We start from the raw sequence: 57,671 nt of genomic DNA on the forward strand, positions 1-57,671 counted from the left end.
TTCCATCAACACATTGACAATGTTCGGCATGGTGCTGGCGATCGGCCTTCTGGTCGACGACGCCATCGTCGTCGTCGAAAACGTCGAGCGCGTGATGGAGGAAGAGGGATTGTCGCCGCGTGAGGCGACGATCAAGTCGATGCAGGAAATCACCGGCGCACTGATCGGCATCGCCACGGTGCTTTCGGCCGTGTTCATCCCGATGGCCTTCTTTTCCGGTTCGGTCGGCGTCATCTACCGGCAGTTTTCGGTGACGATTGTCTCGGCGATGGTACTGTCCGTCGTCGTCGCTCTTATCCTCACGCCAGCCCTGTGCGCCACCATTCTCAAGAAGCCGGCGCATGGGACACGTGAGCGCGGCCTGTTCGGCTGGTTCAATCGCAATTTCGAGCGGGGAACGCGCGGTTATCAGCGCACCATTCATGGCATGATCCGCCGCGGTGCCGTGTTCCTCGTCATCTTCGTCCTGATCGGCGTCGGTGTCGGTTATCTGTTCAATCGTCTCCCGAGCTCCTTCCTTCCGGAAGAGGATCAGGGACGCCTTCTGACCAGCATTCAGCTGCCCCCCGGCGCGACCGCTGAACGCACCCGTAAAGTGCTCGATCAGGTGATGGATTATTATCTAAACAATGAGAAGGACTATGTCGACGGCGTGTTTGGAAGCGTCGGTTTCAATTTCAGCGGTCAGGGCCAGAACGTTGCGGTTGCCTTCGTGGATCTGAAGGACTTCGATCAGCGCAGGACGCCGCAAGCCTCCGCCCAGGCGATCGCCAGACGCGCGATGGTCGCCTTCTCCAAGATCAAGGACGGTAATGTCTTCGCGCTGGCGCCGCCGGCAATCCCCGGCTTCGGCAATAACAGCGGCTTCGATTTCTACATCAAGGATATCAACGGCGCGGGTCATACCGCATTGATCGCCGCCCGCAACCAGTTCTTGGGTGCGGCGTCGGGGAGCACGAAGCTGAGCGGCACGCGCCCGAACGGATTGGACGATACGCCGCAATATTCGATCCATATCGATCAGGAGAAGGCTCGCGCCTTGAATGTCGATCTGGCGGATATCAATGGGACGTTGTCGACCGCCTGGGGCGGCACCTACGTCAACGACTTCATCGACCGCGGCCGCGTCAAGAGAGTCTATGTGCAAGCCGACAGCAAGTTCCGTATGCAGCCGGAGGATTTCAATCGCTGGTATGTGCGCAATTCCAGCGGCGACATGGTGCCATTCTCGGCCTTCGCCTCAGGTATCTGGACCTACGGTTCGCCGCGCCTGGAGCGCTATAATGGTGCTTCTGCCGTCGAAATCCAGGGTGCCGCTGCTCCCGGTGTCTCCTCGGGCGACGCCATGAACGAGATCGATAGGATCATGGCGACCCTGCCGCCCGGCTTCAGCCACGATTGGACCAGCCTGTCCGCTCAGGAAAAACTTTCGGGTAACCAGGCAAGCCAGCTCTACGCGATTTCGATCCTGGTCGTCTTCCTGGCGCTCGCCGCCCTCTACGAGAGCTGGTCGATCCCGTTCGCCGTCATGCTGTCGGTCCCGATCGGCATCTTCGGCGCGCTGCTGGCAGCCACCATCTTCGGCCAGTCGAACGATGTCTACTTCAAGGTCGGCCTGCTGACAACAATCGGTCTGGCGGCAAAGAACGCCATCCTGATCGTTGAATTCGCCATCGAGCAGCAGAACCAGGGCAAGAACCTGATCGATGCGACGCTCGAGGCGGCAAGGCAACGTCTGCGGCCGATCCTGATGACCTCATTCGCGTTCATCCTCGGCGTGCTGCCGCTGGCGATCGCCAACGGGGCCGGTTCCGGCAGCCAGAACTCGATCGGCATCGGCGTCATGGGCGGCATGATCTCGGCAACCGTGCTCGGCATCTTCTTCATCCCGCTGCTCTTCGTCTCCGTCCGCCGTGTCTTCAAGGGCAAGAGATCGACCGATGCAACGGGGCAAGAACCGGACGTTGCCACGGCAACGCCGGATACGCCGTAGTCAGCATGCATAAAGGCCCGGCGTCAAAGCTGGGCCTGCCGCAGCATGGGGAATGCCCTAGGAACGAGCTTACGTCGAGAGCATCGGGGGTCGCAATTGCCTTCAGCTCATTCAGTTTTGATGGCTACTTTGTTTCGAGAGTGCAAAGCACCCCACACTCGCCATTTTCGAAGGCCGATTTGAACGTGAGCGCTTTCTCGTGTTCAGCGCCGGCTAAAGCCGGCAGGATTGCCTCGGTTTGAGCGACCAGTGCCGCCCTGTCGGCGCGAGGGGTTGAGGCGGCGATGACTGCGGCGTCGTCTGCAAGGGCACTCAGCAGGATGTCCCTATTGGCAGGGTTCAGACCCGGCGAGCGTACCATCAGGATCATGCTCGTGATCATTTCATTTATGCCGAGGCGTACTTGCTGCAATCCCGTCCGACGTGGCGCGGTCATTTCGCCGGCGGGAAGCGTGCTGACAAAGTCGGCAATTGCCTCGAGCTCGGCTGCTTGAACCTTTAACAGATAGGCGGCGGCCCGAGAGACCTCGTCCTGATACTTGGCCGTATTGGCGGCCGTATCGGGCAAAGCTCCCTGCTGAGATGTAAACAGCAAGTAGGTCTTGTAGAGCGCGCCCGCGCGATCAGCAATCGGCAAAAGTGCCGGAACATCAGACGATCTGTAAGGCGGGGCACCCAGCGTGGTCTTCACGTTCCAAAAGCGTTCGAGGACCCTGGCGTGATCCGGTATTGACCAGCGTGGCAAATCACCTTGCGCACGGGTCTGGCGCGCCAGCGCATCAAGCGCTTGATACGAAGCCGCCGCCTCACTTTGGTTTGACGGCGACATGTTTGCAGAAGCCGTTGATGACAAAAGGCCGAACCAGATGGTGGCGAGAAGTGTTGGGAACGCGTATTTCAAAAAATCACCCTGGCTGTTTCAGTGATGTTGATCGCCTTGACACATGTTCGTGTAAGTAGCGCGACCGTGATCCGTGACAACCGGACGCCGATCACGCGTTCGGCGCTTTCTAGCCGTAGTTAAAGCTGTCTTCCTATTCGGCTACCGGCTCCCTCCATCAGCGATACGCTGCCCATTTTCGTCGAAGAGATGGACGGCGTTATGAGCCGGAGCGATACGCAACGTATCGCCGGGTGCGGCCCTGATCCGCTCGCGGAACACGCAGGTGATCGTCTGCGTGCCGAGGCGGGCAATCACCATCGTTTCGGATCCCGTCGGTTCGACGACGACGGTTTCCACCTCGATGCCGTCGGTCACCAGCTTGATATCCTCGGGACGAATGCCATAGGTCACGGCAGTCGGCGGATGTTGTTCGCTCGGCAGGATAAGTCCGTCGGTGGTGCGGAAACCGGCGTTCGTCATGCTACCCTTGATGAAATTCATCGCGGGAGAGCCGATGAAACCCGCGACGAAGAGATTGACTGGGCGGTCATAGAGCTCAAGCGGCGATCCGGATTGCTCGATCAGGCCGTCCTTCATGACGACGATCTTGTCGGCCATGGTCATCGCTTCGATCTGGTCATGCGTGACGTATATGGTCGTGGTCTGCAGTCGCTGGTGCATCTCCTTGATTTCGGATCGCATCTGGACGCGAAGTTTTGCATCGAGATTCGACAGAGGCTCGTCGAAGAGGAAGACGGCCGGATCGCGAACGATTGCCCGGCCCATGGCAACGCGCTGCCGCTGCCCGCCGGAAAGCTGTTTCGGATAGCGTTCGAGAAGATTTTCAAGCCCGAGGATTTTCGCTGCATTGCCGACGCGCTGATCGATTTCCGCCTTCGGCATCCGCTTCAGCCGCAAGGAGAAACCCATGTTCTTGGCGACCGTCATATGAGGATAGAGGGCATAATTCTGGAAGACCATCGCGATATCGCGATCCTTCGGCGCGAGATCGTTGACGATATGCTTGCCGATCTGGATATCGCCCGAGGTGATCCCCTCCAAGCCGGCGATCATTCTGAGCAAGGTGGATTTTCCGCAGCCCGAGGGGCCGACGAGCACGACGAACTCGCCGTCGCGGATATCGACCGACACGCCCTTGATCGCTTTGAACGCGCCATAATCCTTGCGCGCGTTGTTCACTCTGACATGTGCCATTTTCCATCCTCCCGGATAGCTTCAAAGCCCGTTCAAGACCTTTCGGAGATAGGCGAGGCCGAGGCGCTCGCCCTCCTTCCGTTGAGCAAGATCCTTGCCCGGCCAACCGAAAGCCGCATCCTCGTGTTCGATCGAAAGCGTGCCATCAAAGCCGTTGGCGCGCGCCTGACGCAGGAAGCGCGGCCAATCGAGAAGTCCATGGCCCGGCAGCTTGTACTGCCACCACCCCTTGCCGTGATAGCCGACGGCCTGCTGTACGGCCGTATCGATTGCCGTGTCCTTGGCATGAAGGATGGCGATGCGATCCTTGACCGCATCCATGGCGGCATAGGGATCGACGCCGATGCGGATGAGATGGGAAGGGTCGAATTCAAGGCCGAAGCGCTTGTCGGGAATTCGTTTGAAGAGCTCCTGCCAGCCTTTTGGCGTGGTGCCGATGAAATTGTCCTTTGGGCCGGGCCAGTTCTCGATCGCGAAGTTCAACCCGCTCGGTGTCGTCCTTTCGATCAACCGGTTGGCGAAGTCGGCGAAATCGTCATAGTTGGTATCCTCGTCGGCGCTGTCGTCGCGCCCGGGAAAGATTATGAAGATCGGCACGTCCGCTTCGCCGATCGCGTCGGCGAATTCCTCGGTGATGGCTCGAAGCTCGCCGCGTTTGGCGCGATCGGCATCGAGCTGATTGCCGAAAAAGGCGATCGAGGAGACGAAGAGATTGCGGTCGCGGGCAAGGGCGACCGCCGCCCGCACCTTGTCCGGCGTCTTGATATGGCCGCGAACATCGATTTCGATCGCATCGAAACCGGCGGAAGCGGCGAAGTCCACCACCTCCTCGAATGGCCTGTCATTGAATGTCGACGTATAAAAACCGATCCTCATCAAAATCCTCCCTGCGGTCGCGGCCAATTCAATTGTTCAGGCGATCCATGAATTTGAGCGGTGAACGTGTGCGCTGGGCCTCGTCGGCCGAGGCGAGCATGAGGGCTGCCGCCATCGGCATTGCGGCGGCGCCCATTGCGCAGGCGTCCTCGCCGAGCGAGGCACGGTGGATCGATGGCAGCGCGGTATCCTCCATATCAAGGTGGTCGTGGACATAGCGCAGCAGCTCATCGATCATGCGAATGGGCAAGCGACCGCCAAGGATGATGGCATCGGGATCGACGATCATGCCGATGTGCTTGACCGCGACGGCGAGATGCGCGCTCATCCTCTTTAGCCATTGGGAGACCAGTTTCCTGCCGCGGGCATCCAGCGTGAGGAGGTCCGAGGGCACGCTTGCCTCGATGCCGTGCTCGCCCAGGAACTTGTAGAGGAAGAAGAGCGAGAATATTTCGCCGAGAAGCTCGACTTTCTGGCCTCCCCTATGGCCGGGATCGGCGATTGGCAGCCAGCCGATCTCGCCGCTCAGGCCCATGGCGCCATGATGGCCAGCGCCGTCGAGCACAAGCCCGCCGCCGGGGCAGGCATTGATCGCGATATAGAAGAAGCTGCGGCTTTCGGCTCCAAGCCCGTAGTCCAGTTCCGCAAGTGCTCCCGCATTGGTTTCGTTCTCGATGAAGACGGGATGCTGCGTCAGGTTCTCCAATGCGGCGCGCACGTCGAATTCCATCCACTCCCTATAATTATCGGGCTTACCCAGGAAGTCGATCTCGCCGAGCCAGTCCGGCATGGCAAGTCCGATGCCGGCCAGATGCGCATCGTCGATCAGGCGGCTGCGCTGGAAATGCGAGATCGCATCGGCGGTCAGCTGCATGAATTCGCCCGGCAGGATGTAGCGCTTTTCGTGGTGGACGCGGGCGCGCACGTTGCCGACGGCATCGACGGCAAGGATCGTCAGATGGTCGCGATCGATGTTGATGCCGATCGCAAAGAAGGCGTCAGGGTTGATCTCGAGCTCGATCGCCGGCTGCCCCCTCAGGCCGTGGCGCCGGCGGGCTTCGATGATTAGGCTTTCGTCGAGCAGGCGATCGACGATGCGGGCAATCGCCGGCTTGGTGAAGCCGGTCTGCCGGGCGATTTCCGCGCGTGAAATCGGTGCCTGTCTGTGGATGCAGCGCAAAACGACGGCTCGATTGTGCTCGCCCGCATCCTCGACATTGGCTCCCGTCAGGTCGGGAGACAGCTTGACACCGGTCGTTTGGTTCATCGGCGGGATCCTTTATCAGTCTGGCACGCGCAAACCGGCATCACCCCTTCACCGAGCCACTGGTCATGGAGCCAAGGATCAGCCGCTGCAGCGACAGAAACGCCACGATCGCCGGTACGACGGAGATGAGGCAGGCGGCCGCCAACAGCTGGATGGACGAGTCGGTTTGCATGCCACGGAAGTTAAAGATCCCGACGCCGATCGGCATCAAATTGTTTTGCGTGAGCAGCAGAAAAGGGACGAGAAATTGCGACCAGCCGGCAATGACCGTGATGATGAAGACGGAGGCGATGCCCGGTGCCGACAGTGGCAGCACGATCCGCCAGAAGACCGAGAAACGGTTGCATCCGTCGATCATCGCGGCTTCGTCGAGGCTGCGGGGAATTCCGTCGACAGTGCTCTTCAAGAGCCATGTCGCAAGCGGCACGCCGAGCGCGATATAGACCATCGTCACGGCGAAATGCGTATCGAGCAGTCCGAGGCGGTTCATGTAGCGATAGAGCGGCACCATGATGACCAGCGGCGAGATCATCTGAAAGAGCAGAAGCCCCATCATAGACAGGCCCTTACCGCGGAACTGGAAGCGCGAGAAGGCGTAGGCCGCGGGCATGGCGACGATCAAAACGCCGAAGCCGCTCAGGGCCGCAAGCTTCAGGCCGTTCCAGAGATAGAGTGGGAAGTAGCTGTTGTTGAGGACGGTGATGAAGTTGTCGATCGTCGGGTTGTGCGGAATATAGCGCGCCACGCCGCGATAGATCTCCCGCTTGTCGCGCAGCGCCATCGACAGAAGGTAGGTGAGGGGGCCGGCGAAGAAGACGAACATCGCCAACATGAAGAGATAGCTCAGAAAATCGCCGAAGCGCGTGCCGGTGCGCCTGCTCATCGTTCATCCTCCTTCGGCAGGAATGAAGCGTAGACGATGGCCAGTCCGAGGCTGATGATCAGCATCAGCACGGAAAGCACGCTGCCGCCGGACAGGTCGTAGTTGCGGAAGACGATGTTGAACACATAGAGCGATATGACTTCGGTGGCACGGCCAGGCCCGCCGCCGGTCAGCGTGATGATCGCATCGAAAGTGTTCAGTGTCATGATGGTAATGAGGATCATGTTGACGAGAATGGCGGCGCGCAACTGCGGAATGGTAATGAAGAAGAACTGCTGCGAGCCCGTCGCGCCATCCACTTCCGCCGCTTCGTAGAGCGAGGGGTCGATCGCCTTCAATGCGGCATACATGACGACCATCGAGAAGGCCGTTCCGCGCCAGATGTTCGAGATCAGGGCTGACCAAGGGGCGATCGCAGGATCGGAAAGCCAGGCGACCGTCGGCAGGTGCATGAGCCGCAGAATGCTGTTCAGCGCACCATAGGGCGCTTCCGAAAACAGCATCTGCCAGATGATGCCGCCGGCAATGCCGGGCACGACCCAGGCGATGAGCGCCGTGGTTCTCAGGATCGTCGTGCCGAACAGGCCGCGCTTTTCGCCGCGAACGACGACGACGGCAACGGCAAGGCCAAGAATCTGCTGGCCGATGACGCTGCCGCCGACGAAGACGAGGGTTGCCCAGAGGATATCGGGAAGCTGCGGCGAACTCAGCATGTTCGCAATAGAAGCGAGCGTATAATCCTGATTGTCGCCTATCAGCGTCGCATTGGTGAAAGACAGACGGAAGACGTCGATCACCGGATAGAGATAGAAGATGCCGATGACGATGATCACGGGCATGATCCAGGGCAGCGGCGCTCCGGCGAAGCGGCGCATGAACGATCTGCTGTGCGGCCGGGTGGCAGCCTCGATGGCGATTGGGGTCATTGGGCTTCTCTGTCCGGTTGATACGGCCGGCGGCGCCCCTCAAGGGCGCTGCCGTGATCGCGATCGTTAGAGACGCTTGTAGGCCTCCATCGTCGCCTTGAATGCCGCGTTTAGGGCTTCTTCCGGCTGCTTGGTCCCCGAGAGGACGTCGCCCATCATGATCTGGATCTGGTTGGAGATTTCCGGATAGATCGGCGCGCCCGGGCGGGCCTGGCCGTTGGCGAGAGCTTCGGCAAAGGTCTTGTTGGCTTCGGTTGCGAAGACGTCATATTTGTCGAAGAGCGATTTGCGCGTCGGCAATTGCTGTTGAAGCGCATTGCCCGGCCCCATATAGATGTCGCGGGCAAGATTGGCGCACATCTCGACCTTGTCTTTATCCTTGCTGAAGGAAGCGATCGTCCAGCCGCCCGTGCCTGTGGAACGCTGATCGGCGGTCGGGCCGGGGATCGGGGAGAAGGTCCAGTTGGCGAACTCGTCCGGGTCCAGCGTTGCTTTCAGCTGGGCGAGCTGCCAGTTGCCGCCGATGAAGAGCGCCGTGGTTCCGGCAGCTGCGGCCGCGTTCAGATCGTCATAGTTGCCGATCGTGGTTACGCGCTTGGGTGCGGCGCCGGAATCGACGAGATCCTTGTAATAGCTCAGTGCCTTGAGAAATTTTTCCTTGTTTTCACCCTCGCCGAAGACCGGCTTGCCGCTATCGTCAACGAGCTTGCCGCCGAGCGCCCAGTAATTGGCAAGCCAGTCAAAGGTCGAGCCCTCGTAGCGGCCGGCATTGAAGAGGATGCCTTCCATGCCCTCCTTGACGGAGGCGATGCCGGCCTTCTTCAGGTCGTCCCAGGTCTGGGGTGCGTCGGGAACGATGGATTTGTTGCGGTAGAGGACACGAAGGTCGGTGTCCCACCACCAGGCACGGATCGTCTGATCCTTATCAGTGATGCCGTTGCGGATGAAGGGAAAGAGATCGGCGATTTCGTCCTTCGAGAAATAGGGAGTGAAGTCGGCGAGCACATGATTGACCATGAATTGCGAGAGGACGAAGGAGTCGACGGCGGCGCAATCCGGAGCATTGCCGGCCTTTGCCTGTTCGAGCATTTTTGCCTGTTCCGTGCCGATATCTGCCGACATGAACTGCATCTGCAGCTTCCAGTCGGGATGTTTCTTGATGAAGTCGACGAAGAGCTTCTGATAGCCCTGTGCGATCGCCGGATCGGCATTGTTCTGACTATCGTTCGTGAGCCGGACAGTGAGTGTTTTCGGCGCATCGGCAAGGCCGATCCTATCCTTTGTCGCCAGTTCTTGGGCAAATGCGGCAGGCACTGAAAACAACATTGTGCTCAGCGCTAGCGCGCTGACGAACGCTCTCTTCATGATGGGTCTCCTCCCCATTTTAAACGGATACAGCATGGTGGCCAGTTGACCTCTCCTCATTTCCATGCTGCATTAATTAGATTAAGTTACTTTGGTTTGATGTCAAGTCGCAGCTCGGGAGGATTGAGATGCTGGTGACATTCGACAGCGGTTAGCGGCCTCAAGCCGTATTTCCCGATCACGGAACAGTCGAGCCATCGTGGGTATCCGCGGTGGGCAGTGAGGCTTTGCCTCGGCTATGAAAATAGCCAAACCTGACATCTATGGAGGATCAGATGCGCCTACTCATTCTCGGCACGGGCGGAATGGCCAACAAGCATGCAGCAAGTTTCAAGGAGATCGAAGGCGTCAGCGTGGTGGGGGGCGTTGACGTCGTTCCTGAGCGGCTGGCGGCCTTTTGCTCGGAACACGGCATCCCCAATCGTTTCGGCTCGCTCGAGGAAGCGCTCGCCTGGGGAGAGTTCGATGCCGTCGCCAACGTGACGCCTGACGCTGTTCACCACCCGACGACGCTGCAGGCGATTGCTGCAGGCAAGCATGTCTTCTGCGAAAAGCCTCTTGCGACAGACGCGACCAAGGCGATGGAAATGACCGAGGCTATCGAGAAAGCCGGCAAGGTCGGCATGGTGAATTTCACCTACCGCAATTCGCCTGCCTTGCAGAAGGGCCGGCAAATGGTGCTCGCCGGCGAGATCGGCGAAGTGAGGCATGTCGAAGCCTCCCATCTGCAAAGCTGGCTTGTTGGCCGGCATTGGGGCGACTGGAAGTCGGAGAGCAAATGGCTGTGGCGCCTAAGCAGGAAGCACGGTTCGAACGGCGCGCTCGGCGATATCGGCATCCATATCGTCGACTTTGCGTCCTATGGTTCCGGACTTGACGTCGCTCATGTTTTCGCGCGGCTGAAGACCTTCAGCAAGGCGCCGGGCGACAAGATCGGCGAATACGATCTCGATGCGAATGACAGCTTCACAATGAATGTCGACTTCACGACGGGAGCGATCGGCACGATCCAGGCGACGCGCACCGCCGCGGGGCAGATGGACCAACTGCGCTTGAGGGTCTACGGCGAGACCGGTTCGATCGAGATGATCTACGACACAGGAAAATCGACGCTCCGCGCCTGTCTCGGCGAAGATGTTCACACGGCGACCTGGCGTGATATCCCCTTCGGTGACGTTGAGACGAACTACCAGCGCTTCGTTCAGGCCGTCAGGATGGGCAAGACCCAGGAACCCTCCTTCCGCCGCGCGGCAAACATACAGAAGGTCCTGGACAAGGCACTCGCCTCGGACATCAGCCATAAAGACGAGGCGCTTGCCTGAATCCAGAAGCGAGATTCAGCCGGAGACCGGCGGCAGAAGAGTGTTGAGGAAAGGCAGGAGTGCCGCCCCCAGCGCCACGCCGCCGCCGCTGAAACTTGCTGGCTTCATCGGCGAAATCCAGGGCGTCAGGAAAGGCCGTTTCGACGTGTCGCGGCGCTCGACGGAAAGCTGATGGATCAGCGCCTCGATGACGCCTCGCGGCAGGTCGCCGCCGATCATGATCACGCTCGGCGCGATGAAGCCGGCAATCGCGATGATCGGGTCGAGCAGATGGCTTGCCGCCTCGCGTATCCACTGCGCTATCAGCGGGGAAGATGGCTCCTCGCCCGCCAGAAGGCGCCGGAATTCGTCGTCGCTTACCAATCTGCGCAGCGCATCGAAGCCGACGACCGTGTTCAAGCGGATATTGTCGGGACCGGTGCGCATCTCGCCGATATTGCCCGCGCGTCCATGAACGCCCGAATAGGGAACGCCACGAACGAGAAATCCGGCCTGGACATCCTCGTCGATGATGATCATCGCGAGTCCGCCTCTCGGCGCCGGTGTGCCGATCGTGCGCTCGGCGAGCAGGCTTGCCGTGCATTCGTTCTCGACATAGCTGCGCGGGAGTTTCGATGCGGCATCCAGCTGCTCGCTTTCTTCCGGGCTCCAGTCATTCGAGCCAACACCCAGGCCGATGATCGGCAAGTCGGCATGGCGACCAATCATGTCCTCGATCGCCGAAAGGATCGATGCGACCCTCGTTGTCCGGGTGAGGGGAAAATAAATGCGGTCGTGAACCTGGCCGCTGAGATCGACGAGAACCGCTTCGCCGCGATTTTGACGGGCACGAATGCCGATCGAGAAGGCCCCTTCTGGTCGCAGGGCAAATTCAGTTGAGGTCGCACCGCCGCCGGCGCCATTGCGCCGATGCGATGTTACCAGCCCTTCATCGCCAAGCCGGCGCAGAATATTTGTAATTCCCGGCCCGGTCAGTCCAGAATGTTTTCCGAGCTCCATGCGGGTCAAAGGCCCGTGTCGGCGGATCGCCTCCAGGATGACGCGAATATTTCTATCGGCGATTTCTCCCGACCGCAGACCGAGTGTCTTGCCCCGCGTAACGTCCGTCTCCTCCGGTTGGCGCCACCGTGGCCCGGATCGAAGATACCGCATGACCGATTTCCTTGCGTACCCTGACGCTTGTGTATCACGGACAAATGACGATGCCGCCAACTATTTTCCAACCGATGCGTACAAGCTATTGATTTTATGAGGGCCGTAACCGTGCTGTTTTGAGTGACTTTCGGAATTCAAGCACCCCTAATAAGGGTCATAAGGCTTGTGGTTTAACTCCGGCAGCCGCTATTTTTCGTGCGCGTAAAATTGCATCCAGTGCAATCAGCGTCAGCAGAGCTGCGGCCAATAGGAGAAGGTTGCCACCGATGACTCGGTAGGCGAATACTCCGAAGACACCGCCGAGAAGAAACGAGACGATCGTGTAAAGATGCAATTGGAGTTTGCCCAGATTGTGCCGCGCCTCCGAAGGCTGCTCACGTCCTCGCAAGGCGTCCAGGGCAATGGCCAGCTCGATGCCTATATCCGTTGCCATCCCGGAAACATGCGTGGTGCGAACCCGAGCGTCCGAGATGCGGGTGACGACTGCGTTCTGAAGACCCATCAGGAATGCAAGCCCGAGGACGAGAACTGGGGTGCGCCAGGCAGCAAGCAACCAGAGATCTGCACAGCCGAGCGCGGCAAGTAAGATAGCCTCGGTCAGAATACTATAGGCATAGATCGCATGAACATTGCGCCGGCGACCGGCGTTGATAATCAGCGTCGACGTCGCGGCACCCAGGATGAAGACAATGACAATCCCGCCGTAAAACAGGCTCGACAGCCACTGTCCCTCGGCAAGGTGATCGGATAGCGTCGATACATTGCCCGTCATGTTGGCTGAGAAGAAGCCGACGGCGTAGAAGGCCGATGCATTCAATGCGCCGGCGATTGCCGCCAGGCAAGCCGCCAGCCGGCGGTCAATTTTCTCGTTGCGATGAGTGCCTTGTCTTACAAGCATGCGGGCTACTTCTGGCGGATACGGATCGGGGACATCGGAAGCCTTTGCTCTTTCCCGGAATTCAGGCCGAACATCTTTCCGAACCTGAGCCAGAAACCGTCAAGCTCTCCTCCATTCTCGGCACTGCGAGATCGGGTTGTGGCGATTTCTACGAAGATCAACTGTCCGAAATGATGATGATTTGTCTTACTACTCGGCAGGGCAGTCTCACAAGTCAGCTTTTGGCTTTGCGTGAAGATGCCGCATCATAAATGTGATTTGATACATCAGTAAGCATGCGCTAAACTGCTAACATCAGAGCTTATGAAGCATAAGTGATGGTTCCGCCATGATCACCGCCGCACAGATGCGTGCCGCCAGAGCCCTTCTCGGTATAGATCAGCGCCAACTCGCGGAATTGGCGGGGGTATCCGTTCCGACCATCCAACGGATGGAGGCAAGCCCTGATGTGGTGCGCGGCAATGTCGATTCCCTGATGCGATTGCTGGCGGCTTTGAGCGAAGCCGGCGTTGAGGTGATCAGCGAAGGTGCGGTCAGCCAGGATGGAGGGCGCGGCGTCAGGCTGAAGACCAAGCGGCCGGAGAGCGGGGCGCCTGGATTGCCCGGGCGAGGAATGAGGCCTCGCTCATGATCTTCCTGGCCGCGATCCTGCTATGCTCGGTCTTCCTGCTTGCAACGGTAGCTTTTGCGGTCTGCATCGCCCGGTCGAAACAGGCAACGAGGCTCACCTATGGCTTAAGCTGCGGTCTGTCGGCAATCGCCTTTGCCGCAGCGATCGGCGCACTCGCCATGGTGGTTTCTCCCGATGCCACATCTACGCTCGTACTTCCGATCGGCCTGCCGTGGATCGGCAGTCATTTCCGTCTGGATGCGCTATCCGCCTTCTTTCTGACGGTCGTCAATTTCGGCGGCATGCTTTCGAGCCTGTACGCGGTCGGCTACGGCCGCCACGAGCACGCGCCGCACCGTGTGCTGCCGTTCTTGCCCGCTTTCGTCGCAGGCATGAATCTCGTGATCCTTGCGGATGATGCCTTCACCTTCCTGATGTCCTGGGAGTTCATGTCGCTTGCCTCCTGGGCGCTCGTGATGGCCCATCATCGCGATGCCGGCAACCGGAAAGCCGGCTATCTCTATATCGTCATGGCGAGCTTCGGCACACTCACTCTCCTGCTCGCCTTCGGCCTGCTTGCAGGACCGGATGGCAATTACAGTTTCGCCATGATGCGTGCCGCCGTCCACGCGCCGCTGACCTCGGGCCTGGTCCTCGTCTTGCTGTTGATCGGTGCCGGATCCAAGGCCGGGCTGGTGCCTCTGCATGTCTGGCTGCCGCGAGCGCACCCGGCGGCCCCCAGTCATGTTTCCGCGCTCATGAGCGGCGTCATGACCAAAGTCGCGGTGTACGGCTTCATCCGCGTGGTCTTCGATCTGCTCGGCCAGCCGGCTTGGTGGTTCGGCGTCGTCGTTCTGGCGGTCGGCGGCATCACTGCGGTTCTCGGCATTCTGCACGCGCTGATGGAGAGCGATCTCAAGCGTCTGCTTGCTTATAGCACCATTGAAAATATCGGCGTCATCTTCGCCAGCCTCGGACTGGCGCTTGCGTTCAAGGCGAACGGCATGGAGCTGGCGGCCGCCTTGGCGCTGACGGCCGCGCTATTCCACGTTCTGAACCATTCCCTCTTCAAGAGCTTGCTTTTCTTTGGCGCCGGCGCCGTGCTGACGACAACCGGGGAACGGGACATGGAAAAGCTGGGCGGGCTCATCCATCGCATGCCGGTGACCGGTCCGGTCTTTCTCGTTGGCTGCCTCGCCATCTCGGCTCTTCCTCCCTTCAATGGTTTCGTTTCCGAATGGCTGACATTTCAGGCCGTGCTGCAAAGCCCGGCCCTGCCGCAATGGGGATTGAAACTGCTGGTGCCGGCCGTGGGCGGCCTGCTTGCCCTTGCCGCCGCCCTTGCCGCGGCCTGTTTCGTCAAGGTATTCGGCGTGACGTTTCTTGGTCGTCCCCGCAGCCCGCCGACCGAACGGGCAACCGAGGTCGATTGTTTTTCCCTCGCTGCCATGTCGGTGCTGGCTTTCCTTTGCCTTGCCGTCGGCGTCCTGCCGGGGATCGTCATCGATGCGCTCGCACCGCTGACGCTTTTGCTGATCGGCGAGCGCATGCCGGTACAGACGGATATTCCGTGGCTGTCTATCGTGCCGATCGCCGAAGCCCGCAGCTCTTATAACGGCTTGCTCGTTTTCCTCTTCATCCTCTTTTCGGCGTCGTTCACGGCCTATCTCGTCCACCGATTTGGCTCGCGGCGTATCCGACGGGCGCCGGCCTGGGATTGCGGCTTTCCACTGAGCAGCCCGGCAACGCAATATACCGCCAGCAGTTTCGCCCAGCCCATCAGGCGCGTCTTCGGCACGCTGATCTTTCGTGCGCGCGACCGCGTCACCATGCCGCCGCCGGGCGATCTCCGACCCGCACGGTTCGCCCTGGAAATGCACGATTATATATGGGAAAGCCTTTACCTGCCCATCATCGGCGCGGTCGGCTTTGCCGCGGAAAAACTCAATTATCTGCAGTTTCTGACAATTCGGCGCTATCTGAGTCTGGTTTTCCTCACGCTCGTCCTGCTGCTTCTGGTGCTGGCGCTATGGTCATAGTCTCCGCCCTTTTCGTCCAAGCCTTCCAGATGTCCCTCGTCGTGCTGCTGGCACCATTGCTGACGGGAATTGTGCGCCTGTTCAAGGCGCGGCTGTTGCGTCGTCGCGGGCCGTCCCTGATACAGCCCTATCGCGACCTTGTCCGTCTTCTGCGCAAGGAAGCAGTGGTTGCGGAAAATGCGTCCTGGCTGTTCAGGGCAGCACCCTATCTGATCTTCGCCGCGACATGGGTGGCGGCCGCCATCATCCCGACCTTTGCCACCGGCCTCCTCTTCAGCTGGACCGCGGACCTGATCGCCATCATCGCACTGCTTGGCAGCGCACGCTTCTTCCTGGCGCTTGCCGGCATGGATGTCGGCACCAGCTTCGGCGGCATCGGCTCGAGCCGCGAGATGATGATTGCGACGCTGGCCGAGCCGTCGATGCTGCTCATCATTTTCACGCTTGCCCTGGTGGCCGGCTCGACCCAGCTTTCCGCCATCGCTGTCTTCATGACCTCATCGCAGGTGGGGTTGCGCGTGTCGCTGGCGATTGCCCTCATTGCCCTCGTCATGGTCGCGATCGCCGAAAATGCCCGTATCCCCGTCGACAATCCGGCGACCCATCTGGAATTGACCATGGTGCACGAAGCCATGGTGCTCGAATATTCCGGGCGGCACCTGGCCATGATCGAGCTCGCGGCATCGCTCAAGCTATTGCTTTACATTTCGTTGATCGCCTGTCTTTTCGTTCCCTGGAAGCTCGTGGCTTTCGGGTCCGGGCCGCTTGCCTACCTGATCGGATTGTTTGCCTATCTCGCCAAGCTTGCAGCCGGCGGTGCCCTGCTTGCATTGTTCGAAACGGCGACTGCCAAGATGCGCGTGTTCCGCGTGCCGGAATTCCTCGGTGCCGCTTTGATGCTCGGTCTGCTGGCCGCACTGCTGCGTTTCGTGTCGAGGGGGCTCTGATGATCGGGTCGGTCTTCGACATCGCCCACATGCTCGCCGGCGGTCTGGTACTCGTCAGCATGATGATGCTCTATCAGGACCGTCTTTATGCGCTGCTGAACGTCTTTGCGCTGCATTCGCTGGTGCTGACGCTGTCGGTTGCCTGGCAGGCCCTTATCCAGGATGCGCCGCATCTCTTTGTGACGGCGGCGATCGCTCTCGTTTTCAAGACGATCATCATTCCCGTGGTGCTGCATCGCATGATCCGCCAGCTCGGCATCCATCGCGAGATAGAGACTGTCGTCGGCGTTGGCCCCACCATGCTCGTCGGCCTGGGACTGGTGGCTCTGGCCACCGTCGTCATGCTGCGGGTGACGCCGTCGGCCGATCCGATCGCACGCGAGGATCTTGCTTTCGCTCTATCGGTTCTGCTGCTGGGACTGCTGATCATGGTCACGCGCCGCAATGCCGTCAGCCAGGTCGTCGGCTTCATGACCCTGGAAAACGGATTGGTGCTCGCGGCGACCGGCGCCAAGGGCATGCCGCTGGTGGTGGAGATCAGCGTCGCCTTCTCGATCCTGATCGCCTTCATCGTCATCGGCGTCTTCCTGTTCCGCATCCGCGAACGTTTCGACACGGTCGACGTCCGGGCGCTCGACGACTTCAAGGGGAGACGTCGAAAATGAACGCTCCCTCCTCCCTCCTCGGTTTCGACGCGGTGACGGCCGTCCTCGTCGTTCCGATCGCTGCCGCGGCCCTCCTGGCGCTCCTGCCTGGCTATCGCATGACGGCACGGCTGAACATGGTCGCGAGCCTTTTGACACTACTTGCGGCGCTTTTGCTTTTTTTCAGCGCCCGGCTGCCACCGGGGCGATATCTGCTCGTGGACGACCTCAATATCGTCTTCATCGTGCTGAATGCCTTCGTCGGCTTCACCACCAGCGTCTTCAGTGCCGGCTACATCGCCCACGAACTGGAGATCGGCCGCCTGACGCCGGCCAATCTGCGATTCTACCACGCGATGTATCAGATCATGATTTTTGGTATGAATCTGGCATTCGTGTCGAACAATATCGGTCTGATGTGGGTGGCGGTGGAACTGGCGACGCTGACCACCGTGCTGATGGTCGGCATCTACCGCACCCATGAGGCACTGGAAGCGGCCTGGAAGTATTTCATCCTTGGAAGCGTCGGTATCGCCTTCGCATTGTTCGGCACCATCCTCGTCTATCTGGCCGCTCAGGCCGTTGTCGGCACCGGCTACGACGCCATGGTCTGGACGACGCTGGTAGAACACGCCGGCGGCTTCGATCCGGCACTTCTCAATCTCGCCTTCATCTTCCTGCTGCTCGGTTACGGCACCAAGGTCGGACTTGCGCCGCTCCATGCCTGGCTCCCGGATGCGCATGCCGAAGGGCCGACACCGATCTCGGCGGTGCTTTCAGGCCTTCTGCTCAACGTTGCGCTCTATGCCGTTTTGCGTTTCAAGATATTGCTTGCCGCCAGCCCGGACGCAATCAGCCCCGGGCCGCTCATGATGACGATGGGGCTCGTCTCGTTGATCTTCGCTGCCTTCATGCTTTACCGCCGTCGCGACATCAAACGCTTGTTTGCCTATTCTTCGATCGAACATATGGGCATCATCGTTTTCGCCTTCGGTCTCGGCGGCTCACTCGCCAATTTTGCCGGCCTGTTGCATATGGTCATGCATTCGCTGACCAAGTCGGCGATCTTCTTTGCCGTCGGCCATATCGCCCAGATCAAGGGGACGCAGAGGCTTTCTGCCATCCGGGGTCTTACCGAGACGCATCCGGGGCTCGGCTGGGGTTTGCTGGCCGGCGTGATCGCCATTGCCGGCCTGCCGCCGGCCGGCATCTTCATGAGCGAGTTCCTCATTGTCAGCTCGACCTTCGCGAAGCAGCCGCTGCTAGCCATTCCGCTTGTCTTTGGGCTGCTGGTTGCTTTCGGAGCTCTATTGCTGCGATTGACCGGCGCTATCTTCGGCCAGCCGCGCGGCAGCGCTGCCCCGGCTGAAACATCCTACTTGCCGATGTTCCTGCATCTGGCGCTGGTGCTCGGAGCCGGTATCTACCTGCCGCCGCCGATGGTTGCCTGGTTTCAGCATATCGCCAATCTTCTCCGATGATGCGGGGCAGGACTATGTCGATGTTGGATGATCTCACAGGAAATGGCCGCCCGGTTTCGCATCATGGGCCGTGGCCACGCGCAGTTACCGATTCTTCCACCTGGATATCGGCGGCCTTGAGGTTGTCGGAAGGGCGGTTGACGATGCTCGGCCTCTGGGGCGAGCGCAACGCCGTGCATATGGCGCTCCTCGACGAGCAAGCCGGCAGGAGCGCCATCCTTAGCCTGGAGGAACTGCAGACTGGCTATCCCTCCGTCGCACAGTACCATCCGCCGGCATTACGCCTGGAGAGAACGCTCCGTGATCTCACGGGATTGGAGCCGGAAGGTCTCCCGGACAGCAGGCCATGGTTCGACCATGGCCGCTGGGGCCTTAGATTCCCACTGGGACAGCGCAGTGCGCCTGCTTCTGAATTCTCCTACCCCTTTCTGCCCGCCGATGGAGAAAACCTGCACCAGATTCCGGTCGGGCCAGTGCATGCCGGCATTATCGAGCCAGGGCATTTTCGCTTCACGGCCAATGGTGAAACCGTCGTTCGCCTCGAGGAACGGCTCGGCTATGTCCACAAGGGGATCGAGGCGCTGATGGCGGGCGCCGATCTGGCCCGTGGGCTGCAGCTTGCCGGGCGGACATCCGGTGACAGCAGCGTCGCCTATGCCTATGCCTTTTCACGGGCCGCGGAAGCAGCCCTTGGGCTCGAGGTGCCGCTGCGTGCCGTTTGGCTGCGGGCGCTGATGGCCGAACTGGAGCGGCTCGCCAATCATCTGGGCGATATAGGCGCCATCTGCAATGACGCCGCCTTTGCGCTGATGCTTGCTCATTGCGGCGTGTTGCGCGAGCAGGTGCTACGTGCCGCCGACGCCGCCTTCGGGCATCGGCTGATGCGCGACCGTATCGTGCCTGGCGGCGTTGCCGCCGATCTCGACAGCAATGGAAAGGCCGGCTTACGGGCGCTACATGCCGAGATCAGCCGGAAATTTCCTGCTCTCGCTGAGCTCTATGACAATACCGCCTCGCTTCAAGACCGGACGGTCGGTGCGGGCACATTGGAGAGTGGGTTTGCACGTCAATATGGTGCGGGCGGTTACATCGGGCGGGCAGCCGGCCGCAGTTTCGACACCAGGCGTAACCTTGCCTATCCGCCCTATGATGAGCTGACCTTCGATGTACCATCGCTCGGCGACGGTGACGTAAACGCCAGGATATGGATCCGCATTCGCGAAGTCGAACAGAGCCTCTCGCTCATCGAGCAGATTCTCGATCGGCTGCCGGACGGTCCGATTCTTTCGGATGTTCAGGCTGCCAATGACTTTCGAGAGGGTGTGGCGCTAATCGAAGGCTTCCGCGGAGACATTCTGGCATGGCTGCGCCTTACACCCGAGGGCAGGATCGAGCGCTGCCATCTGCGTGATCCCTCCTGGTTTCAGTGGCCGCTGCTGGAGGCTGCGATCAAGGACAATATCGTCGCCGACTTTCCGCTCTGCAACAAGTCATTCAACTGCTCGTATTCGGGGCACGATTTGTAAAGGCAAGAGACCATGCGCAAGCTCCTGTTCGAAAGCTTGATCCGACCGCCCCTGACGGAACCTGCACCGGCCAGTGCCGGTGCAGCGGCTGAAGAGCTCGCGGCCGCGGTGGATAGTAAAGCGCATCGCAGGCTCGGTCGCAGCCTGGCGATCCGCGCCATCGATGCCGGCTCCTGCAATGGTTGCGAACTCGAAATGCATGCTCTGAGCAACGCATTTTATGATATCGAACGGTTTGGCATCCGTTTCGTGGCCTCGCCTCGCCATGCCGATGTGCTCATGGTCAGCGGTCCGGTGACAAAGAACATGGCGGAAGCCCTCGAACGGACATACAATGCAACGCCGGAACCCAAATGGGTCGTTGCGCTGGGCGACTGCGCGCGTGATGGCGGCTGCTTTGCCGGGAGCTATGCCGTGGTCGGCGGCGTTTCGAAGATCGTGCCCGTCGACTTGCACATTGCCGGCTGCCCGCCTTCACCCACGGATATCCTCAAAGGCTTGCTGGCACTGCTTGACCATGTCATCGAAGGGAGCTGCTAGGTGTGTAGTCCCTGAGTGTGATCGTGCATCATTGGTTCTGAGCCGTCAGGAGGAGGAAGCATTCTTCACGGCAGGCCCGCACGATACCGCTATCTTCTTCGCGGCCAGACCTATGGACTAACGAGGAGATGGTGGGAGAGGCGCTCGCCCCGGTCTGCGAAAAAATTACGATCGCCACGAAATTCGGCTGGGATATCGATCAGGAAACCGGCCGGCATCGCGGTGGAGTCAATAGCAAGCCGGCCTATCCCTTTATTCCGGCCGAAAGCATGATCGCGCGCGTGATCTGCTTCTGAAAGACAAGGTAGAGAACGGCGACGGGAAGGCCGGCCAGAACAGCGGCGGCCATGTCCTTGGCAAAACGCACGCCGAAGACATCCTTCACCTGGGTAATCCCGACGGGAATGGTGATCGTGCCGTCCGATGTTGCGACCAGGAATGGCCACAGGAAATTATTCCATGCCGCGATGAAGGTTGTGATGCCGAGCGCAGTGATCACGCCCCAGTTCATCGGTACATAGATCTTCCAGAGCGTTCTCAAGTGCCCGGCATTGTCGAGCATCGCCGCCTCGCGGAATTCCTTTGGAATCTGGTCGAAGAACTGCTTGAGGATGATGATGACCGATGGCACCACCAGCTGCGGCAGCACGATGCCGCCCCAGCTGTTGATGAGTCCGAACATGTTCATCAACACGAAATGGTTGATGATGAGCGCCTCCGCCGGCACCATCACCGAGGCGATCAACGCTCCATAAATCATACGGCGGCCGGGAAACTGGATTTGGCTGAGCGCGTAGGCGCAGCCGACGCTCATCACAAGCACCAGAACTGCAATGATCGCCGAGGTGCCGACCGAGTTCATATACCATTGCACGATGCTGGAGTGCTCGATCACGTAACGATAGGGTTCGAGCGTCGGTGCCTTCGGAAAAAGCCCGGGTGTCCGGCTGACCACCTCCGTGTCGGATTTGAGCGACGTCATGACCGCCCAATAGAGCGGAAAGAACCAGATGAGAGCGCCGAACGCCGTCAGTGCGGTCAGTGCGCGCCCGCTCCAACCTCTCGAAGCGACATGATTCTTCGCCGTGGTCAGCTCTGTCTGCGCACTTGTTGTGAGAGCGCTCATTTTTCCCCTCGTGCACGCAGGAACTGATATTGCAGGACGGAGGCAATGAGAATGATGACGAATAGGATGGTGGCGACGGCGGCGCCTTCGCCACCCTTGTTCTGCTTGAAGGCTAGATCGTAGATGACGGTCATGACAACGGCCTGCGCATCCGCCGGCGTGTGGGCGAAATAGCCAAGCAGATAGGGCTGCGCGAAGATCTTGAATTGCGCAATCAGCTGCAGTGTCAGAACGAGTGCTGTGACCGGCCAGATCAGTGGCCAGGTTATTCTTGAAAACACCTGCCAGCGGTTGGCATTGTCGAGTGCGGCCGCCTCGTAGACGTCAGGCGAGATGCTGCGCAGCGCCGCAAGAAATAGAAGGATGTTAAAGCCGATCGTCCACCAGATGGTGACCACGGCAACCGACGGCATGAAATAGGTTGGCGAACGCAGCACCGGGAGCGGTCGCCCGCCGGTAAACAGACCGATGACATTCTGGATGACGCCGTATTGCATGTTTGCAATCCAGGTCCAGATCTGCGTCACCACCGACACCGGCAGGATCGAGGGCAGAAAAAAACAAGCGAGAACCAGCATCTGCATGCGTCCGCTCAGACGATTGATGCCCATGGCAATGAACAGCGCCAGAAACGTGCCGGGGACGACGGTCAGGACGATGAAGTAGAGCGTATTCAGAAGCGCCTTTTGAAATTGCGGTGAGGAGAGCTGGCGCGCATAATTGTCGAGGCCAACCCATTCGCCGGGGCCGATCAGCGGCGCATTGGTCAGGCTCATCGCTACCATCCGCCACGTCGGATAGGCGAAGATCACCAGAAATGCGACGACCGCCGGTGCGACCAGCAGCGCGGCAACCACATTATCCTGTTTCCTGTTGCTGACCGCGGCCATCCGTCACCTCTCTCGCTAATGCAGCCCCGGGGCAGGGAGGCGTCCCGGGGCTGTCGAAGAAAACGTCACTGAGAGTTCATGTGATCGCGAAACTTCTCGAGCGTTTCCTTCACATCGCCGTCACCGTTGAGCGGCCCGGACGCCATGTTCTGCCAATCGTCGTCGAATTTCGAAGCCGCACCCGTCAGCGGCGTCTTTGGCATGTAGAAGGCGTTGAGTGCCATGGCGGCATAATCCGCTTGCGGCTTGAGCGCCTTGTAGGCGGCCGAGGTGCTAACCGGCAGATAGGCCGGAATGTGGCCGGCCGCAGCCCATTCCAGCGAATTCACGTTCATCCAGCGGATTACTTCGAGAACCGCCGCGCGTTTTTCCGGGGTCATGGTGACGCCGACATTGTTGGGGATCACGAAGGAGTGCGAGTCCGACCAGTTGGCGGGCTTGCCCATCCAGGCCGGGATGTTGACCATGCCGTAATCGAAGCCGTTGCCCTTGGCCACTTCGGTTTCCATGGTCGGCAGTTCCCAATTGCCGTTCAGGAAGAACGCGGATTGTCCGGCGAGAAAAGTGGGGGTGATGGTCTCGGTGTCGATATAGGGCTGCGCCCAGCCTTGCTTCACCCAATCGGCGACTTCATTGTAGGCTTTTTCCATCTTGTCGAAATTCTCGCCCTGCAGGAACTTGCCGTCGGCTGTCAGTTGGCCGCCCTCCTGGCCAAACAAGGTATAGATATCGCGCAGATCACCGTTGGATGAGGAGATGACGATGCCGTTCTTGCCGGCGTCCTTCGCCTTGGCCAGCACCGCGCGCCAGCCTTCCAGCGTGTCGATGCCGGTCGGCTTGCCGTCGTTGCCCAATGCGCCCAGCTCTTTCAGTATAGTCTTGTTATAGTAGAGCACTTCTCCGTGCACGTCGAAGGGGACGGCATAGCGGACGTTATCGACCGTCGAGGCGGCGATTGCGTTCGGCGGATAGTCACTGTCTTTCAGTCCGACGGCATCGAGCTCCTTCGGATCGATCGGCGAGACGGTCTTGGCCGCAACTGCGGCTGCCAGGCGTGACAGGTGGTATGTGGCGATATCAGGCCCCTGGCCGACGGCGGCGGATGTCTGCAGCTTGGTATAGTAGGGGATACCCCATTCGAGCGTCGTGCCCGTGATCTGGATCTTGTCCTTATGCTCGTCGTTGAAGCGCTGAATCAGCGCCTTCATTCGCACACCGTCGCCTCCGGACAGAAAGTCCCACCAGACGACGTTTTCGATTGCGAATGCCGGAAAGGCAGTCATGAGGGCTAACGCCGCAATCGATGTTCTCAACAGGTTACGCATTCTCTCTCCTCCAGGCTGTTCTGTTTTCCTCCCGGGCCGCTCTTTACTGGATGGCCCTTATGCCTTGCGCAGCGGCTAACGAGCCGCGTGATATCCCTTGCAGCTGTCTGGACCGCCTCGACTTCCTCCGGTCATATGCGGCGGTTCAATCTTCTGGCCACCTATCCCGCTGCCGTCTCGATGATGCAATCAAGCAAGGTCGCCGCCACCGGATCGACACCGGCCGCTTCGCGCATCAGGCCGAAGGTCGTGGCGACGATACGGCCGGCGCCAACCTTCCTTTCGGCAATGGTTGCACATGGCTTGTGGATCCAGCCCACCATCGTACCTGCATGCACCAAGCCGTCGAAATGGATCGGCCGAAAACCGGTGATGACGCGGTTCGGGTTGACGCCCACGAAGGAGAGATCGGTCAACGGGCCGCCCGGTATGCGTTCGAATTTTCCCGAACGCTTCACCCAGCTGAAGCCGGTGACCCAATTGCCTTTCCAGATGGTGCCGTTGCGTTCGGTGACGCGCATCTGCGGCATGGATTGCCCGCGATCGCCCCCGGCCGGGTAATTCCAGTTGGGCTGGTCGTTGCGCAGATTGCCGAACGGCAGTGGTGCCACATCGGCAAGCGACACATAATGGGCGCCGTGCTCCATGGCGTCGATATCGGCCTGACTGAGAGAAGACGCAACTCGCACATCCGCCTTGCCGGCCTCGACAACCGCATAGCCAAGCGCAGTCAGATATTCCGCGATCTCAGGTTCGGCCGAGAAGACGGAAAGGGTTGGCTTGGAGCGGCTGCCATAGACGCTGACATCGAGGCTGTTGCGCGCAATCTCCTTGCCGCCGGCGGTGATGGTAAACAGGATGCTGATCTGCCTGCCGGCCATGGCCGCTGCAAAGGGTAAAGAAAGTGTCGCCAGATGCTGTACCGATGTTGCGCTCGCAGCCGGGATCGCCATCTTTCCGGCGGGCGCACCATCGATGCTCCAGCTCAGTTCGGCGGCGGGGAGCGCCTTGCCCCCGGTCGAGATTTCGAGCTCTATATCGGCGGTATCGCCTGCCCACACAGCATGGCGCTGCATGCGTGGGATGATGACGACATCGGTGTTAATCTCGTGGAAGCGGTTGTGGTAGGCGCGCGTATTGCGCTGCATGTCCATCAGGCCATTGGCTTCCCAGTGCAAATCGGTCAGCTCGGTGATGACATAGCCCTGAATAGAGGCATGGCGGCGCATCTCTTCGATTTCGAATTTGAGCGCATTGAACTGATGCCACTGCGTGTCCTCGATGAAGGAGCCGAAGGACGAAAAGACCTTGTCGAACTGATAGGTGCGGAAGCGCTGTTCGACGCCATGCGGATAGGTCGCGCCGTCGCTGTCCCACTCCAGGCCGTTGATGAACCAGAAAGGTTCCTTGCCGTCCTGCTTGAGCTTTTCGGGATGCGGGAGGCCCCAGACGCCGAACTCGGAGACGACGAGCGGTTCGTCGCCGCGCCGTTTTGCATCGCCGTTCGGCGAATAGGACCACTCAGGCCGCGCCGCGAAAGCCGATACCCAGTCAGTCCATTCGCGTGCCATTTCCGGAACCGAGGCGTAGTAGTGATAGTCGTCTATGTCGGAGACGACATGGAAGTTCGGAATGCAGGCGGAATTGTCGACGACCAGCCGTGTCGGGTCCTTCTTCTTCAGCCAGTGATAGGCGCCTTCCAACCAGGCTCGCTGATCGGCGCTTTCGACGAGGCGCGTTCCCCAATCCTCGTTGATGATGGTCCAGATCACGATGGAGGGGTGATTACCGTCGCGGCGCAGGATCCCTTCCATCGTATCGAGCAGGCGCTTCGCCGATTTTTCAGTGAAGGTCTGAATGTTCGGAATCTCCGTCCAGACCAGCAGGCCAAACCGGTCCGCCACATCGTAATAGCGCGGATCGGGAACCTTGATATGGCAGCGCAGCAGGTTGAGGCCGAGCTCCTTCGCCTTGCACGCCTGATCCTCCAGGAACTCCAGCGACGGCGGCGTATAGATGCCCTCGGGATAATAATCCTGATCCAGCGCGCCGCGCATGTAGAAGGGTTGCCCGTTCAGAAAGAACTTTCCATCCTTTGCCTCGAAGGTTCGAAAGCCGAAATTCTGCTCGGCGGCATCGATAATGTTGCCGCCCTCGGATAGCTCGGCAACGGCCCGATAAAGAGCGGGATCGTCGAGTGACCACGCTTCGACATCGGCGACTTTGAGCACAGCCGAAATTCGGGCCTTGTCGTTGAGTGCTAGTTCGCTCGAAGCCGCGACCGCACCGTTACGATCCAGAAGCGTGATCTTCAAGGCGCCCGTAAAAGCCGCTGCCAGCTCGACGTCAATGGCGACATCGCCCGTTGCGAGATCCGCGCGAATGGCTTGGTGGATGATATGTGCCTCGCAGCGGCATTCCAGCCAGACCGATTGCCAGATGCCACCCAGCATTCCGTACCAGCTCTGCTTGCCATGCGGGATCTCGTCGAACGGGAAATCCGGGAAGGCCCGGACATCGGCGCTCGGCAGCATAACCTTCACATCCAGACGTAACTCGCCGGTCAATAGATCGGGAGGGATGACGAATTCGAAGGGCAGATAGCCGCCTTCGTGGGAGCCGAGGGCGTGATCGTTGACCGAGACTTCGGCGAAATAGTTCACGGCACCGAAATGCACGATGACCTGACGGCCAAGCCATTCCTGCGGCACAGTGAAGGCGCGGGAATAGGTTGCCACGCCAGCGGCGGCCCGCAGATGCGGAAAATGAGCCTGCCAGGGTGCGGGCACGGCGATCGTCGTCGGCTTTTGCCCTTCCAGCTGAAAGTTCCAGGTTCCGTCGAGAGACAGGCGTGCACGCGGCCCGGAATGAGTATCGGCGAAACGGCGGGAGGCGATGGTCATGGCCGCGAGCTTTTCGGTTGGATTAAGTCACAAAATAAGTTACAGAAAAGTTTCGTAACTTATAAACTTAACTTCCGCAAGGGCCGCAGCTTCACATTGTCCGTCAGATTTCCTAACGTGCGCGCAGACTGCCCTTGAGTCCGAGAAAGAAACTGAGTGAACGACAAGACGACGAAACGACCGACCATGTCCGATATCGCCTCGCAGGTCGGCGTTTCGCATGCGACGGTTTCACTGGTGCTGAACGAGGCGCCCGGCAAGAGGGTCTCGGAGAAGGTGCGCGAGCGCGTTTTGGCTGTCGCCGCAGAACTTGGCTATCAGAAGACTGCGCCGGCCAATGACCCGATCGGCGGGATCATCGTTCTGCTGATAGACGATCTCATGGCCTCGCAGCATGCCGCGCCGCTGATAGAAGGTGTTCGGAGCGCGGCGGAAGAGCAGGGCTTGGCGGCGCTCACCGTCGTGACGGGCGGACAGGTCGAATTCGCCGAATCCATTCTCGACTATCTCGGACGGCGCCAGATCGTCGGCGTAATCTACGCCACGCTCATCACCCAGCTCGCGCCGGTGCTGCCCTCCAAACTTGGCAACTATCCGGCCGTCCTTCTCAATTGCCATCAGCAGCGGGCCGAGTTCTCTTCGATCATTCCAGGCGATCATGCCGGCGGTTATGCGGCGACGGAAGCCTTGATCAAGGCCGGCCATCGCCGCATCGCCATGATCGATGCCGGCAGGCAGCGGCTTGAAGCAGCGCGCGATCGCCTGAGCGGCTATCGCCAGGCGCTGACGACCTACGATATCGCCGTCGATCCGGAACTGATCCTTTCGGAAGCCTGGTCCCTCGATCTCGGGCGGGAAAAGATGCTGCAGCTTCTCGATCTGCCGCTGCCGCCGACGGGGGTTTTCTGCTTTTCCGACCGGGTTGCGATGGGCGCCTATGATGCGATCAGGATGCGTGGGTTGAGGATTCCCGACGACATTTCGGTCGTGGGTTTCGACGATGAGAGTCTCGCTCGAAAAATCCTGCCGCCGCTCACAACGTTGAAGCTGCCGCACGAGGATATGGGCCGTTGGGCAGTCTCCGAGCTTTTGGAAAAAGTGATGCATCCGAAGAAGCCGCCAGTGAGGCTGAAGATGGAGTGCCAGCTGATCCTTCGCGCTTCCATCGCGCCGCCGCCCTAAGGGCGGCTCGGGTGTTTGCCAGTCGTCCGCGCCCGGTTATCCATCAATCGTTGAGCCTCCGACAACGTGACATCTCTACTAAAGCGGAAAAACCAGCTACGGATCTCATCATCCTTTTGGAGTAGTGCCGGCAGCGGAAGGTGGAGATGCGGCTGGAATCCGCTCCGGCGTTGCGTTTCATCTACCTCTTTATGATGAGTTTCGAAGCTGTAGATAATACGATGGTAGTATTTGGCAAAATAAATAATCGCATAAGTTGTGAATGGTCGGGTTCGCCGAGATCCAAGAAGCCGAAGATGCACAAATAATGCCACATGTTTCACCAGTGCGCGATGGACTTCGCTTCTTGCCGCAGCGGGTATAACGGCTGCTATTGTAGCGGGATGGACTGACAGGCTGATCCCAAGTCGCAAGTTGGTCCCTTCAGATAGCTGGTCAATTATTGGGCATCTACGGACCACGCCGTTAGCACAATCTGAGCGATATTGCGGCGCACAAAAAACCGTGCAACGATCCATGCATTCTTTCGGGAGGAAGAATATAGCGCATTCATCAAGGGATCTATGGCTATGTTTTTCTTTAGAAAAAGCAAAGATGGCAGAAATAGTGATGCATCGGTGAGATTGGTATCTTACGCTGTACTTGGCGTCATGGGTACAGTATTTGCATCATCCGCATTCCCTCCATTCTTCACTTCGACTTCTACTCGCGCTGTGATCAACGCACCGCTGGTACCGCTGACAACGCCGATCAGCGGCAAGGTGACGTCGCTCGGCGCGGCCGGCGAAATAACGGTGGAGAACGATCGCGTCGACAATTCGACCTTGATCGGCCTGAAGGTTCAGCTTGCCGCGCTGCGCAACGAGATGGAACAGAAGAATTCGATCGTGGGCGACTATGCCCAGCGTATCAGCGATCTTGAAAACGATCTTTCAGGCCAGCAGGCGGCGCTTCTCGTCAGGATCACTGCGGATCTCAAGGCCGCCGAGGCGGCTCTGGAGATGGTGACCTACTCGTCCCGTATCGCGAAAGCCGAGGCGGCGCGCAAGCTCAGGCTCATGGCTCGGGGTATTGCTGCCGGCAGCGAAGGCGAGGTCGCCGATATGGTTCGTCTGGAGGACACCAAGCTTGAAGCCGCCAAGCTCGCCGTCGCCAAGCTTGCCTCGGAACTCGATTTTGCCCGCCAGGGTGTCTATGTTGGCGCCGACCTGCAGTCGCTGCAAAATCTCCAGCAGGAAATCCGTACGCGCAAGGCCGACCTCCTGCAGATCAAGTTGCAGATTGCGACGACGCGCACGAAGGAGACCGAGCTCGGCTCGCTTGTGACGACGGAGGCGTTGCGGGTCGACAGGCTGGCGCGGGCTGATTTGCACGTTCCCTCGACGAGCCAGCTTTACAAGCCGGTGGCTGCATCCGGACGCGAGGTCACGGCCGGCGACACGCTCGCTGAAACGCTCGACTGCCGCGACGCCTTTGTCGTCGCGATCTTTTCCGAGCGGCAGGCGCAAGCTCTCGCCGTGGGATCGAAGGTTGATGTCAATGCCGAAGGTTGGGCTCAAGCGGCAAGCGGCGTCGTCGAGCGGCTGGTTCCGCGTACCACCGACAGGGTGGATCTCGATTACGCCGTTCCTTTCCCGCCGACGGAGCGTCGCGAGCTCTATGCGTACATCCGGCTGACAGAGCTCGGCCAGGCAGACTTGCGAGACAGCCGGTTCTGCTCTGTCGGCACGTGGGTCGACGTGACGATGCCCCAGGAATGGCTACAGAAAACGCAGCATTATATACGCGAGGCATCGACCTCGCTCATTGGTGTAGCCCAGGCATCCGCCGCGCAATGGCCCGCCGCCGAAACGAAACTGACCGGTCTCGTCCGGCGGTCGGCCGAACGGTTCGGCGTGCTCAATCTGGAGGAGCGCCTTGCAAAGGGCCCTCGGGACATTCGCGTCAGCTGGAGGATCCTTTATCCCCAGCCTCGGCGTGCCGAGGCGCGTACCGTCGAGCTGCCTAATGAGCGAATGAGAGCTGCGCCGGTGAAAAGCTGACGCAAGTCGCCGCGGCACCTGGCGGCCCGTGACGGATCGTATCCAGGCTGAAGCCAGGGAGAAACAGGCCGTGTTCTTTAATTCCGACGACGATTTATTCAGTGTTCTGACCTTCGATCTCGTCATCGCCGTTTGCGCGATGCTGTTCGCAATACTCGCAAACCCGAAGAGGCCGTTCGAGCGGGCGGCATTCAGTCTGCTCATGCTCTTGTCGCTGGGGCTCTATCTTTCGTGGCGCGCCCTCGACACGCTTCCGCCCTTCGAGCTTTCTGCCGAAGTGCTGTGGAATTATGTTTACTTCCTCTTCGAGGCGGTGTCGGTGCTGTACGCCATCGGTTCGATCCTGATCCTTCTGAGAACGACCGACTGGACGAAGGAGGCCGATCGCGGCGAAAAGGAACTGGCGGCCAAGGCGGACATTCCTTCCGTCGACGTGTTCATCTGCACCTACAACGAGCCGCTGAATGTCCTGGAAAAATCGGTCATATCCGCCCAGGCGATGAACTACCGCAGGCTTCGGGTTTTCGTCTGCGACGACACTCGTCGCCAGGAAGTGCGCGATTATTGCGCACGCGTCGGCGTGAATTACCTGACGCGCCCGGATAACAAGTATGCAAAGGCCGGCAATCTGAACAATGCTTTGAACCATACGAACGCGCTCGCCGAGATTTCCGATTTCATCATGGTTCTCGATGCGGACTTCGCCCCTCAGGCAAATTTCCTGAACCGAGTCATCGGTCTCTTCAAGGACGGGAAGGTCGCCGTCGTGCAGACACCGCAATTTTATTTCAACAGCGATCCGATCCAGCACAATCTCGGCATCCGACGCTCCTTCGTCGATGACCAGCGGGTCTTCTTCGATACGTTCCAGCCCGCCAAGGATGCCGTCGGATGTGCATTCTGCGTCGGCACCAGCTTCGTGGTGCGCCGCGCCGCCGTCAACGAGATCGGCGGCTTTCCGCATGATGCGCTGTCCGAGGACATGCTGCTTACCTACCGTCTGATGGAGCGCGGCTATGTGACACGCTGGCTGAACGAGAAGCTGAGCGTCGGCCTGTCGGCCGAAGGCATTCCTGAATACATCACCCAAAGGACCCGCTGGTGCCTCGGCACCATCCAGATCGGCCTGCTGCGCAACGGGCCGCTCTGGCGCGGCAACTTCACCCTCATCCAACGTCTGCATTATCTGCACGGGCTATTCTGCTGGCTGTCGAAGCCTTTCATCCTCTGCCTTTTGCTGGCGCCATCCGTCTATTGGCTGACCGGAGTTTCGGCGCTGCAGGCCGATGAACTGCTTTTCATGAAATACGGCCTCAGCTCGCTCTTCCTGTTCTGGACCTATTCGACATGGATCTCCGAAAGGCGCACGCTGCCGCTCTTCACCGAGGTCACCCATGCGCTGACGGCCGTGCCGATCACCATCACTCTCTTCCAGGCGATCCGCAAACCGTTTGGCCGCCCTTTCAAAGTGACCGAGAAGGGAGGGGACAGGTCAGCGATCCGCGTTCACCGCCCAACAGCGCTGTTTTTTGGCTTCGTTGCGGCCATGTCGGGGCTGTCCGTCGTCCGGGTCGTCTATGGCTGGGATGCACCCGTCGAATTTTCCGCACGCGAGTGCCTCAATCTCGTCTGGTCGTCGGTGGCGATGATCATTGCGTTCACGAGCCTGCTTTGCTGCATCGAGCTGCCGCGTTTCGGCCAGGAGGAACCGATCGATGTCCGGCTTCGCGGATGGCACCGGGCCAATGGGCACATCGCCGACGTGACGATAACGGCGGTGTCCACTGAAGGCGTGACGCTGGCGGAACACGGCCCGGCCGGTGCGAAGGACGAAGCGGTGTTCATCCCGGAAATCGGCTGGATTTCCTCCCCCGCCAGAACGGCGCCATCGTCGACGGCTTTTTGCCTTATGCCGACGCCGGAGCAGCACAATGCCATCCTGCGGCTGCTTTTCAGGAGCGCGCCCGACAATGTCGCGGAACGGGGCGACTTACGCAAATCGATGCTGATGCTCCTGTCGCGCGCCCTTTCCTGATGGGCGTGCAGGACCATTCGAGAGACCCGGGGTAATATATGCGAAGCTTTTTCAGGGCCTTTCTGACCGCCGCCGCCGTCGCATGTTGGGTACACGCAGCATGGGCAGGCGAGGAACGGCATATTCAACTCGCCGCAGGGCTTTGCGCCGGCCTCGTTGCCCATATGAGCGGCGAGCCGGCGCAGCCTTTCGTCTTCCGCAGCTACGAGCCCCCGGACGATGCTTCGCCGCTCCATCCCGCGCTTGAGAATGCCGGCTTTACCTATGACAACGCACTGGCGGTCATGGCGCTATATGCCTGCGGCCGAAAAGCGGAAGCGAGCCGCGTCGCCGATGCATTGGTGCTCGCTCTGAATACGGATCGGTTTTATCACGACGGACGGCTGCGAAACGCCTATCGCGCCGGCCCGGTTGAGGATAACGGCAGCGTGCTGCTTCCGGGCTATTGGAGCCCCGTCAGCAAGTCCTGGATTGAAGACGACTATCAGGTCGGCAGCGCGACGGGCAGCACGGCCTGGGGGGCGCTGGCACTGCTGACCGCTTACGAGCAGACCGGCCGAACCCCCTATCTGGATGCCGCTCGGACAATCATGGACTGGATCCATCGTAGCGCCGCAGATCCGCAAAATCCGGGTTATTTCGGGGGCTTCTTTGGTCAGGAGCCCTCACCGGAACGCATAGGCTGGAAATCCACCGAACATAATGTCGATGTCTATGCGGCGGATCGCTGGCTTGCCGGGCTCGATCCCATGGGCGACTGGATGCATCACGCCGAGAAAGCGCTCGCGTTTCTGGAGGTCATGTGGGATTTCGAGGACGGTCGTTTTTTCGTCGGCAGCCTGCCCGACAGCGACGCCCCGAATACGAGCATGTCGGGTCTCGACGCCGAATTGTGGCCGCTCATCGCCGTGCCGGCCTATGCATTCAGGCGCGCGCGCGTCCTGGAATGGACGAAACGCAATCATGGCGTTGATGGCGGTTTCGACTTCAACAACGACCGCGATGGCATCTGGCTTGAGGGCACTGCCCAGGCCGCCCTCGTGTTTCGTCTGAGCGGCAGGGCGAAAGAGGCTGAACCGCTGTTCGACACGATTTCCAGGCAAATCGCCCCCGATGGGCTGCTCTATGCCACGGTCAACGCGGAGCTATCAACCGGCCTAAAGGTTGGGCCTGACTCCGTGTCCGTTGACTTCAAGTACTTCCGCCTTCCCCATGTCGGAGCGACGGCATGGGCCGTGCTTGCCGCGCTGAAGCGCAATCCTTTCATAAGTACGGCCGGTCAGTCGGCAAGCCGTTAGAATTTCCCGGAAGAGTACGAAGCGGTCTTCATCCGGAATTGTGAAAAAACAATGGGCGATTTCGTGAGCGAGGGGTTAACGGTCTGTGCTTGAGTTTGATCTGCTGTCATCGGCGTGATTGGCTTCCAGAGAGTTTCTAGCGGCTTCACTTTGCCGCTGTCCGGCCGCTACTCACCCTGAGAGGATCTGAAGAGCACCACCCGGGCCGCCGGCGATCGTCGGCGGCCTCATCTCCGGAGCATGGCAAGAGCGCCCCTCGGCGCTTGCAGATGCGCCGAGGCTCATGGCATCCTCGGTCCGATTGCGGTTGCTTTTCAACCCAGAAGCAAGGATTAGCCGCGTGGTTGCGTCAGCGCCAAGGCGACCGTCGATACAGCTAGGACGGCGGTAAGCGTCAGAGGGCCGACAGCGCCATAGCGGTCGACGATATAACCGCCGAAAACTGCGCCGATACTGATGGCGATCTGAAAGGAGACCACCATCAGGCTGCCGGCCGCCTCCAAAGCGTCGGCTGCCCCGCGGGAAAGATTGGTCGGCAGTACCACCGGTGCCATGCCGAAGGCGAAGCCCCAAAGCGTGACGAGGCCGAAGGCAATACCGGTTTGAGCGCCCCAAAGCACCAAAGCGAGTGTGGCAAACGCCATCAGCGCCGCCGTGAGAGCGAGGGCCAGGCGGATGCTGGCGTCGGCCATTCGGCCACCTGCGACATTGCCGATCACGGAAGCGATGCCAAACCCAAGCAGAGCCAGGGCGATCGATCTGGTTTCAAGGAGCGTCACTTGTTCGAGGAAGGGGCGCACATAGACCGAGCCGGCAAAATGGCCCGTCATCAGCAAAAGAATGGCAAGCATCCCCAGCTGAACGCTACGCCGCCGCGTCAGCCGGAAAACATCGGCGAGACTGTTGCTTGTGCTCGCGGGCAGTGTCGGTAAGCTCAGTACCTGCAGCAGCAAGGCGAGCGCGGCAAGTCCGGCGGTCATCGCCATTGCTGTGCGCCATCCCAGCCAGTCGCTGATCAAAGCTCCAACCGAGGGCGCGGCTATTGTGGCGAGCGAGACGCCGAGGGTGACGATGGCCATGCCCCGACCTGTCGAATTGGCGCCGACCAATCTCGCCACGACGGCAACTGAAAGCGCCCAGAAACCGCTCAGCGCGATGCCCAGCCCAGCCCGGCCCAACAACAATAGCCAAAAATCTGTCGCCAATGACGCAAGGACATTGGAGCCGATCGCCAAGGCGCTGAGGCCGACCAAAACCGTCTTGCGGTTCAGCCTGCCGATCAGAACATTGCTCAACAGGGCAGTGACAGCGCCGACGGAAGCTGTGGCGGTGACGACCTGTCCGGCTGTTCCTTCGGTAATCGCAAGATCGCGCGCCAAAGGGGTTAACAGGCCCGCCGGCAGGAATTCAGCCGATACCAGCGCAAAGCTGGTGGCTGCCATTGAAAGGACGGCAAACCAAGTCGCCGTACTCCAGGTGGATGGTTCCGGGGTATCCGGGTCGATGGTTACCCCGTCAAGTTGCGATGTCGTGTCCGTCATAGGTATCTCCTTGAGTTAGGAGAGGTGATAGACGAACTATTCGGGACGGTATGTGTCCTAAAATCCGAAATCCATGTCCATTCGTCCGGAACTTGTGCGTCGCACAACGCCCGGTGAGACGCTGGTGATGCGTTTGAAGGCGCGAGCGAAGGATGCCTCGGACTCATAGCCCAACCGAGAAGCAACTTCGGCCACTGACATGCCGCTTTGCCCCAACAAGTCGCGGGCAAGCTGCATCCGCAAACGGGCGAGATAATGGGCCGCGCCTTCGCCCAACATGGCGTTGAAGCGTTCGGCAAAGATCGAACGCGACTGCCCCGCCAAGCCTGCGAGGCTTTTGAGGGTCCAGTTACGGCCAGGGTCTCGGTGCATTGCCGCCAGCACCCGACCGACATGGGGATCGCGGATGGCGGCGAGCCAGCCGGTGGTCGAGCCCCCGCTGCAATTGACCCAGCAGCGGATGAGCCGCGCTGCGAGCAAGTCGGCCATACGCGACAAGACGGTCGCGCTTCCCATCTGCGGCTGTGTCGCCTCCGCCGACATGGCCGCCAGCAGGGGGCCAACGATCGGATCATTGCCGGCCACATCGCAACCCTTGATGATTGGCGGCATCAAGGCGATCAAAGGATTAAGTGCATGCGCCCCCAAGACCATGGAGCCGCAGAACAGGGTGCTCGTCGCACCCGTTCCGTCCCGCACCACGTCGCATACGTTGCTTCCCAATCTTGTTATCTGGCAGCTCTTGCGCGAGTCACCCTCAACATCTGGCGCGCTGGCCAACCGGTGCGAGACGCCTTGCGGCAGCAGAACCAGATCGCCATCGTTCAATTCCTGCCATCCTTCCGCTTCGGTATGGATCCAGCACGGACCCTGGCTGACAAAGTGAAAGCGAAGCAGCTGTTGTTGCGGAAAGGCGATGCTCCATGGATGTCTGAGTTCGCACCGTCCATAATTGACGCCACTCAAGCGAAAGTCTTGCAGGACTTCGCTTAGGGCATCCATTGGGACATTTGACGGCGACAATGGTTGAGACGAATGATCAAGCATTGCGCCAATTTAGGGCTCAAGCGTCCAGCATTCAAGCCGGTCATCGACGCAAAAGGAACGATGTCTCAATCATGCGAATGCCGCCTCGGCGTCAAACACTGGATCCCAATGTCCGGCCGCGCCGCCGATGGTTCAGCCAAGATCGACGTTCATGGCGAAGTCCCAGGTGCCAGCGCCGTTTCTGGCCAGGCCGATCATCATCAGGCCGAGCGCTTCCAGCGTCTGGGCCATGTGCAAACCGCCAACGTCAAACGGCCGCAGCCCGAGATTTTCGAGGAAGGTCGAGACGCGCGCCTTCGCCTTCGCGTCGTCGGCCGCGATGAATGCGTCGAGGTGCCCACCCTTGGCCAGCACGTGACCGAAGATGGTGTTGAACGCCTTCACGATAGGCGCGCCGGCAGGGAGGCCCTTGGCGATCTCCTGCGCACCAGAACTGCCGTGCGGGGCGACGAGGCCCGAGAGGTCGGAGGCAACGGGGTTTTGTGATGTCGATAACCACCTTGCCGTCAAGCGAGTCCCCGTAATCGGCGATTACCGCCGCAGCGCTGGTGTAAGGCACGGCCAGGATGACGATGTCCCCGGCCGGGGCCACGCCATAAGTTCCTGTCGTCGCTCCGGCTCCGATCTGCTCGGCGAGCGCCCGCGCCTTGGCGGGATCGCGGCTGATCACCTCGACGGCATGCGCGGCCCTGGCGGCAAGGCCGCCGATTGCCGCGGCCATGCCGCCGGATCCGATGATGCTGATAGTGCTCATGTACGATTCCTTAATCGAACTTGACCAAGTCCTTAAAGATCAGTTGACCCCAGCTATTGCCGCGCGCCTGAACGAGCAGTCCACCTTCCGAAAGGCCGCGGAGGTTGATCGGCGCGAAACCGAGCTCGATGGCCGCGATCGCCTCGTCCGCGCTAGATTTGCTGGCGTTGTAGGTCAGCGCGACCGTCGCGCCATCCTTTGCAAGACGTTCGGCGATGGCGCGGCCAATGCCCCGCGATGCCCCGGTAACGAGAGCGGTTTTTCCTTTAAGAGGTTGTGCCATTTCATTTCCTTCGGTGGATGCGTGCGTAATGGGATTACTGGAGTGACCGGTGAGGCTTGGCGCGTCAGAGTTGGGCGAGGCCACCATCAACGGCGACTTCGCTCGCGGTCATGAAGCTGCTGTCCGGCGACGCGAGAAAGGCAGCCACCGCTCCGATCTCCGCCGGATCGGCCATGCGCTGGAGCGGTGTCATCGCGGCGAAAGCCTTCTGGCCTTCCTCGCCCAGCGCATCTTTCGCAAGCTCGGTCGCCGTCGCCCCGGGAGACAGCACGTTTACGCGGATGCCGGTGCCCTTTAAATCCTCGGCCCATGTCCGCGCGAGATTGCGCACTGCCGCCTTGCTCGCGCTATAGGCGCTAAATGCCGGGGCGCCCGTGGTGCCGGCGCTCGATCCGGTCAGGATGATCGAACCGCCCTGACGCATCAGCGGCAGCGCCTTCTGGACCGTGAAGATCGTGCCTTTCACATTGGTGTCGAAAATTTCGTCAATATGTTCGGCAGTGATCTTGCCGAGCGGAAGCGGGCTGCCCGCCCCGGCATTAGCGAAGACGATGTCGAGGGTTCCGCGCTCCGCCTTTACCGCCGCATAGAGCCGATCCAGATCGGCTTCATCGGAAACCGAGCCCTTCACCGCGCGGGCATTCGGCCCGAGATCGGCCACGGCGGCATCGAGCGCTTCCTGCCGGCGGCCGAAAATGAACACGAAGGCGCCTTCCTCGATGAACCGCTTTGCTGCGGCGAGGCCGATGCCGGTCGCGCCACCCGTAATGACTGCAATCTTACCCTCAAGCTTTCCCATGACTTCTCCTTCCGTCCTGTCGGACAGCGCCTGTTGTCATTTGCGCCCACGGACGCTATCTAGTGGATCACTGATCCGATTCACAAATGGATCGCCGATCCACATATATGGATCACTGATCCATTTAGCAAGGTACTCCATGCGAGCCGACGCAGAAAAAAATCGCAGCCAAATTCTCACCGTCGCGCGTGACGTTGTCGCCGAGCATGGTGTGGACGCGTCGATGCGTGACATTGCCCGCCGGGCCGGCGTCGGCTTGGCCACGCTGCTCCGTCATTTCCCGACGCGGGAGGCGTTGTTCGAAGCGCTGCTGTGTACCCATCTGGACGCACTGACGCAGAGGGCAGCCGAACTCGAACGGTCGACTTCGGCTGACGAAGCACTTCTCTCCTGGTTTCGAGAATTGGTGGAATTCACCCAAAGCTCTAGGGGCGTTGTCGCCATGATGGCGGCCGCTCACACGAACCCCGACTCCGCTCTTTATGCTTCGTGCGCGGCTGTGCACGCGGCAGGCGCGCGACTACTGCTGCGCGCCCAGGCGGAGGGAACGGCGCGCGCCGATATGAATGGGGACGACCTGTTCGCCCTGATAACGGCTCTCGGCTGGGCGGTCGATCAACCCTCATTCGCGCCGCGGGCGGATCATCTCGTTCACCTCGTGACGAGCGCCCTTCTGACAGATTGGCCTCGCAACGATGTCAAGAAGGTAACGGGTTGAATAAGGTCTGCGCATTTTTCCTGAAATTGCTCTTCCTGGAATTGCTTTGGGCAACGAAACGGACTGCGCCGCTGTCCGCGCGCAAAGCTGCGCCTGTGGTTGCGGAAGCCTGAAGCAGCTGCCCAAATGCCATGAATGCGGCCGCCAACCCGCATAATTTCTAGTGATCGGAAGGGGAGTGGACGTCTGCACCGCTCCAGACGGCAAAGGCCCGATAATACTTGCGGGAAGGATTGCTTTCGCGTCGCGCTAGAAAAACTGCCTTTGGATCTTCAGGTTTCGACACGATCATTTCCGCGACGGGACTGGTGCCCGGTAACGCCAATTTTCGGAGCGAGCAAATGTCGATCAATCGCCGCCACTTCAACCAATTGCTGCTCCTTGGAGGCGCAGGTCTAGCCTTAGGAGGCGTCCCGTCATGGGCAAACGCGACGGAAACGCCGGTGAGCGGCGGAACCCTGAATTGGGCCTATTATCCCGATCCGACGGCGCTGATTGCGATCAACACGTCCTCCGGCACGGGCCAGGCGATCGGACCGAAGATCAACGAGGGACTGCTCGATTTCGATTACGATCTCAACCCGAAGCCGCTTCTAGCGACATCATGGTCGGCAAGCGATGATGGTCTGCGCTACACCTTCGCGCTTCGCAAGGGCATCAAATGGCACGACGGCAAGGACTTTACCTCCGACGATGTAAAGTTCACCATCTTTCGCTTAAAGGAGGCGCACCCGCGCGGGCGCATTACGTTCCAGAACGTGACATCGATCGAAACGCCTGATCCGCTTACGGCCGTCATCGTTCTGTCCAAGCCGGCTCCCTATCTGATCTCCGCGCTCGGCAGTTCGGAATCACCGATCGTGCCGAAGCATATCTACGAGACCTTCAAGCCGACCGAACAGCCGACGCTTGCACAGACGATCGGCACCGGTCCTTTCATCCTCAAGGAATGGGTGCCGGGCAGCCATCTGATCTTCGATCGTAACCCGAATTATTGGGACGCGCCGAAACCCTATCTCGACCGGGTCGTTCTGCGCGTCATCCTCGATCCGGCAGCAAGAGCCGCAGCTCTCGAGACGGGAGAGATCGACATTGGCGCGAACCCGGTGCCGCTTTCGGATATCGAGCGGTTGAAGGCCAATGCCAACCTGGTCGTCGATACCACGACCTACGCCTATTCCGGGCCGCAGCAGCAGCTGTTCTTCAATTATGAGAACGGGATTCTCCAGAAGAAGGATGTGCGGCTTGCTATCGCCCATGCCATCGACCTGCAGAAGCTCGTGGATATCGCCCTGTTCGGCTATGCGCAGGTTTCACCGAGCCCGATCAGCACAGCCTTGCCGAAATGGTATGATCCGAGCATCAAGGCGCGTGAACACGATCCCAAGCTTGCCAACAGGCTGCTCGACGATGCCGGCTATCCGCGCGGTGCCAATGGCACGCGCTTTAAGCTGCGGCTTGCCTATAATTCCTTTCTCCAGCCCTCCTATGCCGACTTCATCAAGCAGTCGCTTGCCGCGGTCGGCATCGATGCCGAGATCCTCAAGCTAGATCTCGCCACCTTCTTGAAGACGGTCTACACGGATCGTACATGGGATCTGGTCATCGAATCCTTGTCCAACACCTTCGATCCGACCCTTGGAGTACAGCGCGCCTACTGGTCGAAGAATTTCAAGATCGGCCTGGTGTTCTCCAATGCCAGCCACTATTCAAACCCGGAGGTCGACGCGGTTCTTGAGGCGGCTGCCACCGAGCCGGACGAGGCCAAGCGCCGGCAGCTCTGGTACAAGTTCCAGCACATCATCCACGACGACGTCGTCTCCGTTGATCTGGTGGCGGCAGGCGCGCAGATCGTTGCCAACAAGCGGGTGAAGAATTTCGCGCCCGGGGCACAGGGCATCAACAACAGTTTCGGCCAGATATGGCTGAGCCCAAGCGCCTGAACAGGGTAGCAGGCAGGGCTGTTTGTGAACGGGAGCCGGCTTATCCAAGCCGGCTCAATGCATTCCTCGCCGCGATCGTGCGGATCATATGGCTTTGCGGCGCGTGCGAGCGGGCGGTGATCGCATCGCGATGATGGCGTTCGAGCTGGAAGTCGCGATTGAGGCCGGGATTGCCGGCGAGCTCCAGCGCAAGGCTGGTGACCGCGACGGCGTTGTCGATGACGACATGGCGAACATGCATGCCGTCCATTCCCACCGGCCGGCCCGCATCGACATCCTCTCCAAGCGAGCGCAGTAGCCGGGCGTTCGTTGCAAGTCGAACCTCTATCTCGCCCAAGCCATCCTGGATGCGCGGTACCGTCGCGATCGGAGTACCAAGGCTCGCGGGCGTGTGGCTGCTGGCGAAGGCGAGAACGCGGTCGCGGGCAGCGCTGGCCACGCCGTGATAGACCGCACCGAGCAAGCCAAAGAAGAAGGCGGCGGCGTGTTCGTTGCGGCGGATCGGTTCCGTCGCGGGCTGTGACTCGATGATATCGTCAATCGGGATCGATACCTCCTCGAGAATGATGTCGTCGCTAGCCGTGGCGTGCATACCGGCCGCGTTCCAGCTCTTCTCGATCCGGAAGCCGGCGGCATCGGTCGGCACCAGAAATGAGGCAAGGCGCGGTTCCTCCTCGTCCGTGACAGCAAGAAGCGACACCCATTTCAGCACGGGAATGCCGGTGACGTAGCTCTTATGGCCGGAAATGCGCCAGCGATCGCCGTCGCGGCGCGCAATGGTTTCCGGCAGGGCACCATGGGCGGGCGAACCGATGCGCGGTTCGGCCTGCGCGTTGTTGATCAGCGCCACTCCCTGCCTGTTTGCCAGAAGCACCCGCTCGGCCAGATGCTGTGGCCATTTGCCGAAGCGGCGAATGGCAAAATGCGACGTGTAGTGCATGGCGAGCACGAGCGCGGTCGAGGGCTCACCGCGGGCGATCTCGCTGATGACGGCCTGCGCCGAGGTTAGGCCCCCACCGTGACCGCCATGATCCCGGCCGCTGACGAGGCCGAGCAGGCCGGCATCGAAAAGCCGGTCGAAATTCTCGAAAGGAAAGGCGCCCGTTGCATCATGATGCGCGGCTGTCCGGGAAAAATCCTCGGCAAGGTTTTTCGCCTTGCCGATCAGATCATCAGTAGTCTCTGTCATTTCGTTACAACGTCGTTCAGGCGACGGCGCGTTCGGCAAAACCGTCGAGATGGCGGCGGTCCACCCACTCGCCAATATCGAAATCGCCGGCCAGGAAGCCGAAGTCGCGCAGGAAGTTCTTGTAGTGTTCGACGGCGCCGACGAGTTCCGGTTCCAATCCCAGGCCGAGATGGCGATGGATTTCCGGCCCATTGGCGGCAAGAACCTGCTCCTCCGTCGCTCCGGATTCACGCGCCACGAAGCGGCGTGTTTCTTCCGGATGGGCCTCCGCCCAGGCGTTCGCCTTGAAAATCGCCTCGATCAGTTTCCGCACGAGATCGGGACGCTCGTCGGCCAATAGATCATCGACGGTCAGCACGCGCGGCGAGCCGGAATTGATGCGGATTTTCGGATCGGGATGAAAACCGAATTCGGCAACCTGGACCGCGCCGATGAGATTGGCGACGTTGATACCGGCGGTTCCCTTGACGTAGATCGCGTCCACTTCGCCGCGCAGGAGAGCGGCGATCTCCTCGCCATAGGCCTGTCGGCGCTTGAGACCGAAGAGCGAAGGCCCTTCCTGGCTTGCGAGCACGGAATCGGTTAGCGCGATTTCGATGATCTCGACATCATTGATGGATAAGCCTTCAAGCGACAGGGCCGAGATCAATCCCTTGAGCGCCGTGGCACGCATGAAGTCGACGATCCCTTCGGGGCGGCGGGCAATACCGAAGCGGCGACCCTTGAGATCTCTGGTCGTCTTGATACCGGTTCCCGGCAGCGTGATGATCGCCTGAAACTCGTCCGTCCATGTAATGCCGACAAGGCGCGTGCGACGGCCTTCTGAGCGCGCGCGAATGGGCGGCACGTTGCCGCCGTGGCGGAAGGACCAATCGAGCGTGTGGTTGAAATGGCTCTGGCGGATGTTGCGATCCAGAGAGTCGATAATAGATTTCAGCGTGACGCCTTCGCTGCGAAAGCCGTCTTCGAGATACCCGAGTTGCGCTGCAAGCCCCACAGGGGTCGGAACGGGGCAGCGGGTGTACCAGATTTCGGAAATGGCATTGCTGGTCATGATCGTTCCTTTCAGTGGCGCAGGCCGGCTTGTTTCATCAACGGCAGGACCTCGCTGCCGAAGAATTCAAGGTCATCTCGGAAATCGAAGAAGCTGAGCTGCAAGCCGTCGATGCCGGCCGCCTTCAGCTTGACGAACTGGTCGACCACCTGTTCCGGCGAACCGATGACGCGAATATTGCCGCCGATGAAGCGATAGGGATCCTGTGCGTCGCGGCCCTTCCAGGCATGGGCATCGGAATCCAGCGACTGGAAGCCCTTACGGGAACGCTGGTCGGCATGGGCGACGATCCGGTCGGCGAGTTCCCATGCCTCCTTCTCGGTCGGACGGCAAATGACCATCGGATTGAGCAGGGTGCGCACGCTGCGTCCGACATCGGCGGCGGCATCCTTCACCTTCTTGCTATGAGCCGGAAGGGAGGCGAGGGCGCTGTCGATGTCAGCACCGGTCGGGCTGGTGATGAAGACGATATCCGAGTAGCGGCCGGCAAAGGCGATGCCGGCATCCGAACCGGTGGCGTTGACCAGGATCGGGCGGCCGAAATTCGGTTTCGGTGTCACGTAGCCGCCGCCGAGCTTCCAGCTGCTTTCGCCTTCGAAGGAGTAGTTCTCGTCGTCGCTCCACAGCCGCTGCACGACCTCGAGAAATTCCGCCGCGAGCTCATAGCGCCTGTCATGCTCGATACGCTGCCAGCCGAACATTTCGTGCTCAACGGCCCTGTGCCCGGTGACGACGTTGATGCCCCACCGGCCGCCGGTGATATGATCGAGCGTAGCGCCGAACTTGGCAAGGTGCAGCGGATGCCATGGCCCATAAAGAACATGCATGGTGGAGATGAGCATGATCTTCTTGGTGAGGCCGGCAAGTGCTGCGGTCGAGACAAAGCTGTCGAGTGCGTGACCGTCGAAGACGCCGCCATAGCCGCCCTTGGGAAGCCATTGCGACAGGGCGAACACCAGATCGAAACCCAGTTCCTCCGCGCGCAGCGTCAGCGCCTTGTTGTAGTCGAAGCGCCAGTCGGTCGAGCGTTCCAGCGTCGACTGAGTCCAACCGCCGGCCTGGATCGGCAGGAAGAGGCCGAGCAGAACGGGTTGTTTCAGTGCCTGTGACAGCGGGCTATCTGGAAAATCGGTCGGCGCAGCGAATTTCGGCAGGCCCACGATAGAGCCGGGACGATGCTGGATGGACATGGCGTTTCCTTGCTTTTGGTGCTTCAGGCGGTTGCAATGTAGGCGTAGGCAAGGCTGCCGGCGATGCCCTCGCCGCCGAGCGTGTGGTCGGCAATACGCTTGTTGTAGATGGTCAGTTCCGGCTGGCTGACGATGTCGAGCGCCGGCAGATCCTCGACGAGAATCTCCTGGATCTCGCGCCATTGCTCGACCCGCTTCTGGGGATCGACTTCGATGGCGGCGGCCTCGAGAAGTGCGTCGACCTTGGGATTGCTATAGGCGGAGCCGTTGGAGAAGGGCACGCCCGGCTTGAAGTTCTTGCTCCAGTAAAGCCGTTGCACGCCGACCGTCGGATCGAAGAGATTGCTCATTCCTTCATAGGCGAAATCGAAATCGCGATCGGTGTAGATGCGCTTGGTGTAGGTGGCGAAATCTTGGGCACGCACTGTCACCTCGACGCCGACCTTGGCGAGCGCCTGGCGGATATATTCCGAGCCACGGCTGTAGGGTTCGCCGCTCGGCACATAGTCAAGATTGAGGCGCAGGCGCACACCGTCCGAACCGCGCGGATGGCCGGCCTCGTCGAGCAGCTTCTCCGCCGCGGCAAGGTCGATCGGATAGGTCTTGAGATCGGCGACAAACCATTTCGCCAGATTGGGATTGATTGGGCCGGGAATCGGTTCGCCATAGCCGTAGTTGATGGTGTTGCGGATCACCTTTCGGTCGATGACATGCGCGAAGGCCCGCCGGACGCGAACATCCTTGAACACCGGCCTTTCCAGGTTGAATTCGATACGGCTGACGCCATTCGAATATTGATAACCCCTTGTTTCGAAGGCGAGGCTCGCCACGCCCTTGAGGCGATCGAGATCGCTGAGCGGAACGGGCGTCGATGGCGCCAGATCGATCTCGCCGGTCTCAATCGCGATTGAGCGTGCGGCGGCGTCGGGAATGAAGCGGACGATCAGCTGGTCGAGGTAGGGACGAGGCTGGTCCCAATAATCGGGATTGCGCTCGTACACGATGTGGCTGCCGCGTATCCATTCCTTGAACTTGAAGGGGCCTGTGCCGACCGGCGCCAGATTGACGAGATTTTCGGCGACCTTCGTGCCTTCATAGAGATGGCGGGGAACGATTGGCGATTCCGATGCGGCGAGCGCGGTAATCAGATAGGGGGCCGGCTTGGAGAGAACTAGGATCGCCGTCAGGGGATCGGGTGTTTCGATCTCGACGAGGTTCAGAAAGGTGTTGCGTCCGCGTGGGTGGACATCTTTGAGCGTCTTGATCGAGAAGACAACGTCATCGGCGGTAAAAGGCTTGCCGTCGTGCCATTTGACTCCATCGCGCAGCTTGAAGGTGTAGCGTAGCCCGTCATCGCTGACGGACCATTGTTTGGCGAGCAACGGCTGCGGATTGAGATCGAAATCATAGGTCAGCAGCCCCTCGGTCACCTTCGGCGAGACATAGACCGAATTGAAGGCCGTATGGGCGATCGTCGTCAGGACCGGCGGCTCGGCCGAAAGCAGAAGCGTTGCGGTGCCGCCACGCGACGGAGCCGCATGGACTGTTGTTCCCGTTACGGCGATCGCACCGAGCGCTGCCGACGAGAGCAGGAAACTCCGGCGTGTAATTGTAGAAAGTCTGGTCATCTGAAGTTGCCTCACCCGTCTAAACTCGTGTTGCCGTGTCTGAACGGCCGTTGGTTTTATGTTCTCGAAGGGAGCGGTTCTCGTAGGTTGCTTTATTACCTTGTGCTCACTTCTTGGGAAAATTTATGCGCAGTATCCTAATTACTGCAAATATATTCTAATTTACGTCATCGATTTGAGAAATTTCAGAAATATCTACCGATATCGATTTGACAAAACCTACAGATTTAGTCAACTACTATTGCGATGCAGCGCTTGAAATTTCGGTGGCGCTGCCGAGGAGTTTCTATGTCGGCTTACATGCGGATAGGACGAACGCTACGCCGGACGGCGGTGCAGGCAGTGCCGACGATGCTGGGCATCGTCATCCTGAATTTCTTCCTGCTCAAGCTGGCGCCCGGAGACGCGGCCGATGTCATGGCAGCCGAAGCCGGCTCGGCAACGGTCGAGACGATGGCGGCGCTGCGCGAGCGCTTCGGCCTGGACAATCCGGTCCTCGAGCAGCTCGCGAACTATCTGAACAATCTCGCGCATTTCAGTCTCGGCTTTTCGCCGCGCTACGGCATGCCTGTCGCCGATCTGATCGGCCAGCGATTGCCTGGTACCCTGACGCTGATGGTGGCCGCGCTCGCCGCCGCGCTCGCGATCGGCCTGATCCTTGGATCGCTGATGGCAACATTTGCCGGGCGGCTGCCGGATCGGCTGATCTCGATTATCTCCCTCCTCTTCTATTCGATTCCAGGTTTCTGGATCGGGCTGATGTTGATCCTGCTGTTTTCCGTCAAGCTCGGGTGGCTACCGAGCGGCGGCGACAGCACCATCGGTTCGCGGCTCACTGGCCTGCCGGCGCTGCTTGACCGGGCGCGCTACATGGTGCTGCCGGCCGTATCGCTCGCCCTCTTCTACCTGGCGATCTATGCACGGTTGACACGTGCCGCCATGCTGGAGGTCAAGTCACAGGATTTCGTGCGCACGGCGAGGGCAAAGGGCGTCTCGCCCTTCATGTTGACAACTCGACACGTGCTGCGCAACGCGCTGATCCCGATCACGACCATGGCTGGAATGCATTTCGGCGGCATGCTCGGTGGCGCCGTGGTCGTCGAGACGGTCTATAGCTGGCCCGGCTTGGGGCGGTTGGCCTTCGAGGCCGTCATGGCCCGCGATTTCAGCGTTCTGCTCGGCATCCTGCTGCTCTCGTCACTTCTCGTCATCATCGCCAATGCCACAGTCGACCTTCTGCAGGCCTGGCTCGACCCAAGGATCGGAGCAAGCCGATGAAAGCGCAGGAACTGAAGATCTATGCGGATCCGGCGCGTGATTTGAGTGCCGGGGAGGCTGGAACAGCGGCAAAGGCCGGACTCGCTCCCGAACGCCGTTGGACCCACATCCATGCGCCCGATGCCCGCACGACGGCTGTTTCGGCCCCGCGCTGGCAAGGACGTCGGCGTGAGCTGAGGATCTTTCTTTCCAACCCCAACGCGCTCTTCGGCATTGCCGTTCTGGCCGCCATCGTGTTCGCGGCCCTGCTTGCGCCGATCCTCTATCCTGGTGATCCCCTGGAGATGGTGGCGCGACCCTTTCTTTGGCCGGGCCAGAACCCGGCCTATCCGTTGGGAACGGATTCCATGGGGCGTGATGTGCTGGCTGGCATTCTTCATGGTGCCCAGATCTCGCTGACCGTCGGCATTGCCGCGACCCTGCTCGGTCTTGGCGCCGGCGTGACGGTCGGCGCGCTTGCCGGGTATTTCGGCGGCGTGGTCGATGACCTCCTCGTCAAGCTCATCGAGATCTTCCAGACCATGCCGAGTTTTGTCCTGCTTGTCGTGCTGGTGGCTATCGCCCAGCCGACCACGACGACGGTGACGGTCGCGATCGCACTCGTCAGCTGGCCGACGGTCGCGCGTCTGACACGCGCCGAGTTTCGCGGCATAAAGGAGAAAGACTATGTTCTCGCCGCCCGCAGCCTCGGCTTCGGCCATGCTCGCATCATTTTTCGGGAAATCCTGCCGAATGCTTTGCCGCCCCTGATCGTGACCTCGTCCGTCATGGTGGCGAGCGCGATCCTGATGGAATCGGCGCTGTCCTTCATGGGGCTTGGCGATCCCAATCGTGTCTCCTGGGGCTCGATGATCGGCGCGGGGCGCGATGTCATCCGAACCGCCTGGTATCTCACCGCCTTGCCGGGTCTTGCCATCGTCTTCACGGTGCTGTCTCTCAATCTCATTGGGGACGGCCTGAACGATGCCCTTAATCCGCGTTTTTCGGAGGAGCGTCGATGACGAGACTTCTCGACGTTCGCGATTTCTCGGTAGGTTTCGGGAGCGCTCAGCCCGTCAAGGGCGTCAGTTTCACCGCGGCGGCCGGCGAGATGCTGGCTGTTGTCGGCGAGTCGGGCTCGGGCAAGTCGCTGACCGCGCTCGGCCTCATGGGTCTCCTGCCCCGGCACGCCAAGACGGCGGGCGAAATCCTGTTCGACGGCCGCGACCTCCTGAAATTGCGCGAACGGGAGATGCGGAGCATTCGCGGGCACGACATCGCCATGATTTTTCAGGAGCCGATGACGTCTCTCAATCCCGTGCTGACAATCGGCGCCCAGATCGTCGAAGTGCTGCGCATTCATGAAAAACTGAGCGGCAGGCAGGCGCGTCAGCGCGCGATCGACCTGCTGGATCTCGTCAGCATTCCAGAAGCGGCAAAACGTATCGACGACTATCCGCACCAGCTTTCGGGGGGCATGCGTCAGCGCGTCATGATCGCCATTGCTGTTGCCTGCAATCCGCGGCTGCTAATCGCCGATGAAGCGACGACTGCGCTCGACGTCACGATCCAGGCACAGGTGCTGCAATTGCTCGATCGCCTGCGCGGTCAGCTCAACATGGCGGTCATCCTCATCACGCACGACCTCGGCATCGTCGCGCAATGGGCCGACCGCGTCGTCGTGATGTATGCGGGGCGAAAGGTCGAGCAGGGCCTGCCCGGTGCCCTGTTCGAGACGCCGTATCACCCCTATACGCAGGGCCTGCTTGCGGCCTCGCCGCGATTGAAGGCGGACTATCACTATCGCGATGGGCCATTGACGGAAATTCGCGGCTCGATCGTTTCGGCAACCGGCGAACAGGGCTGTTCCTTCCGGCCGCGCTGTCCGGTGGCGCGAGCGGCTTGCGCACAGTCCGTGCCGCCACTTGTCGAGATTTCAGCCGGCCGTGAAGTCGCCTGTCCCTATGTTCCAGCCATTGCGGAGAGAGCCCATGTCGCTTCTGTCGGTCGATAGGCTTTCGACGCATTATCCGGCTGCGGCCGGAACGGTGCGGGCCGTGGACGACGTCTCGCTCGAGATTCTCGAGGGCGAGACCGTAGCGCTGGTCGGTGAATCCGGCTGCGGCAAGTCGACGCTCGGCAAATCCCTGATGCGCCTCGTCGATCCCACCTCCGGGCGTGTCGCCTTCAAGGGGCGCGATGTCGCTGCGATGTCGGGTAAGGAGTTGCAGGCCATCCGCCGGCATATTCAGATGATCTTCCAGGACCCGTTCGCCTCGCTCAACCCGCGCCAGACGATCCGCGCGATCCTGACGGCGCCGCTCGCCGTCCACGGCATCGGTGATCGCAAGAGCCGCGACGCCATTGCCGCCTCGATGGTTCTTCACGTCGGCTTGCCTGCGGATTCGCTCGATCGCTATCCGCATGAATTCTCCGGCGGTCAGCGCCAACGCATCGGAATTGCCCGCGCCCTGATCCTGCAGCCGGAGCTCGTTATCTGCGACGAGCCCGTGTCCGCGCTCGATCTGTCGATCCAGGCACAGATCCTCAACCTTCTCGTCGAGATGAAGACGGAGCTTTCGCTTTCCTATCTCTTCATCTCCCATGACCTGTCGGTCGTGCGCTATTTCGCCGATCGCGTGCTGGTCATGTATCTCGGTCGCATCGTCGAAAGCGCACCGACGGTAAGGCTCTGGAGCGATGCCAAGCATCCTTACACTCGCGCGCTGCTTGCCGCTGTGCCTGATCCGTCGCGGCGCAAGCAGGCCGCCCCGATCACCGGCGATCTGCCGAGCCCGCACAATCCGCCATCCGGGTGTCGCTTTCACACGCGCTGTCCGCTCGCAACAGACATCTGCCGGAGCGTTGATCCGGCCTATCGGCAAATGGGCAGTGGCCACACGGTCGCCTGCCATCACGCACAATGAAATGGAGAAATGACATGGTCGACTATCGCTATCTCGGGCGCAGCGCCCTGAAGGTATCGCCTCTCACCCTTGGGACGATGATGTTCGGCGGCCCGACGCCTGACGACGTCGCCTTCCGTATCATCGACAAGGCCCGCGATCAGGGCATCAATTTCATCGACACCGCCGATGTCTATCATGATGGCAAGTCGGAAGAGGTGGTCGGTCGCGGCATCAAGGCAAGTCGCGATCATTGGGTGCTTGCGACGAAGTTCGTCAACTCGCACAAGAAGGGGCCCAATCTCGGCGGCCATTCCCGTAAATGGGTGATCGAGACGGTCGAAAATTCGCTGCGCCGCCTCAACACCGACTATATCGACATCCTCTATTTCCACCGCGCTGTCTTCGACGCGCCGCTGGAGGAGCCGGTGCGCGCAATTGCCGATCTCATCTGGGCCGGCAAGCTCAGGTATTTCGGCGTCTCGAACTTCCGCGGCTGGCGCATCGCGGAAATTTCGCATCTGGCCGACCAGCTCGGCATCGATCGCCCGGTCGCAAGCCAGCCGCTCTATAATATCGTCAACCGCACGGCCGAGGCCGAGCAGCTTCCGGCCGCTCATCATTATGGCCTCGGTGTCGTCTCCTATTCGCCGCTGGCGCGCGGCGTGCTGACGGGCAAGTATGAGCCGGGCAAGGAGCCGGCTGCCGATAGCCGCGCCGGCCGCGGCGACAAGCGGATCCTTGAAACCGAATGGCGTCCGGAATCCATCGCCATTGCCCAGGAAATCGCCGCGCATGCCGCGGCCAAGAAGGTGACGCCGACCGAATTCGCCATCGCCTGGGTGCTGAACAACAAGCTGATCACCTCGGCGATCGCCGGTCCACGCACGGAAGAGCATTGGGATAGCTACATCCGTGCTCTCGACGTCAAGCTGACCGCCGAGGACGAAGCTCTGGTCGACCGTCTGGTCACGACAGGTCATCCATCGACCCCCGGGTTCAACGATCCGAGCCATCCTGTCGAAGGCCGGGTTCCGGTCAGTGTTGCCGGCGATGCCGGAAATGTCGTGCCGCTTGCTCGCGCCGTCGCCTGATTGCCAAGCCCAAGGCCCCGCTTGAGCGGGGCCTTTCCCTTCCGGCGCAAAGAGCCTATTCATGCCCATAACAGCTTCATCAGCCGTGCCCTCCGTACCCGTTGAAACCAATCGGGCGACGTTGCTTGCAAGAATACCCGATCTTGCTGCGGAGATCGCAAAAGGCGCTGCGCGTCGAGACCTCGAACGCGAGCTGCCCCATGAGGCTTTCAAGCTGTTCAAGGAGGCGGGGCTTGGCACATTGCGCATACCGACGGCGCTTGGCGGCCCGGGTGGATCGGTGCTCGATTATATCGAGATGGTGATGACGATCGGTGCGGCCGATTCCAATGTCGCTCATGCGCTCCGCAGCCATTTCAACTTCACGGAAGCGCTGCTGCTCAATCCGAACAGTTCGGTCGATCGCACGCAGCTTGCCCGCGTCCTTAGCGGTAAGCTCTTCGGCGGCGCTCATACGGAGCAGGGGACGAAGCGCCCTGGCGAGGTCACCACGCGGCTCACGAAGACAGGCGAGAGCTACAGGCTCAACGGGCGCAAATGGTATGCGACCGGCACGGCATTCGCTGATTTCGCATCGTTCAGCGCCAAGGATGATGAGGACCAGCTCGTCAGCGTGCTTTTGCCCGTCGATCGAAAGGGAATCACCATCCTCGACGACTGGGACGGCATGGGTCAGCGTCTAACGGCAAGCGGTGGCGTGCTTCTCGAGGACGTCGAAGTTCTGCCGCACGAGATTTCAAGGCGTGGGCTGAGCACGCTGATCGGCAGGCACACCTCCACGCTGCGACAGTTGCACCTTGCCGCCTCGATGGCGGGCGCGGTCCGCGGCGCGCTGGCAGAAGGCACCGAATATGTACGCAGACAGGCGCGCTCGGCAGCTCACAGTGCCGCCGAAACGGCCAATGCCGATCCTTTCGTCCAGAAAATATTGGGCGAGATCGCGGCAAACTCCTTTGCCGTCGATACGCTGATCCGTGAGAGCGCCCGCGCGCTCGATCGGACGGCTGCGGCTTTTGCAGGCGACGATCCGCAGGTCTTGGAGACGGCGTTGGTCGAAAGCGCGCTGACGACGGCGCGCACCCAGATCGTCGCATCGCAGCTTGCCCTTGCTGCCGCGACCAACGTTTTCGAGCTCGGTGGCGGTTCGGCGACATCGCGGCATCTGAACCTCGATCGCCACTGGCGCAACATCCGTACGGTGCTCAACCACAATCCTCTGCTGCACAAGGCCCGGGTTGTGGGCGACTATTACATCAACGGCACCACGACGCATCTGGAAGAAGGCAAGGTCTTCTGAGCCATGCACATAGACCTGCATTCCCATCATTCCGTCGTCATTATCGGCGGCGGCTTTGCCGGTGCATTAACGGCGATCAAGCTGCTCGACAAGACGGAGGTGCCGCTTTCGATCACGATATTGGAGTCCCGCGAGGAGCTTGGGCGTGGGCTCGCCTATAGCACGACCGAGGCCGTGCATCTCGTCAATGGCCCCGCCGGTACCTTTTCGCTTCACCCGGAAGAGCCCGACCATCTCACTCATTGGCTGGCGGAGAACGCGTCACGTTACGGCTGGACGCCGCCTGTCGATATCGCAGGCAGTTTTCCGCCGCGCCACCTTTATGGAACCTATGTCCGCGATGAGCTGCACCGGGCGATATCGACAGCGCGTTCCGGATCGACATTCCGGCATGTCAGGGCCGCGGCGAGCCGTCTTGTTTCCGCTCCACACAGAGTGGAGATCACGACAAGTGAAGGCGAGACTATCGAAGCGGACGAGGTGGTTCTGGCCCTCGGCGTCTTCCAGCCCGATCTTGCGCGACAGGAGGCACCCGTCGCCCGTCATCCCGGTTTTGCGGCTTCTCCGTGGGATGCCGCAGCCCTCGATCGCCTTGTGGAAACAGACGAGATCTTGCTCATCGGCTCGAGCCTGTCGATGGTCGATGCGGTCGCGAGCATGGAAGCGCGAGGCTTCCAGGGCCGCTATCAGGTGATATCCAGGCGTGGCCAATTCATTGAGGATCGGCGCAATGCCGCGCTGGAGCGTGATTTCCTCGCGGAGAGACCGCTGCCGACCACCGCGCGGTCCTTGCTCTCGATCGTCAAGGCAGAGCGTCGCGCGTTGGCGGCCGAGGCCAAGGATTGGCAGGTGCTGCCGCTCGCCATCCGGCCCTACATTTTGCCGTTGTGGCAAAAGGCTGACGATGCAGAGAGATTGCGGTTTGCCCGTCACCTGCGGGCATTCTGGGATGTGACCGCGCATCGCGCCGCGCCTGACAGTTATCGCGCCGTCTCCAAGGCGATCGCCGAAGGCCGGCTCCGGCACCGGCCTGCGCGATTGCAGGCTATGAAGCCCGCCGGCCGTTTGATTGCGGCGACGTTGAAAACGCGCTCGGGTAGCGAGTCCCATTCTTTCGGCGGCGTCATCGACTGCCGTGGCCACCAGTTGCATGATTGGCGGCGCATTTCCGATCCCTTCGTCAGGAGCCTCATCGAAAGCGGAGAGGTTCGCCCGCACAGTACCGGCTTCGGCATCGATGCCACGGAGCAAGGCGATGTCATTTCGGAAGAGGGGCGTGTTCACCGCAACATCAGCGCCATCGGTCATCCGCTGCGCGGTGTTGCCTGGGAGTCAAGCTCGATCTCGGAACAGCGGGTGCAGGCGATTGCGCTCGCCGATCGTATTCTCGGCAAACTGACGCCACTCGCCCTTGCCGCCTCGTAAACAGATATGAAAGAAGGGGGCGCCGCATCGCCCCCTCAAGAAGATTGCGTTGCCTGCTGCTTCAGCCTTCGCCTTCCTTGATATAGACATCGGCAAAATTCGACTGCACGCCTTCGGCGCCGATCGTGTGGTTCCTGACACGCTTGTTGAAGACGGTGACGTTTTCGAGCGAGATCAGATTGATGACGGGCAGCTCGTCGGCGATGATCTTCTGGAAGTCGTTGAATTCCTGCTTGCGCTTTGCCTCGTCGACTTCGATCGAGGCTGCCTCGAGTAGCCGGTCGACCTCCGGGTTCTGATAGTGGCTGGCGTTGGAGAAGGGCAATCCGATCTTGAAGTTCTTCGACCAGTAGATGCGCTGCACGCCGAGCGTCGGATCGAACTGGTTGCCGAGATATTCCGCCGTGAGGTCGAAGGCGCGCTCGGTATAGACCTTCTGGATATAGGTCGAGAAGTCGTAGGAATCGATCCTCGCGTCGATACCGATGCGAGCAAGGTTCTGCTTGAGATATTCGGCGACGCGTTTGAAGCCTTCATTGTAGGAATTGTGCGTCAGGCGAAGCGCAAACCGAGTGCCACCGCCGTTTCGCTTATAGCCGGCTTCATCAAGCAATTGCTCCGCCGCCTTGAGATCGAAGGCATAGGGCTTGATCGCGGTATTGAGATATTGCGGCAGGAAGGTGCTGATGGGTGTTGGCGAGACGTGGCCATAGCCATACCAGACCGTATTGAGGATGACGTTGAGGTCAATCGAATGCGCGATCGCGCGACGCACGCGAACATCCTTCAAATATTCATTATCGAGGTTGAGGATGAGCTGTGTCTGGTCGCCCTTCGTCTCGTAGCCGCGGGAATCGATGCCGATATTCGGCAGCGCCTTGATGCGCTCGAGATCGGCCAGCGGGATGGGGTTATCGCTGCCAAGATCGAATTCACCGGTTTCGAAGCCGGCTGCTCGAGCGGCACCATCGGGCACGAAGCGAACCACAACCTGGTCGAGATAGGGTTTGCCGGCATCCCAATAATCGGGATTGCGTTCCAGGATGATATGCGAGCCGCGCACCCACTCCCGGAAGACGAAGGGACCGGTTCCGATAGGCGCGCCACCGTTCGGATTGGTCGGAACATCGGCGATCTTGACGCCTTCATAGATGTGTTTCGGCACGATCGGAGATTCGGCCGCATAGAGCGCTTTCAGGAGGTAAGGTGCTGGCTTGGAGAGACGGAATATTGCCGTCAGCGCGTCCGGTGTGTCGACCGCAATGACATTGGCAAACGTGCCTCGTCCGCGCGGATGAACCTGCTTGAGGAGTTCGATCGAATAGGCGACGTCGGCCGAGGTGAACGGCTTGCCGTCGTGCCATTTGACGTTGGGTCTGAGTTTGAACGTATAGGTGAGACCGTCTGAGGCCACCGACCATTCGGTCGCGAGCTGCGGCTTCGGCACGAGACCGAAATCGTAGGTGAGCAGACCCTCGGTGATCTTCGGGCTGATCTTCTGCGTGCCGCCGGCGGTATGGGCGAGTGCCAGGATGGTCGGGGGTTCGGGCTCGACGATGAAATTAAGCGTGCCGCCGCGCGGCGATGTTTCGGCTGCATGCGTCGCAACGGTTGGCAGAAAGGTTGCTGCGGTCGAGAGCAGAAGCAGCTGATTGAAACGGCGGCGGTTGATGGTCATTCGCTTTCCTTGCCGGCTGAACGGATCGGTCCTTCGGTGAACCGCTGGCGGAGATGTCCGCGATCGGCCCATCTTCGGGTGCCCGGCCTGCAAAACGGAAGAATGTTTTTCTGATCGCCCGAGAAAGAAAAGCTTCGCCGGATGCCCCCGAAACGGGACGGTCAAATCTTTTGTCTATTAAAAATATAGACTATTTTGCATTTTTAGTTTTTGCTTCCCCCATGCCGTCCGGACATGGAAGAAAATATCCATCCGCTTGCCGGTAAACGCAAAGCGCGTTCTCGTCTTGAGATGGCCGATTGTGCTGCAATCGGCTTATGAACACGATTGCCGACACACGGAGAAAATCCATCCAGCCGACCTTGGCGCGACTGCCGCCATTGACCTCGCTGCGCGCCTTCGTGGCGACCGCGCGGCACCTGAGTTTCCTTGGCGCCGCCGAGGAATTGCATGTCACCTCGGCCGCCGTCGGCCAGCAGATCCGGCTTCTGGAGGACTATCTGGGGCAGTCACTGTTTCACAGGGTCCGTGGTCAACTCCAGTTGACGGCTGCCGGCCTGGCGCTGGTACCGGGACTGACAAATGCGTTCGATGTGGTTCTGGCGACGATGACGCAATTCATCGCCAGCGATCACGATCTTCCGATCCGCGTATCGGTCGCGCCGTCCTTTGCCAGCAAATGGCTGATCCCGAGATTGGATGGTCTGAGGCAAGCAGCCCCTGGCCTGGAGATCCTGGTCGATGCCTCGACGCATTTGATCGATTTGAATACAGGCGACACGGATTGCGCCATCCGTTATGGCAGCGGCGTTTATCCCGGCCTTGTCGTCGATCACCTTTTCTCCGAGGCTGTCGTGCCGATCTGCAGCCCCGAATTTGCCGAGCGGCATTGGCTGTGGAACGGCCCGCAGGCGATCGAAGGGGTGCCTCTCTTGCACGAGGATGGCGCGGAGCATGATCATTCCTGCCCGGATTGGAATGGCTGGCTGCGTGCCGAAGGACTATCCCTGCGTTTGCCACAGGGCGGCTTCCGCCTCAGTCAATCATCTCTCGTCATAGATGCTGCGCTGGCGGGGCAAGGACTTGGCCTTGGGAAAATTCGCCTAGCGGAGGCCGAGCTGAAGGCGGGACGTCTGGTGACGCCCTTCGGCGGCTCGCAAGCCGTGAGCTTTTCCTATTTCTTCGTCACGACGCCCGCCAAGGAGCGTCTCATGCGCGTCGAGCTGTTCCGCAACTGGCTGCGGGCGGAGGTCAAGGTCGTGCGGACGATCGGCGACATCCTGTCGCGCAATATGTCGCGCAGGCTCGACATTGCCGCCGCCGAATAGCCGGCCAATTATTTCAGCCTGAAGCCGAGGCGGCGGGCCGCCACGCCGAGAAGGTGTCGTCCCTTCAGGGCTTCGACGGATCCGATTCTGTTTTTCACCTGCACGGTCCAGTCAACGCGCGGCATGCGCTGTTCGGTCTGAAAGTCCTGCAGGACCGTATTGTAATGTCGTAGGTCCTCCGACCGTCGGCGGTGATCGTAGCGTTCGTCATGGAGCACGCTCGTTTGCGGCAGCCGCGGCTTGACGGCGGCCGGTATGGCCGGATCGGGATAGCCAACCGTCAGGCCAAAGACTGGAAAGACACCTTCCGGCAATTCTAGCTCGCGTGCCACGGTTTCCGGGTCGTTGCGGATGGCGCCGATATAGCAGGTGCCGAGGCCCCGCGATTCCAGGGAGACGACGGCATTCTGCGCCGCGAGTGCGGCGTCGATGACACCGAGCAGGAAGCTTTCGACATAGTCGAGGCCGTCGGCGGCAGACCCCTGATCCGCCGCGATGCGGCGTGGCCTCGAAAGATCCGCAAGCCAGATCAACAACAACGGCGCCTGCGTGATCTGCCTCTGTGTTCCGGCAACAGCGTTCAGCTTTTCCTTGCGCGTATCGTCCCTGACGGCAATGACGCTCCAGGCCTGCAGGTTGGACGAGCTCGGTGCCGATTGGGCCGCAGCGATCGCGAGATGGAGGATGTCATCCGGAATGAGCTTTGGCAGATAGTCGCGCACGCTACGATGGGAGAGCAACGTTTCGATCGTCTCATTCCAGTCGGCGCCGATATGATGGCTGTTGCGATAGCGCTCGCTGACGAGAGCGGCGAGCCTGTCATCCTCCGGAAGCCTTGCGGTCGTGGCTGACGTCATGTTGTTTCTCCTTTATTCGGCGGCAATGGCATAGGGGTTGGCCGGCCGGGAAAGGCCGAGATGGCTCCGGAGGGTATGGCCCGTATATGCTTTCCTGAACAGGCCGCGGTGGCGCAGGATGGGCACCACCTCGTCTACGAAGACCTCCAGCCCATGCGGCAGCACATCCGGCATCAGGTTGAAGCCATCGGCGGCGCCCGCCTCGAACCATTTTTCGATATCATCGGCAATTGCGTCGGGCGTGCCGACGATGGTGCGATGTCCGGTCCCGCCATTCAAGGCGCGGATGAGGCCGCGCACGGTCAGCTTCTC

At 60.4% G+C, this 57,671-nt stretch carries 48 protein-coding genes and 1 pseudogene (1 of these 49 running past the window's edge); 23 read left to right on the forward strand and 26 right to left on the reverse strand.

All coding sequences use genetic code 11. The features are described 5' to 3' along the window. Nucleotides 1–1,993 (forward strand): efflux RND transporter permease subunit (locus tag PH558_RS20390; RefSeq protein WP_285206191.1); only part of this gene is annotated, 1,993 nt, incomplete at its 5' end. A 124-nt stretch (nucleotides 1,994–2,117) separates the two neighbouring features. On the opposite strand, the gene PH558_RS20395 is transcribed toward PH558_RS20390, so the two are convergent. The 7 genes from PH558_RS20395 to PH558_RS20425 all read right to left on the reverse strand — a co-directional run bounded on the left by PH558_RS20395 (nucleotide 2,118) and on the right by PH558_RS20425 (nucleotide 9,408). Next, the gene (locus tag PH558_RS20395; protein WP_285206192.1) at nucleotides 2,118–2,894 is read right to left on the reverse strand and encodes a hypothetical protein; all 777 of its coding nucleotides are present in this window, start codon (nucleotides 2,892–2,894) and stop codon (nucleotides 2,118–2,120) included. Between the two features lie 141 nt (nucleotides 2,895–3,035). Further along, nucleotides 3,036–4,091, reverse strand: a complete 1,056-nt coding sequence (locus PH558_RS20400) for an ABC transporter ATP-binding protein (RefSeq protein WP_285206193.1) — start codon at nucleotides 4,089–4,091, stop codon at nucleotides 3,036–3,038. Between the two features lie 21 nt (nucleotides 4,092–4,112). Beyond that, nucleotides 4,113–4,967, reverse strand: coding sequence for a sugar phosphate isomerase/epimerase family protein (locus PH558_RS20405; RefSeq protein WP_285206194.1), 855 nt, complete (start codon nucleotides 4,965–4,967; stop codon nucleotides 4,113–4,115). Between the two features lie 28 nt (nucleotides 4,968–4,995). Continuing rightward, a complete protein-coding gene (locus tag PH558_RS20410; RefSeq protein ID WP_285206195.1) occupies nucleotides 4,996–6,234 on the reverse strand; it encodes an ROK family transcriptional regulator in 1,239 nt (412 codons plus the stop codon). A 40-nt stretch (nucleotides 6,235–6,274) separates the two neighbouring features. Beyond that, complete coding sequence (locus PH558_RS20415; protein ID WP_092716672.1) at nucleotides 6,275–7,117, reverse strand: carbohydrate ABC transporter permease; 843 nt, start codon at nucleotides 7,115–7,117, stop codon at nucleotides 6,275–6,277. Next, nucleotides 7,114–8,043, reverse strand: a complete 930-nt coding sequence (locus tag PH558_RS20420; protein WP_113407029.1) for a carbohydrate ABC transporter permease — start codon at nucleotides 8,041–8,043, stop codon at nucleotides 7,114–7,116. The genes PH558_RS20415 and PH558_RS20420 overlap by 4 nt, the downstream gene beginning before the upstream one ends. Nucleotides 8,044–8,109: 66 nt before the next feature. After that, on the reverse strand, nucleotides 8,110–9,408 hold the full coding sequence (locus PH558_RS20425; protein ID WP_285206196.1) for a type 2 periplasmic-binding domain-containing protein: 1,299 nt from the start codon (nucleotides 9,406–9,408) through the stop codon (nucleotides 8,110–8,112). Between the two features lie 275 nt (nucleotides 9,409–9,683). Here PH558_RS20425 and PH558_RS20430 point away from each other — a divergent pair, with 275 nt between their 5' ends. Further along, nucleotides 9,684–10,730, forward strand: coding sequence for a Gfo/Idh/MocA family protein (locus PH558_RS20430; RefSeq protein WP_113407062.1), 1,047 nt, complete (start codon nucleotides 9,684–9,686; stop codon nucleotides 10,728–10,730). Between the two features lie 15 nt (nucleotides 10,731–10,745). On the opposite strand, the gene PH558_RS20435 is transcribed toward PH558_RS20430, so the two are convergent. Further along, nucleotides 10,746–11,882 (reverse strand): ROK family transcriptional regulator, encoded by a 1,137-nt coding sequence (locus tag PH558_RS20435; protein ID WP_095438630.1) that lies wholly within the window; start codon nucleotides 11,880–11,882, stop codon nucleotides 10,746–10,748. A gap of 157 nt (nucleotides 11,883–12,039) precedes the next feature. Next, nucleotides 12,040–12,783 (reverse strand): YoaK family protein, encoded by a 744-nt coding sequence (locus PH558_RS20440; RefSeq protein WP_285206197.1) that lies wholly within the window; start codon nucleotides 12,781–12,783, stop codon nucleotides 12,040–12,042. Nucleotides 12,784–13,111: 328 nt separating this feature from the next. Here PH558_RS20440 and PH558_RS20445 point away from each other — a divergent pair, with 328 nt between their 5' ends. From PH558_RS20445 to PH558_RS20475, 7 genes are read left to right on the forward strand one after another with little or no spacing between them, the layout of a single operon-like run. Beyond that, nucleotides 13,112–13,414: a helix-turn-helix domain-containing protein gene (locus tag PH558_RS20445; RefSeq protein WP_113407025.1), complete on the forward strand. Its 303-nt coding sequence runs from the start codon at nucleotides 13,112–13,114 to the stop codon at nucleotides 13,412–13,414. Beyond that, nucleotides 13,411–15,432, forward strand: a complete 2,022-nt coding sequence (hyfB, locus tag PH558_RS20450) for a hydrogenase 4 subunit B (RefSeq protein WP_285206198.1) — start codon at nucleotides 13,411–13,413, stop codon at nucleotides 15,430–15,432. The genes PH558_RS20445 and hyfB overlap by 4 nt, the downstream gene beginning before the upstream one ends. Beyond that, complete coding sequence (locus tag PH558_RS20455) at nucleotides 15,423–16,379, forward strand: respiratory chain complex I subunit 1 family protein (protein ID WP_285206199.1); 957 nt, start codon at nucleotides 15,423–15,425, stop codon at nucleotides 16,377–16,379. The genes hyfB and PH558_RS20455 overlap by 10 nt, the downstream gene beginning before the upstream one ends. Continuing rightward, a complete protein-coding gene (locus tag PH558_RS20460; RefSeq protein ID WP_113407022.1) occupies nucleotides 16,379–17,044 on the forward strand; it encodes a hydrogenase-4 component E in 666 nt (221 codons plus the stop codon). Before PH558_RS20455 ends, PH558_RS20460 begins: the two co-directional genes overlap by 1 nt. Beyond that, nucleotides 17,041–18,504, forward strand: a complete 1,464-nt coding sequence (locus tag PH558_RS20465) for a hydrogenase 4 subunit F (RefSeq protein ID WP_113407021.1) — start codon at nucleotides 17,041–17,043, stop codon at nucleotides 18,502–18,504. The genes PH558_RS20460 and PH558_RS20465 overlap by 4 nt, the downstream gene beginning before the upstream one ends. A 14-nt stretch (nucleotides 18,505–18,518) precedes the next feature. Then, nucleotides 18,519–20,030, forward strand: coding sequence for a hydrogenase large subunit (locus tag PH558_RS20470; RefSeq protein ID WP_285206200.1), 1,512 nt, complete (start codon nucleotides 18,519–18,521; stop codon nucleotides 20,028–20,030). 12 nt (nucleotides 20,031–20,042) lie between these two features. Further along, nucleotides 20,043–20,570 carry an NADH-quinone oxidoreductase subunit B family protein gene (locus PH558_RS20475; RefSeq protein WP_285206201.1) on the forward strand — a complete coding sequence of 176 codons (528 nt, stop codon included), beginning with the start codon at nucleotides 20,043–20,045 and terminating at the stop codon, nucleotides 20,568–20,570. A gap of 244 nt (nucleotides 20,571–20,814) precedes the next feature. Here PH558_RS20475 and PH558_RS20485 read toward each other — a convergent pair whose 3' ends face one another. The 4 genes from PH558_RS20485 to PH558_RS20500 form a co-directional block, all read right to left on the reverse strand. Continuing rightward, nucleotides 20,815–21,552 (reverse strand): carbohydrate ABC transporter permease, encoded by a 738-nt coding sequence (locus PH558_RS20485; protein ID WP_244575523.1) that lies wholly within the window; start codon nucleotides 21,550–21,552, stop codon nucleotides 20,815–20,817. 140 nt (nucleotides 21,553–21,692) lie between these two features. Continuing rightward, nucleotides 21,693–22,586: a carbohydrate ABC transporter permease gene (locus PH558_RS20490; protein ID WP_113407017.1), complete on the reverse strand. Its 894-nt coding sequence runs from the start codon at nucleotides 22,584–22,586 to the stop codon at nucleotides 21,693–21,695. Nucleotides 22,587–22,651: 65 nt separating this feature from the next. Beyond that, nucleotides 22,652–23,911, reverse strand: a complete 1,260-nt coding sequence (locus tag PH558_RS20495; protein ID WP_285206202.1) for an extracellular solute-binding protein — start codon at nucleotides 23,909–23,911, stop codon at nucleotides 22,652–22,654. 161 nt (nucleotides 23,912–24,072) lie between these two features. Further along, a complete protein-coding gene (locus PH558_RS20500) occupies nucleotides 24,073–26,814 on the reverse strand; it encodes a glycoside hydrolase family 2 protein (RefSeq protein ID WP_285206203.1) in 2,742 nt (913 codons plus the stop codon). A 156-nt stretch (nucleotides 26,815–26,970) separates the two neighbouring features. On the opposite strand from PH558_RS20500, the gene PH558_RS20505 reads away from it, so the two are divergent. The 4 genes from PH558_RS20505 (at nucleotide 26,971) to PH558_RS20520 (ending at nucleotide 33,371) form a co-directional block, all read left to right on the forward strand. Continuing rightward, complete coding sequence (locus PH558_RS20505) at nucleotides 26,971–27,996, forward strand: LacI family DNA-binding transcriptional regulator (protein WP_285206204.1); 1,026 nt, start codon at nucleotides 26,971–26,973, stop codon at nucleotides 27,994–27,996. Between the two features lie 713 nt (nucleotides 27,997–28,709). Next, nucleotides 28,710–30,038 carry an HlyD family secretion protein gene (locus PH558_RS20510; RefSeq protein WP_113407013.1) on the forward strand — a complete coding sequence of 443 codons (1,329 nt, stop codon included), beginning with the start codon at nucleotides 28,710–28,712 and terminating at the stop codon, nucleotides 30,036–30,038. 70 nt (nucleotides 30,039–30,108) lie between these two features. Beyond that, complete coding sequence (locus PH558_RS20515; protein WP_285206205.1) at nucleotides 30,109–32,073, forward strand: glycosyltransferase family 2 protein; 1,965 nt, start codon at nucleotides 30,109–30,111, stop codon at nucleotides 32,071–32,073. A 38-nt stretch (nucleotides 32,074–32,111) separates the two neighbouring features. After that, on the forward strand, nucleotides 32,112–33,371 hold the full coding sequence (locus tag PH558_RS20520; RefSeq protein WP_285206206.1) for a hypothetical protein: 1,260 nt from the start codon (nucleotides 32,112–32,114) through the stop codon (nucleotides 33,369–33,371). A 332-nt stretch (nucleotides 33,372–33,703) separates the two neighbouring features. Here the strand turns inward: PH558_RS20520 and PH558_RS20525 are convergent, their stop codons facing one another. The 6 genes and pseudogenes from PH558_RS20525 to PH558_RS20545 form a co-directional block, all read right to left on the reverse strand. Continuing rightward, entirely contained in the window at nucleotides 33,704–34,912 is a 1,209-nt protein-coding gene (locus PH558_RS20525; protein WP_285206207.1) for an MFS transporter, read from the reverse strand. Between the two features lie 57 nt (nucleotides 34,913–34,969). Beyond that, on the reverse strand, nucleotides 34,970–35,959 hold the full coding sequence (locus tag PH558_RS20530; protein ID WP_095438647.1) for an AraC family transcriptional regulator: 990 nt from the start codon (nucleotides 35,957–35,959) through the stop codon (nucleotides 34,970–34,972). 132 nt (nucleotides 35,960–36,091) lie between these two features. Then, entirely contained in the window at nucleotides 36,092–36,469 is a 378-nt protein-coding gene (locus tag PH558_RS20535; RefSeq protein WP_285206208.1) for an NAD(P)-binding domain-containing protein, read from the reverse strand. A 22-nt stretch (nucleotides 36,470–36,491) separates the two neighbouring features. Beyond that, a pseudogene (locus tag PH558_RS34250) lies at nucleotides 36,492–36,713 on the reverse strand (NAD(P)-binding domain-containing protein); the annotation flags it as partial. 10 nt (nucleotides 36,714–36,723) lie between these two features. Continuing rightward, nucleotides 36,724–36,996 carry an SDR family NAD(P)-dependent oxidoreductase gene (locus PH558_RS20540; RefSeq protein ID WP_285206209.1) on the reverse strand — a complete coding sequence of 91 codons (273 nt, stop codon included), beginning with the start codon at nucleotides 36,994–36,996 and terminating at the stop codon, nucleotides 36,724–36,726. A gap of 64 nt (nucleotides 36,997–37,060) precedes the next feature. Beyond that, a complete protein-coding gene (locus PH558_RS20545; protein WP_285206210.1) occupies nucleotides 37,061–37,795 on the reverse strand; it encodes an SDR family NAD(P)-dependent oxidoreductase in 735 nt (244 codons plus the stop codon). 139 nt (nucleotides 37,796–37,934) lie between these two features. Between PH558_RS20545 and PH558_RS20550 the strand changes: the two genes are divergently transcribed. Beyond that, complete coding sequence (locus tag PH558_RS20550; RefSeq protein WP_095438652.1) at nucleotides 37,935–38,513, forward strand: TetR/AcrR family transcriptional regulator; 579 nt, start codon at nucleotides 37,935–37,937, stop codon at nucleotides 38,511–38,513. 341 nt (nucleotides 38,514–38,854) lie between these two features. After that, complete coding sequence (locus PH558_RS20555; protein WP_285206211.1) at nucleotides 38,855–40,456, forward strand: ABC transporter substrate-binding protein; 1,602 nt, start codon at nucleotides 38,855–38,857, stop codon at nucleotides 40,454–40,456. 40 nt (nucleotides 40,457–40,496) lie between these two features. On the opposite strand, the gene PH558_RS20560 is transcribed toward PH558_RS20555, so the two are convergent. The 4 genes from PH558_RS20560 to PH558_RS20575 are packed head-to-tail and all read right to left on the reverse strand — an operon-like array spanning nucleotide 40,497 to nucleotide 45,517. After that, nucleotides 40,497–41,645 carry an acyl-CoA dehydrogenase family protein gene (locus PH558_RS20560; RefSeq protein ID WP_285206212.1) on the reverse strand — a complete coding sequence of 383 codons (1,149 nt, stop codon included), beginning with the start codon at nucleotides 41,643–41,645 and terminating at the stop codon, nucleotides 40,497–40,499. Between the two features lie 16 nt (nucleotides 41,646–41,661). Beyond that, on the reverse strand, nucleotides 41,662–42,699 hold the full coding sequence (locus PH558_RS20565; protein ID WP_285206213.1) for an ABC transporter substrate-binding protein: 1,038 nt from the start codon (nucleotides 42,697–42,699) through the stop codon (nucleotides 41,662–41,664). Nucleotides 42,700–42,710: 11 nt separating this feature from the next. Further along, nucleotides 42,711–43,889 (reverse strand): LLM class flavin-dependent oxidoreductase, encoded by a 1,179-nt coding sequence (locus PH558_RS20570; RefSeq protein WP_095438656.1) that lies wholly within the window; start codon nucleotides 43,887–43,889, stop codon nucleotides 42,711–42,713. A gap of 23 nt (nucleotides 43,890–43,912) precedes the next feature. Then, nucleotides 43,913–45,517: an ABC transporter substrate-binding protein gene (locus PH558_RS20575; protein WP_285206214.1), complete on the reverse strand. Its 1,605-nt coding sequence runs from the start codon at nucleotides 45,515–45,517 to the stop codon at nucleotides 43,913–43,915. Between the two features lie 288 nt (nucleotides 45,518–45,805). Between PH558_RS20575 and PH558_RS20580 the strand changes: the two genes are divergently transcribed. The 7 genes from PH558_RS20580 to PH558_RS20610 all read left to right on the forward strand — a co-directional run bounded on the left by PH558_RS20580 (nucleotide 45,806) and on the right by PH558_RS20610 (nucleotide 53,496). Further along, the gene (locus PH558_RS20580) at nucleotides 45,806–46,795 is read left to right on the forward strand and encodes an ABC transporter permease (RefSeq protein ID WP_285206215.1); all 990 of its coding nucleotides are present in this window, start codon (nucleotides 45,806–45,808) and stop codon (nucleotides 46,793–46,795) included. Continuing rightward, complete coding sequence (locus tag PH558_RS20585) at nucleotides 46,792–47,796, forward strand: ABC transporter permease (RefSeq protein ID WP_350223817.1); 1,005 nt, start codon at nucleotides 46,792–46,794, stop codon at nucleotides 47,794–47,796. The genes PH558_RS20580 and PH558_RS20585 overlap by 4 nt, the downstream gene beginning before the upstream one ends. Further along, complete coding sequence (locus tag PH558_RS20590) at nucleotides 47,793–48,788, forward strand: ABC transporter ATP-binding protein (RefSeq protein ID WP_285206216.1); 996 nt, start codon at nucleotides 47,793–47,795, stop codon at nucleotides 48,786–48,788. Before PH558_RS20585 ends, PH558_RS20590 begins: the two co-directional genes overlap by 4 nt. Beyond that, nucleotides 48,766–49,701: an ABC transporter ATP-binding protein gene (locus PH558_RS20595; protein WP_285206217.1), complete on the forward strand. Its 936-nt coding sequence runs from the start codon at nucleotides 48,766–48,768 to the stop codon at nucleotides 49,699–49,701. The genes PH558_RS20590 and PH558_RS20595 overlap by 23 nt, the downstream gene beginning before the upstream one ends. Before the next feature lie 14 nt (nucleotides 49,702–49,715). Continuing rightward, nucleotides 49,716–50,774, forward strand: coding sequence for an aldo/keto reductase (locus PH558_RS20600; RefSeq protein ID WP_285206218.1), 1,059 nt, complete (start codon nucleotides 49,716–49,718; stop codon nucleotides 50,772–50,774). A gap of 61 nt (nucleotides 50,775–50,835) precedes the next feature. Then, entirely contained in the window at nucleotides 50,836–52,071 is a 1,236-nt protein-coding gene (locus PH558_RS20605; protein WP_285206219.1) for an acyl-CoA dehydrogenase family protein, read from the forward strand. Nucleotides 52,072–52,074: 3 nt separating this feature from the next. After that, nucleotides 52,075–53,496 carry an FAD/NAD(P)-binding protein gene (locus PH558_RS20610; protein ID WP_285206220.1) on the forward strand — a complete coding sequence of 474 codons (1,422 nt, stop codon included), beginning with the start codon at nucleotides 52,075–52,077 and terminating at the stop codon, nucleotides 53,494–53,496. A 61-nt stretch (nucleotides 53,497–53,557) separates the two neighbouring features. On the opposite strand, the gene PH558_RS20615 is transcribed toward PH558_RS20610, so the two are convergent. Then, a complete protein-coding gene (locus PH558_RS20615; protein WP_285206221.1) occupies nucleotides 53,558–55,174 on the reverse strand; it encodes an ABC transporter substrate-binding protein in 1,617 nt (538 codons plus the stop codon). Between the two features lie 317 nt (nucleotides 55,175–55,491). On the opposite strand from PH558_RS20615, the gene PH558_RS20620 reads away from it, so the two are divergent. Next, nucleotides 55,492–56,502 carry a LysR substrate-binding domain-containing protein gene (locus tag PH558_RS20620; RefSeq protein ID WP_285206222.1) on the forward strand — a complete coding sequence of 337 codons (1,011 nt, stop codon included), beginning with the start codon at nucleotides 55,492–55,494 and terminating at the stop codon, nucleotides 56,500–56,502. Nucleotides 56,503–56,510: 8 nt separating this feature from the next. On the opposite strand, the gene PH558_RS20625 is transcribed toward PH558_RS20620, so the two are convergent. Both PH558_RS20625 and PH558_RS20630 read right to left on the reverse strand, forming a co-directional pair. Beyond that, the gene (locus PH558_RS20625) at nucleotides 56,511–57,359 is read right to left on the reverse strand and encodes an NADPH-dependent oxidoreductase (RefSeq protein ID WP_285206223.1); all 849 of its coding nucleotides are present in this window, start codon (nucleotides 57,357–57,359) and stop codon (nucleotides 56,511–56,513) included. Between the two features lie 12 nt (nucleotides 57,360–57,371). Then, nucleotides 57,372–57,671: the 3' portion of an LLM class flavin-dependent oxidoreductase gene (locus tag PH558_RS20630; RefSeq protein WP_285206224.1), read on the reverse strand. It continues 1,029 nt past the right edge of the window; the window shows 300 of its 1,329 coding nt (coding positions 1,030–1,329); its start codon lies off the right edge, out of view; it ends in the stop codon at nucleotides 57,372–57,374.

Origin of the sequence: Rhizobium pantanalense (assembly GCF_030182525.1) — a bacterium.
In the GTDB taxonomy this organism is placed as follows: domain Bacteria; phylum Pseudomonadota; class Alphaproteobacteria; order Rhizobiales; family Rhizobiaceae; genus Rhizobium.

Excerpts from the sequence above, each read along its gene's own strand:
- PH558_RS20460 (WP_113407022.1), top strand. The coding sequence starts at position 16,379 with ATGATCGGGTCGGTCTTCGACATCGCCCACATGCTCGCCGGCGGTCTG.
- PH558_RS20490 (WP_113407017.1), bottom strand. The coding sequence starts at position 22,586 with ATGGCCGCGGTCAGCAACAGGAAACAGGATAATGTGGTTGCCGCGCTG.
- PH558_RS20615 (WP_285206221.1), bottom strand. The coding sequence starts at position 55,174 with ATGACCATCAACCGCCGCCGTTTCAATCAGCTGCTTCTGCTCTCGACC.
- PH558_RS20545 (WP_285206210.1), bottom strand. The coding sequence starts at position 37,795 with ATGGGAAAGCTTGAGGGTAAGATTGCAGTCATTACGGGTGGCGCGACC.
- PH558_RS20470 (WP_285206200.1), top strand. The coding sequence starts at position 18,519 with ATGTCGATGTTGGATGATCTCACAGGAAATGGCCGCCCGGTTTCGCAT.
- PH558_RS20445 (WP_113407025.1), top strand. The coding sequence starts at position 13,112 with ATGATCACCGCCGCACAGATGCGTGCCGCCAGAGCCCTTCTCGGTATA.
- PH558_RS20620 (WP_285206222.1), top strand. The coding sequence starts at position 55,492 with ATGAACACGATTGCCGACACACGGAGAAAATCCATCCAGCCGACCTTG.
- PH558_RS20600 (WP_285206218.1), top strand. The coding sequence starts at position 49,716 with ATGGTCGACTATCGCTATCTCGGGCGCAGCGCCCTGAAGGTATCGCCT.
- PH558_RS20435 (WP_095438630.1), bottom strand. The coding sequence starts at position 11,882 with ATGCGGTATCTTCGATCCGGGCCACGGTGGCGCCAACCGGAGGAGACG.
- PH558_RS20570 (WP_095438656.1), bottom strand. The coding sequence starts at position 43,889 with ATGTCCATCCAGCATCGTCCCGGCTCTATCGTGGGCCTGCCGAAATTC.
- PH558_RS20610 (WP_285206220.1), top strand. The coding sequence starts at position 52,075 with ATGCACATAGACCTGCATTCCCATCATTCCGTCGTCATTATCGGCGGC.
- PH558_RS20430 (WP_113407062.1), top strand. The coding sequence starts at position 9,684 with ATGCGCCTACTCATTCTCGGCACGGGCGGAATGGCCAACAAGCATGCA.
- PH558_RS20540 (WP_285206209.1), bottom strand. The coding sequence starts at position 36,996 with ATGGCACAACCTCTTAAAGGAAAAACCGCTCTCGTTACCGGGGCATCG.
- hyfB (WP_285206198.1), top strand. The coding sequence starts at position 13,411 with ATGATCTTCCTGGCCGCGATCCTGCTATGCTCGGTCTTCCTGCTTGCA.
- PH558_RS20595 (WP_285206217.1), top strand. The coding sequence starts at position 48,766 with ATGTCGCTTCTGTCGGTCGATAGGCTTTCGACGCATTATCCGGCTGCG.
- PH558_RS20420 (WP_113407029.1), bottom strand. The coding sequence starts at position 8,043 with ATGACCCCAATCGCCATCGAGGCTGCCACCCGGCCGCACAGCAGATCG.
- PH558_RS20425 (WP_285206196.1), bottom strand. The coding sequence starts at position 9,408 with ATGAAGAGAGCGTTCGTCAGCGCGCTAGCGCTGAGCACAATGTTGTTT.
- PH558_RS20585 (WP_350223817.1), top strand. The coding sequence starts at position 46,792 with ATGAAAGCGCAGGAACTGAAGATCTATGCGGATCCGGCGCGTGATTTG.
- PH558_RS20565 (WP_285206213.1), bottom strand. The coding sequence starts at position 42,699 with ATGACCAGCAATGCCATTTCCGAAATCTGGTACACCCGCTGCCCCGTT.
- PH558_RS20590 (WP_285206216.1), top strand. The coding sequence starts at position 47,793 with ATGACGAGACTTCTCGACGTTCGCGATTTCTCGGTAGGTTTCGGGAGC.
- PH558_RS20575 (WP_285206214.1), bottom strand. The coding sequence starts at position 45,517 with ATGACCAGACTTTCTACAATTACACGCCGGAGTTTCCTGCTCTCGTCG.
- PH558_RS20500 (WP_285206203.1), bottom strand. The coding sequence starts at position 26,814 with ATGACCATCGCCTCCCGCCGTTTCGCCGATACTCATTCCGGGCCGCGT.
- PH558_RS20475 (WP_285206201.1), top strand. The coding sequence starts at position 20,043 with ATGCGCAAGCTCCTGTTCGAAAGCTTGATCCGACCGCCCCTGACGGAA.
- PH558_RS20580 (WP_285206215.1), top strand. The coding sequence starts at position 45,806 with ATGTCGGCTTACATGCGGATAGGACGAACGCTACGCCGGACGGCGGTG.
- PH558_RS20625 (WP_285206223.1), bottom strand. The coding sequence starts at position 57,359 with ATGACGTCAGCCACGACCGCAAGGCTTCCGGAGGATGACAGGCTCGCC.
- PH558_RS20495 (WP_285206202.1), bottom strand. The coding sequence starts at position 23,911 with ATGCGTAACCTGTTGAGAACATCGATTGCGGCGTTAGCCCTCATGACT.
- PH558_RS20530 (WP_095438647.1), bottom strand. The coding sequence starts at position 35,959 with ATGCTTGATCATTCGTCTCAACCATTGTCGCCGTCAAATGTCCCAATG.
- PH558_RS20440 (WP_285206197.1), bottom strand. The coding sequence starts at position 12,783 with ATGCTTGTAAGACAAGGCACTCATCGCAACGAGAAAATTGACCGCCGG.
- PH558_RS20465 (WP_113407021.1), top strand. The coding sequence starts at position 17,041 with ATGAACGCTCCCTCCTCCCTCCTCGGTTTCGACGCGGTGACGGCCGTC.
- PH558_RS20455 (WP_285206199.1), top strand. The coding sequence starts at position 15,423 with ATGGTCATAGTCTCCGCCCTTTTCGTCCAAGCCTTCCAGATGTCCCTC.
- PH558_RS20405 (WP_285206194.1), bottom strand. The coding sequence starts at position 4,967 with ATGAGGATCGGTTTTTATACGTCGACATTCAATGACAGGCCATTCGAG.
- PH558_RS20410 (WP_285206195.1), bottom strand. The coding sequence starts at position 6,234 with ATGAACCAAACGACCGGTGTCAAGCTGTCTCCCGACCTGACGGGAGCC.
- PH558_RS20525 (WP_285206207.1), bottom strand. The coding sequence starts at position 34,912 with ATGACGGACACGACATCGCAACTTGACGGGGTAACCATCGACCCGGAT.
- PH558_RS20520 (WP_285206206.1), top strand. The coding sequence starts at position 32,112 with ATGCGAAGCTTTTTCAGGGCCTTTCTGACCGCCGCCGCCGTCGCATGT.
- PH558_RS20560 (WP_285206212.1), bottom strand. The coding sequence starts at position 41,645 with ATGACAGAGACTACTGATGATCTGATCGGCAAGGCGAAAAACCTTGCC.
- PH558_RS20550 (WP_095438652.1), top strand. The coding sequence starts at position 37,935 with ATGCGAGCCGACGCAGAAAAAAATCGCAGCCAAATTCTCACCGTCGCG.
- PH558_RS20485 (WP_244575523.1), bottom strand. The coding sequence starts at position 21,552 with ATGACGTCGCTCAAATCCGACACGGAGGTGGTCAGCCGGACACCCGGG.
- PH558_RS20400 (WP_285206193.1), bottom strand. The coding sequence starts at position 4,091 with ATGGCACATGTCAGAGTGAACAACGCGCGCAAGGATTATGGCGCGTTC.
- PH558_RS20605 (WP_285206219.1), top strand. The coding sequence starts at position 50,836 with ATGCCCATAACAGCTTCATCAGCCGTGCCCTCCGTACCCGTTGAAACC.
- PH558_RS20555 (WP_285206211.1), top strand. The coding sequence starts at position 38,855 with ATGTCGATCAATCGCCGCCACTTCAACCAATTGCTGCTCCTTGGAGGC.
- PH558_RS20415 (WP_092716672.1), bottom strand. The coding sequence starts at position 7,117 with ATGAGCAGGCGCACCGGCACGCGCTTCGGCGATTTTCTGAGCTATCTC.